The organism is Metabacillus rhizolycopersici (genome assembly GCF_020075705.1).
Genome location: NZ_JAIQUM010000013.1, coordinates 1 through 57,671, shown reverse-complemented (window position 1 = coordinate 57,671; position 57,671 = coordinate 1). Strand labels below are relative to the sequence as shown.

Annotated in this window: 54 protein-coding genes and 1 pseudogene; 21 read left to right on the top strand and 34 right to left on the bottom strand. The window is 37.2% G+C overall.

Annotation, left to right across the window (positions count from 1 at the left end):
• Positions 1-3: 3 nt before the first annotated feature.
• The 4 genes from K9V48_RS08465 to K9V48_RS08450 form a co-directional block, all read right to left on the bottom strand.
• Positions 4-363 (bottom strand): arsenate reductase family protein, encoded by a 360-nt coding sequence (locus tag K9V48_RS08465; RefSeq protein ID WP_224138326.1) that lies wholly within the window; start codon positions 361-363, stop codon positions 4-6.
• Positions 364-530: 167 nt separating this feature from the next.
• Positions 531-2,315 (bottom strand): acyl-CoA dehydrogenase FadE, encoded by a 1,785-nt coding sequence (locus tag K9V48_RS08460; RefSeq protein ID WP_224138325.1) that lies wholly within the window; start codon positions 2,313-2,315, stop codon positions 531-533.
• 69 nt (positions 2,316-2,384) lie between these two features.
• Complete coding sequence (locus K9V48_RS08455; protein ID WP_224138324.1) at positions 2,385-3,560, bottom strand: acetyl-CoA C-acetyltransferase; 1,176 nt, start codon at positions 3,558-3,560, stop codon at positions 2,385-2,387.
• Positions 3,561-3,584: 24 nt separating this feature from the next.
• Complete coding sequence (locus K9V48_RS08450; protein ID WP_224138394.1) at positions 3,585-5,966, bottom strand: 3-hydroxyacyl-CoA dehydrogenase/enoyl-CoA hydratase family protein; 2,382 nt, start codon at positions 5,964-5,966, stop codon at positions 3,585-3,587.
• Positions 5,967-6,149: 183 nt separating this feature from the next.
• On the opposite strand from K9V48_RS08450, the gene K9V48_RS08445 reads away from it, so the two are divergent.
• Positions 6,150-6,299: a YuzL family protein gene (locus K9V48_RS08445; RefSeq protein WP_111616731.1), complete on the top strand. Its 150-nt coding sequence runs from the start codon at positions 6,150-6,152 to the stop codon at positions 6,297-6,299.
• A 227-nt stretch (positions 6,300-6,526) separates the two neighbouring features.
• Here the strand turns inward: K9V48_RS08445 and K9V48_RS08440 are convergent, their stop codons facing one another.
• Positions 6,527-7,444, bottom strand: a complete 918-nt coding sequence (locus tag K9V48_RS08440) for a proline dehydrogenase family protein (RefSeq protein ID WP_308012527.1) — start codon at positions 7,442-7,444, stop codon at positions 6,527-6,529.
• A gap of 214 nt (positions 7,445-7,658) precedes the next feature.
• Here K9V48_RS08440 and K9V48_RS08435 point away from each other — a divergent pair, with 214 nt between their 5' ends.
• Both K9V48_RS08435 and K9V48_RS08430 read left to right on the top strand, forming a co-directional pair.
• Positions 7,659-7,928, top strand: coding sequence for a hypothetical protein (locus tag K9V48_RS08435; protein ID WP_224138323.1), 270 nt, complete (start codon positions 7,659-7,661; stop codon positions 7,926-7,928).
• Positions 7,929-7,940: 12 nt separating this feature from the next.
• The gene (locus K9V48_RS08430; protein ID WP_224138321.1) at positions 7,941-8,285 is read left to right on the top strand and encodes a spore coat protein; all 345 of its coding nucleotides are present in this window, start codon (positions 7,941-7,943) and stop codon (positions 8,283-8,285) included.
• 87 nt (positions 8,286-8,372) lie between these two features.
• Here K9V48_RS08430 and K9V48_RS08425 read toward each other — a convergent pair whose 3' ends face one another.
• The 3 genes from K9V48_RS08425 to K9V48_RS08415 form a co-directional block, all read right to left on the bottom strand.
• On the bottom strand, positions 8,373-9,191 hold the full coding sequence (locus K9V48_RS08425; protein ID WP_263432763.1) for an ABC transporter ATP-binding protein: 819 nt from the start codon (positions 9,189-9,191) through the stop codon (positions 8,373-8,375).
• Positions 9,192-9,375: 184 nt separating this feature from the next.
• Positions 9,376-10,431, bottom strand: coding sequence for a FecCD family ABC transporter permease (locus tag K9V48_RS08420; protein ID WP_224138320.1), 1,056 nt, complete (start codon positions 10,429-10,431; stop codon positions 9,376-9,378).
• A complete protein-coding gene (locus tag K9V48_RS08415) occupies positions 10,428-11,432 on the bottom strand; it encodes a FecCD family ABC transporter permease (RefSeq protein ID WP_224138319.1) in 1,005 nt (334 codons plus the stop codon). Before K9V48_RS08415 ends, K9V48_RS08420 begins: the two co-directional genes overlap by 4 nt.
• A 158-nt stretch (positions 11,433-11,590) precedes the next feature.
• On the opposite strand from K9V48_RS08415, the gene K9V48_RS08410 reads away from it, so the two are divergent.
• On the top strand, positions 11,591-12,595 hold the full coding sequence (locus tag K9V48_RS08410) for an ABC transporter substrate-binding protein (RefSeq protein WP_224138318.1): 1,005 nt from the start codon (positions 11,591-11,593) through the stop codon (positions 12,593-12,595).
• A gap of 90 nt (positions 12,596-12,685) precedes the next feature.
• Here the strand turns inward: K9V48_RS08410 and K9V48_RS08405 are convergent, their stop codons facing one another.
• From K9V48_RS08405 to K9V48_RS08395, 3 genes are all read right to left on the bottom strand, one after another.
• The gene (locus tag K9V48_RS08405) at positions 12,686-14,482 is read right to left on the bottom strand and encodes a M3 family oligoendopeptidase (protein ID WP_224138316.1); all 1,797 of its coding nucleotides are present in this window, start codon (positions 14,480-14,482) and stop codon (positions 12,686-12,688) included.
• Positions 14,483-14,581: 99 nt separating this feature from the next.
• A complete protein-coding gene (locus K9V48_RS08400) occupies positions 14,582-15,322 on the bottom strand; it encodes an alpha/beta hydrolase (RefSeq protein ID WP_224138315.1) in 741 nt (246 codons plus the stop codon).
• 248 nt (positions 15,323-15,570) lie between these two features.
• Positions 15,571-16,788 (bottom strand): MFS transporter, encoded by a 1,218-nt coding sequence (locus K9V48_RS08395; RefSeq protein WP_224138313.1) that lies wholly within the window; start codon positions 16,786-16,788, stop codon positions 15,571-15,573.
• 247 nt (positions 16,789-17,035) lie between these two features.
• On the opposite strand from K9V48_RS08395, the gene K9V48_RS08390 reads away from it, so the two are divergent.
• Positions 17,036-17,923, top strand: coding sequence for a LysR family transcriptional regulator (locus K9V48_RS08390; RefSeq protein WP_224138311.1), 888 nt, complete (start codon positions 17,036-17,038; stop codon positions 17,921-17,923).
• Between the two features lie 111 nt (positions 17,924-18,034).
• Here the strand turns inward: K9V48_RS08390 and K9V48_RS08385 are convergent, their stop codons facing one another.
• Together K9V48_RS08385 and K9V48_RS08380 are read right to left on the bottom strand one after the other, a co-directional pair.
• Positions 18,035-18,205, bottom strand: a complete 171-nt coding sequence (locus tag K9V48_RS08385) for a twin-arginine translocase TatA/TatE family subunit (protein WP_111616723.1) — start codon at positions 18,203-18,205, stop codon at positions 18,035-18,037.
• Positions 18,206-18,311: 106 nt separating this feature from the next.
• Entirely contained in the window at positions 18,312-19,496 is a 1,185-nt protein-coding gene (locus K9V48_RS08380; RefSeq protein ID WP_224138309.1) for a D-alanyl-D-alanine carboxypeptidase family protein, read from the bottom strand.
• A 201-nt stretch (positions 19,497-19,697) separates the two neighbouring features.
• Here K9V48_RS08380 and K9V48_RS08375 point away from each other — a divergent pair, with 201 nt between their 5' ends.
• The 4 genes from K9V48_RS08375 to K9V48_RS08360 are packed head-to-tail and all read left to right on the top strand — an operon-like array spanning position 19,698 to position 21,902.
• Positions 19,698-20,276 (top strand): TetR/AcrR family transcriptional regulator, encoded by a 579-nt coding sequence (locus tag K9V48_RS08375; protein ID WP_224138308.1) that lies wholly within the window; start codon positions 19,698-19,700, stop codon positions 20,274-20,276.
• Between the two features lies 1 nt (position 20,277).
• Positions 20,278-20,619, top strand: a complete 342-nt coding sequence (locus tag K9V48_RS08370; protein ID WP_224138307.1) for a DMT family transporter — start codon at positions 20,278-20,280, stop codon at positions 20,617-20,619.
• A 5-nt stretch (positions 20,620-20,624) separates the two neighbouring features.
• Positions 20,625-20,942 (top strand): DMT family transporter, encoded by a 318-nt coding sequence (locus tag K9V48_RS08365; RefSeq protein WP_224138306.1) that lies wholly within the window; start codon positions 20,625-20,627, stop codon positions 20,940-20,942.
• 60 nt (positions 20,943-21,002) lie between these two features.
• On the top strand, positions 21,003-21,902 hold the full coding sequence (locus K9V48_RS08360) for an EamA family transporter (RefSeq protein WP_224138390.1): 900 nt from the start codon (positions 21,003-21,005) through the stop codon (positions 21,900-21,902).
• A 503-nt stretch (positions 21,903-22,405) separates the two neighbouring features.
• Here the strand turns inward: K9V48_RS08360 and K9V48_RS08355 are convergent.
• The 7 genes from K9V48_RS08355 to K9V48_RS08325 all read right to left on the bottom strand — a co-directional run bounded on the left by K9V48_RS08355 (position 22,406) and on the right by K9V48_RS08325 (position 32,202).
• The gene (locus tag K9V48_RS08355) at positions 22,406-23,356 is read right to left on the bottom strand and encodes a sugar ABC transporter substrate-binding protein (protein ID WP_224138305.1); all 951 of its coding nucleotides are present in this window, start codon (positions 23,354-23,356) and stop codon (positions 22,406-22,408) included.
• Positions 23,357-24,141: 785 nt separating this feature from the next.
• Positions 24,142-25,896 (bottom strand): phosphoenolpyruvate--protein phosphotransferase, encoded by a 1,755-nt coding sequence (gene ptsP, locus K9V48_RS08350; protein WP_224138389.1) that lies wholly within the window; start codon positions 25,894-25,896, stop codon positions 24,142-24,144.
• A complete protein-coding gene (locus tag K9V48_RS08345) occupies positions 25,896-26,162 on the bottom strand; it encodes a phosphocarrier protein HPr (protein ID WP_224138304.1) in 267 nt (88 codons plus the stop codon). Before K9V48_RS08345 ends, ptsP begins: the two co-directional genes overlap by 1 nt.
• A gap of 299 nt (positions 26,163-26,461) precedes the next feature.
• Complete coding sequence (locus K9V48_RS08340) at positions 26,462-27,919, bottom strand: glycoside hydrolase family 1 protein (RefSeq protein WP_224138303.1); 1,458 nt, start codon at positions 27,917-27,919, stop codon at positions 26,462-26,464.
• 158 nt (positions 27,920-28,077) lie between these two features.
• Positions 28,078-29,931 carry a beta-glucoside-specific PTS transporter subunit IIABC gene (locus K9V48_RS08335; RefSeq protein ID WP_224138302.1) on the bottom strand — a complete coding sequence of 618 codons (1,854 nt, stop codon included), beginning with the start codon at positions 29,929-29,931 and terminating at the stop codon, positions 28,078-28,080.
• A 377-nt stretch (positions 29,932-30,308) separates the two neighbouring features.
• Positions 30,309-31,154: a BglG family transcription antiterminator LicT gene (gene licT / locus K9V48_RS08330; protein ID WP_224138301.1), complete on the bottom strand. Its 846-nt coding sequence runs from the start codon at positions 31,152-31,154 to the stop codon at positions 30,309-30,311.
• Between the two features lie 337 nt (positions 31,155-31,491).
• Positions 31,492-32,202, bottom strand: a complete 711-nt coding sequence (locus K9V48_RS08325; protein WP_224138300.1) for a GntR family transcriptional regulator — start codon at positions 32,200-32,202, stop codon at positions 31,492-31,494.
• A 182-nt stretch (positions 32,203-32,384) separates the two neighbouring features.
• On the opposite strand from K9V48_RS08325, the gene K9V48_RS08320 reads away from it, so the two are divergent.
• Positions 32,385-34,283: a beta-glucoside-specific PTS transporter subunit IIABC gene (locus tag K9V48_RS08320; protein WP_224138299.1), complete on the top strand. Its 1,899-nt coding sequence runs from the start codon at positions 32,385-32,387 to the stop codon at positions 34,281-34,283.
• A 13-nt stretch (positions 34,284-34,296) separates the two neighbouring features.
• Positions 34,297-35,736 (top strand): 6-phospho-beta-glucosidase BglA, encoded by a 1,440-nt coding sequence (bglA, locus tag K9V48_RS08315; protein ID WP_224138298.1) that lies wholly within the window; start codon positions 34,297-34,299, stop codon positions 35,734-35,736.
• A gap of 176 nt (positions 35,737-35,912) precedes the next feature.
• On the opposite strand, the gene K9V48_RS08310 is transcribed toward bglA, so the two are convergent.
• Entirely contained in the window at positions 35,913-36,740 is an 828-nt protein-coding gene (locus K9V48_RS08310) for a Cof-type HAD-IIB family hydrolase (protein ID WP_224138296.1), read from the bottom strand.
• A 43-nt stretch (positions 36,741-36,783) separates the two neighbouring features.
• The gene (locus K9V48_RS08305; RefSeq protein WP_224138294.1) at positions 36,784-37,581 is read right to left on the bottom strand and encodes an HAD family hydrolase; all 798 of its coding nucleotides are present in this window, start codon (positions 37,579-37,581) and stop codon (positions 36,784-36,786) included.
• Positions 37,582-37,613: 32 nt separating this feature from the next.
• On the opposite strand from K9V48_RS08305, the pseudogene K9V48_RS08300 reads away from it, so the two are divergent.
• Positions 37,614-37,856 (top strand): annotated as a pseudogene (locus K9V48_RS08300) (IS4 family transposase); the annotation flags it as partial.
• A 38-nt stretch (positions 37,857-37,894) separates the two neighbouring features.
• On the opposite strand, the gene K9V48_RS08295 reads toward K9V48_RS08300, so the two are convergent.
• Positions 37,895-39,223 (bottom strand): 6-phospho-beta-glucosidase, encoded by a 1,329-nt coding sequence (locus K9V48_RS08295; RefSeq protein WP_224138292.1) that lies wholly within the window; start codon positions 39,221-39,223, stop codon positions 37,895-37,897.
• Positions 39,224-39,526: 303 nt separating this feature from the next.
• Here K9V48_RS08295 and K9V48_RS08290 point away from each other — a divergent pair, with 303 nt between their 5' ends.
• Complete coding sequence (locus K9V48_RS08290; protein WP_224138291.1) at positions 39,527-40,252, top strand: MurR/RpiR family transcriptional regulator; 726 nt, start codon at positions 39,527-39,529, stop codon at positions 40,250-40,252.
• A gap of 272 nt (positions 40,253-40,524) precedes the next feature.
• Here K9V48_RS08290 and K9V48_RS08285 read toward each other — a convergent pair whose 3' ends face one another.
• The 4 genes from K9V48_RS08285 to K9V48_RS08275 all read right to left on the bottom strand — a co-directional run bounded on the left by K9V48_RS08285 (position 40,525) and on the right by K9V48_RS08275 (position 43,551).
• The gene (locus K9V48_RS08285) at positions 40,525-41,433 is read right to left on the bottom strand and encodes an EamA family transporter (protein WP_224138289.1); all 909 of its coding nucleotides are present in this window, start codon (positions 41,431-41,433) and stop codon (positions 40,525-40,527) included.
• Between the two features lie 298 nt (positions 41,434-41,731).
• Positions 41,732-41,908 carry a YozQ family protein gene (locus K9V48_RS08280; RefSeq protein WP_224138288.1) on the bottom strand — a complete coding sequence of 59 codons (177 nt, stop codon included), beginning with the start codon at positions 41,906-41,908 and terminating at the stop codon, positions 41,732-41,734.
• A 103-nt stretch (positions 41,909-42,011) separates the two neighbouring features.
• Positions 42,012-42,134 (bottom strand): hypothetical protein, encoded by a 123-nt coding sequence (locus tag K9V48_RS29025; protein ID WP_263432772.1) that lies wholly within the window; start codon positions 42,132-42,134, stop codon positions 42,012-42,014.
• A 178-nt stretch (positions 42,135-42,312) separates the two neighbouring features.
• The gene (locus tag K9V48_RS08275; RefSeq protein WP_224138286.1) at positions 42,313-43,551 is read right to left on the bottom strand and encodes a S1C family serine protease; all 1,239 of its coding nucleotides are present in this window, start codon (positions 43,549-43,551) and stop codon (positions 42,313-42,315) included.
• Positions 43,552-43,890: 339 nt separating this feature from the next.
• Here K9V48_RS08275 and K9V48_RS08270 point away from each other — a divergent pair, with 339 nt between their 5' ends.
• Positions 43,891-44,556, top strand: a complete 666-nt coding sequence (locus tag K9V48_RS08270) for a response regulator transcription factor (protein ID WP_224138284.1) — start codon at positions 43,891-43,893, stop codon at positions 44,554-44,556.
• Positions 44,553-45,902, top strand: coding sequence for a sensor histidine kinase (locus K9V48_RS08265; protein ID WP_224138282.1), 1,350 nt, complete (start codon positions 44,553-44,555; stop codon positions 45,900-45,902). The genes K9V48_RS08270 and K9V48_RS08265 overlap by 4 nt, the downstream gene beginning before the upstream one ends.
• Before the next feature lie 62 nt (positions 45,903-45,964).
• Here K9V48_RS08265 and K9V48_RS08260 read toward each other — a convergent pair whose 3' ends face one another.
• Complete coding sequence (locus K9V48_RS08260) at positions 45,965-47,659, bottom strand: methyl-accepting chemotaxis protein (protein WP_224138281.1); 1,695 nt, start codon at positions 47,657-47,659, stop codon at positions 45,965-45,967.
• Positions 47,660-47,880: 221 nt separating this feature from the next.
• Between K9V48_RS08260 and K9V48_RS08255 the strand changes: the two genes are divergently transcribed.
• Positions 47,881-48,186 (top strand): helix-turn-helix domain-containing protein, encoded by a 306-nt coding sequence (locus K9V48_RS08255; protein WP_224138280.1) that lies wholly within the window; start codon positions 47,881-47,883, stop codon positions 48,184-48,186.
• On the top strand, positions 48,183-49,145 hold the full coding sequence (locus K9V48_RS08250; protein WP_308012530.1) for an IS3 family transposase: 963 nt from the start codon (positions 48,183-48,185) through the stop codon (positions 49,143-49,145). Before K9V48_RS08255 ends, K9V48_RS08250 begins: the two co-directional genes overlap by 4 nt.
• 320 nt (positions 49,146-49,465) lie before the next feature.
• On the opposite strand, the gene fumC is transcribed toward K9V48_RS08250, so the two are convergent.
• From fumC to K9V48_RS08225, 5 genes are all read right to left on the bottom strand, one after another.
• Positions 49,466-50,854, bottom strand: a complete 1,389-nt coding sequence (fumC, locus tag K9V48_RS08245) for a class II fumarate hydratase (protein ID WP_224138279.1) — start codon at positions 50,852-50,854, stop codon at positions 49,466-49,468.
• A 116-nt stretch (positions 50,855-50,970) separates the two neighbouring features.
• Positions 50,971-52,299 carry an FAD-dependent oxidoreductase gene (locus K9V48_RS08240; protein WP_224138277.1) on the bottom strand — a complete coding sequence of 443 codons (1,329 nt, stop codon included), beginning with the start codon at positions 52,297-52,299 and terminating at the stop codon, positions 50,971-50,973.
• A gap of 225 nt (positions 52,300-52,524) precedes the next feature.
• Positions 52,525-53,967 carry a DUF4153 domain-containing protein gene (locus K9V48_RS08235; RefSeq protein WP_224138275.1) on the bottom strand — a complete coding sequence of 481 codons (1,443 nt, stop codon included), beginning with the start codon at positions 53,965-53,967 and terminating at the stop codon, positions 52,525-52,527.
• Between the two features lie 223 nt (positions 53,968-54,190).
• Positions 54,191-54,814, bottom strand: a complete 624-nt coding sequence (locus tag K9V48_RS08230; RefSeq protein WP_224138273.1) for an HAAS signaling domain-containing protein — start codon at positions 54,812-54,814, stop codon at positions 54,191-54,193.
• On the bottom strand, positions 54,801-55,142 hold the full coding sequence (locus K9V48_RS08225; protein WP_111616679.1) for a PadR family transcriptional regulator: 342 nt from the start codon (positions 55,140-55,142) through the stop codon (positions 54,801-54,803). Before K9V48_RS08225 ends, K9V48_RS08230 begins: the two co-directional genes overlap by 14 nt.
• A gap of 152 nt (positions 55,143-55,294) precedes the next feature.
• On the opposite strand from K9V48_RS08225, the gene K9V48_RS08220 reads away from it, so the two are divergent.
• The gene (locus K9V48_RS08220; RefSeq protein ID WP_224138271.1) at positions 55,295-55,627 is read left to right on the top strand and encodes a LytA/YqiH family protein; all 333 of its coding nucleotides are present in this window, start codon (positions 55,295-55,297) and stop codon (positions 55,625-55,627) included.
• Between the two features lie 97 nt (positions 55,628-55,724).
• On the opposite strand, the gene K9V48_RS08215 is transcribed toward K9V48_RS08220, so the two are convergent.
• Positions 55,725-56,015 carry a DUF3817 domain-containing protein gene (locus K9V48_RS08215; protein ID WP_224138269.1) on the bottom strand — a complete coding sequence of 97 codons (291 nt, stop codon included), beginning with the start codon at positions 56,013-56,015 and terminating at the stop codon, positions 55,725-55,727.
• Between the two features lie 283 nt (positions 56,016-56,298).
• Between K9V48_RS08215 and K9V48_RS08210 the strand changes: the two genes are divergently transcribed.
• The 3 genes from K9V48_RS08210 to K9V48_RS08200 form a co-directional block, all read left to right on the top strand.
• A complete protein-coding gene (locus tag K9V48_RS08210) occupies positions 56,299-56,562 on the top strand; it encodes a hypothetical protein (protein WP_224138268.1) in 264 nt (87 codons plus the stop codon).
• Between the two features lie 45 nt (positions 56,563-56,607).
• Positions 56,608-56,766, top strand: coding sequence for a hypothetical protein (locus K9V48_RS08205; protein ID WP_224138267.1), 159 nt, complete (start codon positions 56,608-56,610; stop codon positions 56,764-56,766).
• Positions 56,767-57,063: 297 nt separating this feature from the next.
• Positions 57,064-57,671 (top strand): FadR/GntR family transcriptional regulator (locus K9V48_RS08200; protein ID WP_263432762.1); only part of this gene is annotated, 608 nt, incomplete at its 3' end.

Here is a 57,671-nt window from a genome sequence, read left to right as displayed (position 1 = left end):
CGATTATTTCCCCCAAGTTTCCGCAAACGTTTCTTCTTTAAAACCGATTGTTACATGTTGGTCGCCGACAGTAATTGGACGCTTGATTAGCATACCATCTGAAGATAGCAGTTCCAGCATGTCATCTTCTGACAGAGCGGCTAATTTATCCTTCAGTCCAAGTTCACGGTATTTTTGTCCACTTGTATTAAAAAACTTTTTTAGCTCTAATCCACTTTTTTTGTAAAAAGATGATAACTCTTCTTTTGTTGGTGGATTTTCTACAATATGTATCGCATTAAACTCTTTCCCGTGTTCTTCCAACCACTTCTTTGCCTTTCGACATGTACCGCATTTCGGATACCAATATAATTCTAAGGACACTCCATTACACCACCTATACCAACATATTCACTTTTACTTTATCCTATCCTACCGACTCATTCAACCCTAATTTAGAAATATTATTAATATATACTCTTTATAATTAACTAAATTGACAGCAAAATATGAAAGAAGACACTCGTACGCTCCGAATGTCTTCAGACTATTTAAGCTAAATACGCATTCTTGGCAATTATTGATGCAGCTATTTCTCTTTTCTTACTGATCACATTAATTGGGGTATGGCGAGTGAATTTACGTAATGCCGACAACATCATCCGGAGTGAATCACCAGCTTCCAGTGCAATCAATGATTCTTTCGCATGTGCTTCAATTTCATTAAAAGCTTCTTGACAGTATACTTGTGTATAAAGAAGCTTTTGTTTATTTTTCGCTTCTCCGTTTTTCGCTATCGCCTTTTCTGTACGTAAAATAGCTGACTCCATTGCATACACATTGCTTACGATATCTGCAATATTAACAAGAACTTCCTGCTCTTTTTGCAACTCTTTGCCAAACTTTTGTACCGCTAATCCAGCAATTAACACGCCAATTTTTTTCGCGTTAGTAAGAAGGTATTTTTCTTGTTCAAGAATGCCAGCACCAACTTCTTCAGGCATATACATGAGGAGCTCTTCTTGTAAGCTTAAGGCTTTTTCGAATAACGGAAGTTGCCCTTTCATCGCTTTTCGTACATAAGTTCCTGGAACTAGTAATCTGTTAATCTCATTCGTCCCTTCAAATATGCGATTAATTCGTGAATCACGGTACACCCTTTCAACCTCATACTCAGCCATAAAACCATATCCACCGTGAATTTGAACACCCTCATCAACTACATAATCGAGCGTTTCAGAACCAAACACTTTATTTAATGAACATTCGATGGCATACTCCGCAATTGCTGCCGCCACTTCTTTTCCGTTTTTGATTTCATCTTCTGTTAATCGACTCATACGATCTTCGAATAGTCCTACCGTTCGGTACACTGAACTTTCCATTGCAAATGTTTTTGTTGCCATATTCGCAAGCTTTTCCCCTATTAGTGAGAATTTAGCGATTGGTGTATGAAATTGCTGGCGTTGGTTGGCATATTGAACAGATACATCAATAATCCGCTTTGCAGCGCCAATCGTTCCTGCTGCTAATTTATAACGTCCGATGTTTAATATATTAAAAGCAATGACATGGCCTTTACCAAGTTCCCCTAATAAGTTTTCTTTAGGAACTAATGCATCTTCAAAAATGAGCGTTCTTGTCGAAGATCCTTTAATCCCCATTTTCTTCTCTTCCGGTCCTGTTGAAACACCAGGACACTCCCGTTCAACAATAAAGGCTGAAAAATGCTCACCATCCACTTTTGCATAGACGATGAATATATCAGCAAAGGCTGAATTTGTAATCCACTGCTTTTCTCCATTAAATACATAATGTGTGCCTGCTGGATTTAACTTGGCCGTTGTTCTTGCTCCTAGCGCATCAGAACCAGAATCTGGTTCCGTTAATGCATAAGCGGCAAGCTTGTTACCTGAGGCTAGTTCTGGTAAGTACTTCTGTTTCTGCTCTTCATTTCCGAATAAGACGATTGGTAGAGAGCCAATGCCGACATGAGCACCGAAAGATAATGAAAAGCTACCACCTCTAGACATCTTTTCTGTTATTAATGCAGAGCTAATTTTATCAAGGCCAAGTCCACCATATTCTTCCGGAACATCTGCACTTAATAAACCGAGATCACCTGCTTGTTTTAAGAGCTTAACAGACTTATCAAATTGATGATTTTCGATATCCTCAAGTTGGGGAAGCACTTCATTTACAACAAATTCTTCTGTCGTTTTCGCAATCATTTTTTGTTCATCTGTGAAATCTTCCGGAGTAAAGATACGATCATATGGAATATCATCAAGCAAGAAGCTACCACCTTTACTAACTGCGTCAGCTGCTTTTGACATCAAAATTCCCCCATTATTCATGTTTTTGTATTCGCGTCAGAACCTTTTCGCCAATATTTTAATGAATGGTCACACTAATTCGAACACACCAGCAGCCCCCATACCCCCACCAATACACATTGTGACAACACCGAATTGCTCATTACGACGTTTCATTTCATGAATGAGGGTGAGTGTTAGTTTGGTACCTGTACAACCTAGTGGATGCCCGAGTGCAATCGCCCCGCCATTGACATTGACTTTATCCTCATCTAAACCAAGCTCTCTTATTACTTGAATCGCTTGCGACGCAAAGGCTTCATTTAATTCAAATAATCCAATATCGGAAAGCTCTAGACCCGCATACTTTAACGCTAATGGTACAGCAGCTACTGGACCAATCCCCATGATTTCAGGAGGTACGCCAGCTACTGCAAAGGAGCGAAATTTTACCATTGGCTTAAATCCTAGTGAGTTGGCCTTTTCTCGATCCATTACCATAACTGCTGCTGCGCCATCACTCGTTTGGGAGGAGTTGCCCGCTGTAACAGAGCCTTTTTTTGAAAATGCTGGTTTTAGTGTTGCTAACACGTCTTGGGTCGTATTGGCACGTACTCCTTCATCTTGACTAAATTGAATCAGCTCTTCTTTAAGTTTATAATCTAGCCCAATCGATCTCATTTGAACATCAACAGGAACAATTTCAGCATCAAATTTGCCTTCGTTTATCGCTGATGCTGCTTTTTGATGGCTCCTTACGGCAAAGGCATCTTGATCCTCTCTGGAAATGAGGTATTTTTTTGCAACCTGTTCAGCGGTATGCCCCATTCCCATATAGTACTCTGGTGCATCCTCAGCCAATTTTGCATTTGGCCTTACTTTATGCCCGAACATTGGCACAAGACTCATCGATTCTACTCCTCCAGCAATGACAGTATCTATCGTCCCAAGCATAATTCTTTCTGCCCCATGCGCAATACTTTGTAATCCAGATGAACAGTAGCGGTTAATCGTAATCGCAGGTACTGTATATGGAAGCCCTGCTAAAGCACCTATGTTTCTCGCCATATTTAATCCTTGCTCTGCTTCAGGCATAGCACAGCCAATGATTAAATCGTCAATATTCCCCTGGTAACCGCCTGCACGCTTTAATGTTTCCTTTACGACTAATGCACCAAGATCATCAGGGCGTATCGTTGCTAATGTCCCTTTTTTGGCTCTTCCAACTGGTGTTCTAGCACCTGCTACAATGACTGCCTCTCTCATCCATTAAAGCCTCCCATTCGTTCCTTAGTTTCTTAATGGTTTTCCTTTAACAAGCATATGCTGCATGCGCTGTTGAGATTTACTTTCGACTACTAAACTTAAAAATGCCTCTTTTTCTAAATCTAGTAAATATTGTTCATCCACTTCCGTACCGAATGGAACCCTTCCACCAGCAATGACAAAGGCAAGCTTCTTAGCAATTTTTAAATCATGGTCAGAAATAGCTCCAGATAAATACATAGCTTGTGCACCTAACAATAATGTTGCATAGCCAGTTTCCCCAACGACAGGTATTTTCCTTCTAACAGGTGGTTGGTAGCCTTCATCATGTAGAGTAATGACTCGTTGTTTTGCATCGTATAATAAGTGATCACTATTTACACTAATATTGTCATTTTTGTCTAAGTATTGATTGTTTCTTGCTTCTTCTGCAGATGTCGAAACCTTTGCCATCGCAATTGTTTCAAACACTTTATTTGCAACCGATTGTAAGTCAAAATCAGCTCCTTTTGGCATATTATTTAATTGTTTTATATAAAGCTCTTTATTGCCACCACCGCCAGGTATTAAGCCTACACCTACTTCAACTAATCCCATGTATGTTTCACTAGACGCTTGGATGCTGCTTGCAGGTAAACATAATTCTGCCCCTCCACCAAGAGTCATGCCAAACGGCGCAACCACAATCGGTTTTTCACTATATTTCATTCGCATCATCGCTTGCTGGAAATGCTTAACAACCAGATCTATCTCAAAGATGTTATCATCTTGTGCTTCCATTAATATCATGCCAAGGTTTGCCCCTACGCAGAAATTCTTGCCTTGGTTGCCAATGACAAGCCCTTTATAATTTCTTTCGACTTCGTTAATAGCAAAGTTAATCATTTGAATAATATCTAAACCAATCGCATTACTTTTTGAGTGGAATTCAAGCAAAGCTACATCATCACCTAAATCAATCAAGCTTGCTCCACTGTTCTTCTTTATCACTCCATTGACTTCTTTATATGTTTTTAAATCAATTACCTTAGGACTTTGTCTCATTTGTCGATATTCACCAAAATGATAGAAAAATCGTTTCCCATTTTCGTTTCGATAGAACGTCTCATAGCCTTTCTCAACCATTTCCTTTACCCAAACCGGAACCTCTAACCCTCGTTGTTCCATCACTTCAATTGATTTCCTTACACCAATCGCATCCCAAAGCTCAAATGGGCCTAATTCCCAACCAAATCCCCATTTCATTGCATCATCAATTGCAAGGATATTATCTGTAATCACTCCGAGAAGCTGTGCAGAATATAGGAGTGTTGGCATTGTAATACTCTGGATAAGAGACCCCACTCGATCATCAGCATATACAAGCGCTTTCAATCTATTGTTTATTCCTTTCGATTGTTTTGCTAATTCGATGGATGCTGATACTAGTTTCTTTTTCTCTTCATATTCAAATGTTTCATAGTTTAATTGAAGGATTGAACTTCCTTCCTTTTTATAAAATCCTTGACCACTTTTACTGCCAAACCAGCCATTTTCAAGCATCTCCCCCATGAAGATCGGAACATCAAAAACCTCTTTTTCCTTACCTTCTACTTGGTCATAAACATTTTTTGCAACACGTACAAACGTATCTAATCCTACTACATCAAGAGTTCTGAAGGTCGCACTTTTCGGTCTGCCAATGAGAGGCCCTGTGACAGAATCAACTTCCCCAACACTGTATCCACCTTTTATCATTTCTCTGACTGTGACGAGCAATCCATATGTCCCAATTCGGTTAGCAATAAAGTTTGGCGTATCTTTCGCTTCAACAACGCCTTTCCCCAATATATCCTCGCCAAATCGTTTCATAAATGATAATACTTGGGTCTTTGTATCCTTGGTCGGGATTACTTCTAAAAGCTTTAAATAGCGCGGCGGGTTAAAGAAATGCGTGCCAAGAAAATGCCTCCTAAAGTCCTCTGATCGACCCTCAGCCATCGCTTCAACAGATATTCCTGATGTATTTGAGCTAATAATACTACCGTTTTTTCTATGTTTATCAACTTCTGCAAAAACCTTTTGCTTGATTGGTAAATTTTCAACGACTACTTCGATAATCCAATCAACTTCTGATAATCGATGTAAATCATCTTCTAAGTTGCAAGCCATGATCCGTTCGATATTTTCCTTTACTGTTAGTGGAGCAGGTTTCTGTGTGACTAATTTTTGGATGGAAGTAGTTGCAAGCCGGTTTCTTACAGATTTATCTTCTAACGTTAACCCCTTCTTCACTTCATCCTCATTCAACACACTTGGCACAATATCCATTAGCAAGACAGGGATGCCGATATTTGCTAAATGTGCAGCAATCCCTGCCCCCATAACCCCTGAACCTAAGACAGCAGCTTTCTTAATACGTTGGATCATGCTTCTCCTCCTAATTTTGAATGAATATTCATTCATTTCTCTTTGTAAACAGACATTTCAAAACAACACCTTCATTATTAAATATAAAATATTCCGAAAATTCACTCAATATTTTTCCCATTCTCTCTAAATAATTACAGCAACCTTTGGAAAAGATACTTTTTTAGGAGGTGATTAACAATGGCACGTTTAAAAAAGAATCCTTCAAAAGCTGGTGTTAGTGCTGCAAGTGTAAAGGGCAACGCTGGCCCTACAAATGAACATGCAGGTGGCGGAAAGCGGACAAGCCAAAACCAACAATACAAGAAACATAATATGGGAAATGAATAGAAATACGAAAGTGTCTTGATGCTGTAGCTAGACACACCGAAATGTGGAAGCGCCTCGATCAGGTCCGACAAGCATAAGACGCTCCATAATAGAAGGCGCTCTTTGCCTTCAATTATGGAGTGACTTATGACTCGAGGACCTAGGTGCTGTAGCTAGACACAAACATTTTGCGGCCCTACCAAAGGTCTGACCTTTAGAAACGTCAGACCTTTCTCTCATCACGCCTATCATCTTTTCATCATTCCTTTTAAAACAAAAGCAACATTAGCTGGTCTTTCAGCTAGCCTTCTCATAAAATATCCATACCAATCTGTACCATATGGAACATATACGCGCATATGATATCCTTCCTTAACTAGCTCAAGTTGCTTTTCAGGACGTATTCCGTAAAGCATTTGAAATTCAAATTGCTCTTTACTTATACGGTGCACCTCCACCAGTTTTTTCGTATATTCGATCATCACATCATCATGAGTTGCTACTGCCGTAAAATGACCATTTAATAAATGCATTTTAATGATCTTTTTGAATTGCCCATCTACATCCTTTTTACTCGGAAAGGCAACCTTTGATGACTCTTTATAAGCTCCTTTCACTAGCCTTAAATTCGCCCGATATTCATTTAACTGTTCAATGTCCTTTAAGGTACGATAAAGATAGGCTTGCAGTACGGTACCGACATTGTGATATTCCTTTTTCAATTCTTTAAAAATTTCGATCGTTCTTTCACATCTTGAATAGTCTTCCATATCAATGGTCACAAACACATGATGTTGCTTGGCTACGGTAAGGATTCGCCGCATATTCTTTAAGACAACTTCTTTTGATATATCCAGGCCTAACGACGTCAATTTAAGAGAGAGCTGTGACTGTAAACGTTCGTTCCCTATTACCTCTATCGTTCGAATTAAGTTGTTTGCTCTTTCATTTGCTTCTAATTCATCCTCGATAAATTCTCCTAAATAGTCGAGAGTTACATCCAACCCATTCTTATTTAAATTTGCAACAACCTCTTTAGCTACCTGAATCGTATCACCTGCAACAAATCTTGCTGCTCCAAACCTAGGACCGTATTTTTTGGCTAATTTCGTCATTAGCTTATTTTGGGATAAAAACATGAAAGATTTTCGAAGTAATTGTTCCAATGAAAACCCCCCCTTTTCTGTTTTCAGTCCACTATTTTGATATATCCCCCCTTTTTTCACATCATTGCCTCGAAGTAATACGATTTCTTTCTTATACTTTATTCTTCTTCTCTCATCTATATGTCCCTCTTTAGAATTCGATGAAAAACACGTTTTTGAATAGATCTTTTGTTTTGTGGAACGATATGTATGACTATTTGAGAGGAGGTATTTTATGCAACAACAGAACATGCAGCAACAAGCAATTATGCAACAGCCACCAAAGATTATCACAACGAAGGATCAGCTTTACTTAACTGATATGCTTTCTTGGAACCTTTTAGCTATGAAAAAGGCTCACTTTTACGCATCACAATGCCAAAATCAAGAAATCAAAAATCAGTTAGATCACGTCGGTCAAATGCATAATCAACATTATCAAAAAATATTAACTCATTTACAAAATCAACAACAGCAATCTTCAATGGGATCACAACTTCAATAGGAGTGACTATAAATGGATAACAATCAACAACAGAAAATTATCAATCCTGAAACGCAGATCCAAAAAGGGCCACAAATGAACGAACGCGATTTTGTTAATGATCTTTTATCTACTGAAAAATATATGTCAACGTCTTATTCATCAGCTTTAAATGAGGCAAGTCACCAAGCTCTTTATCAAGATCTATTAATGATCAGCAACGAAACACATCAATTGCAACGAGACCTCTACCATTTAATGTTTAAAAATGGGTGGTATTCACTTGAAGCTGCTGATACACAAAAGCTGCAACAATCACATCAGCAGTTTTCTAATTATATCCAACAACAATCTCCTTATGGGAACATGCCTCAATAATAGATAGAAGGAAAAAAACTCAGCTCCAAAAGGAAGCTGAGTTTTTCATTCAAATCTTTTAATTTTAGATTTAGTTAATCTAACCATTCACAACCCCAACTTCTTTACCTCTTTACCTATCCGTCTCCCTCTTCCATAAGGTAGACATAAAGGTGTGCCAAATAACGGATCAACCATTATTTCACATTTCATTTGAAAAACATTTTGGACTAGACTGGCAGTGATAATTTCCTCGGGTCTGCCCTCCGCATAAATCTTCTGATCTTTAAGAGCAACAATATTGTGGGCATATCGACATGCCAAATTCAAGTCATGCAACACCATCACAATCGTGCGATTTTCCCGTTCATTTAATTCAAATAAAAGATCTAAGATTTCAATTTGATGTGTCATATCAAGATATGTTGTTGGTTCATCCAGTAAAATAATATCTGTCTTTTGCGCTAGCGTCATGGCAATCCACGCACGTTGCCTTTGACCACCTGAAAGAGAATCCATAGGCCTTTCAGCAAAATCCTGCATCCCAGTCGCTTCAAGTGCACTTTTCACAGCGGTCTCGTCTTCTTCTGTCCATTGCTTTAACCAGCTTTGGTATGGATATCTCCCCTGCTTGACAAGCTGAAGAACCGTCAATCCTTCAGGGGCAACTGGGCCTTGTGGAAGGATCGCAAGCTGTTTTGCTACCTCCTTTGTCGGCAATTTTGCAACAGCCTTCCCTTCAAGTAAAACAGAGCCCTCTTTCGGCTTTAATAGCCTCGCAATTGAGCGAAGTAAAGTTGATTTCCCGCAGCCATTACTCCCGATAAAAACAGTAATTTCCCCTTTTGGAATTTTGACGTTTAACTCATTAATAATGATTGTGTCTCCGTATGAAAGTGTGAGCGCATTTGTTTCGATTGAATGCATGTTAATCGCTCCCTTATGAATTAAAATAATAGAAAGTACAAATTTTTCGACTTAGTTTTCGTGTCCAGCGCAAGCGCCTAGCTCCTCTTGAGTCTACAGACGCTCAGGAATTGAAGGCAAAGAACACCTTCTATTACCTGAGCGTCTTATTTGTCCGAGGGTGAACAAGGCGCTTGCACTTTTCTTACGCATTTCTCGTCTTATATAATAGATAAATAAAATATGGTGCCCCGATTGCCGCTGTAAACACACCTGCTGGAACTTCTAATGGAGAAAACAATGTTCTACCGATTAAATCAGCTGCCATGACGAGAATCGCTCCAATCAATGCTGATACAGGTAATAAGGCACCAAATGATGAGCCAACTAATCTTCTTGCAATATGTGGTGCCATTAACCCGACAAAGGCAATGACTCCTGAAAATGCAACAGCACTTCCAGTTAGAGCAGTACTTAGTATTAATAGAAATAGTCTGTGTTTTTGAACCGAACTTCCCACACCTGTAGCAAGTTCATCCCCGAGCTCTTGAATGTTTAAATTTCGAACCGAGATGATACTAATAAGCAATAATATAAATACAACAGGAAGCAAAATACGAACCTGTGCCCAGGTTGCTCCGTATACTGTACCTGTAATCCAGACGTTTGCTTGTGCAGCTTGGTAAATTGGCCCTTTGATCATAAATAAGGTCGTTAATGAATCAGTTAGCAACGATAAACCAATCCCTATTAAAACTAACCTTATTGGGGATGAGCCATTTTTCCAAGAAAGAAGATAAACAAGTAGTCCTAAAATGGTAGCGCCTAAAAATGCCGCTACAGGCATCCATTTAATACTAACAGTTAACGCATTGTTCTTATCACTAAATAGCATCAGGAATAAGACCATTGCTACAGATCCTCCGCCTGTGATCCCAATAATATCTGGAGATGCTAACGGGTTTCGGATCAACCCTTGTAAAATAGCACCAGCTACTGCTAAACAGATTCCAACTAATAATGCGATGATAATCCTTGGTAAGCGAAAAGAGAAGATAAAAAGATTCTCCATATCAGTCCCATAACCTAAAAGTGTTTTAAACACATTGATTGGATTAATCATCACTTCACCAACTCCTGTACTTATCACAAAAATTGAGAAAACAATGATAAATAAAATGAAGGATGTCATGAGTGCTTTTTTATCTACTAAAAAGGATAGTTTACCTGAACCACTTCGTATCTTATAATACTTTTTCATGAACGACCGAACCCCCTACGTGCAATATAAACAAAAAAGGGAGTTCCAATAAAGGCTGTCATGACGCCAACTGGTACCTCTTCAGGCATGATAATAAATCTTGCCAGTATATCTGCAAATACTAAGAATGCACCGCCAAGTATTGCACAATATGGAATAATCCATCGATAATCATTCCCTACTAGAAACCGTACAAAGTGCGGGATGACGATTCCGATAAATGCAATTGGACCAGCTACTGCAACAGAGCTGCCACCTAGGACGATTACAATAAGTGCAGCAATAAGCTTTACAATCCCAGTTCGTTGCCCTAAACCTTTTGCTACATCTTCTCCCATTGTTAGCACATTGATTTTCTGTGAGAGTAGTATACTTAAGACAATCGCAGTTCCCACATACGGTAACACCGTTAACAAGCTTTCCATTTTCCTCCCCTGAACTGAACCAGCTAGCCAAAAAAGAACTTGATCTAAAGCCGCTTCGTTAACGACCAATAGTCCTTGTGTTAAAGAAGAAAATAAAGCAGCCATTGCAGCACCCGCTAGCGTTAACTTCATTGGTGTTAGCCCTTCTCTTCCAAATGAACCAATAAAGTAAACAGCAAACGCGGTTACTGCAGCACCTGTAAAAGCGATCCATGTATAAGCTTGCATAGAGTCGACATAAAAGATTGAGACTGCGATGACAATAAAAAATCCGGCGCCTGCATTAATCCCAAAAACACTTGGTGAGGCTAAAGGATTTTTCGTTAAGGCTTGCATAATCGCCCCAGCAATTGCCAAACTTGCCCCAACTACAGCACCAATTAGAGATCTAGGTAACCTGACATTAGAAATAATAAGATGTTCATTTGAACCATCAAAACTAGTAAATGCATCATAGGCCATTTTCCAGTTTGTGTTCGCATACCCAAATATAAGACCTCCACACATTAACAATAATAAGAGAGCAACTCCTACTAATAAACCTGCTACTTTTAAATAATTTGATTTAAATATCATAATGTACTCCCTATACTTCTTTATTTCTAACACTCATATTAACAAAAACCAATGAGCTTGAAAATCATTTTCAATTAAACGTTGACATTTCATTTATTACCTTTTATCATTTACCTTGTAAATGAAAATCATTATCAAATTAATCAGGGGGTAACACAATGAAAGCTACATACAAAAAATCATGGCTATCATTATTTGTACTTAGCATCATGATGCTATTACTTGCAGCTTGTGGAAACAATACACAAGAAAGTACTGAAAAAGAAGGTACTAAGGGTAACAACGATGCTCCTGCAGAAGAAACATATACTGTTGAACATGCAATGGGAAAAACTGAAATTACTGGAACACCCAAAAAAGTGGTGATCTTAACAAATGAAGGAACAGAAGCCCTTTTATCGATGGGAGTAAAACCTGTAGGTGCTGTTCAATCTTGGTTAGGTGAACCTTGGTATGAGCACATTGCTAGTGACATGGAAGGCGTAGAAGTAGTAGGAACAGAAAGTGAAGTAAATGTTGAGGCAATTGCTGCTCTAAAACCGGATTTAATTATCGGAAATAAAATGCGTCAAGAAAAAACATATGACCAGTTAGCAGCGATTGCACCAACTGTATTTTCAGAAACATTAAGAGGTGACTGGCAAGAAAACTTCAAATTATATGCGAAAGCATTAAATCATGAAGAAGATGGCCAAAAAGTGATTGATGATTTTGAGGCACGAATTGCCGATTTAAAAGAAACAGCTGGCGATAAATTAAACCAAGATGTATCTGTTGTTCGCTTTATGGCAGGCTTAACACGAGTTTATTACACTGATACATTTTCTGGCGTGATTTTTGATAAACTTGGATTAAACTATTCAAGTACTGTACAGGAATTATTCGCTGATAATCAAGAAGACTTATTTGTTCGTGAAGTTGGTAAAGAAGTCATTCCACAAATGGATGCAGATATTCTATTCTATTTCACATATGCTCCACCTGGTGATACTGAAGCAACAAAAACAGAAGAAGAATGGACAAACGATCCACTTTGGAAAAATCTAAATGTAGTTAAAGCAGGAAAAGCGTATAAAGTAGATGACGCAATTTGGAATACTGCAGGCGGCGTCATTGCAGCAAATAAAATGTTGGATGATCTTGAAAAGATTATTACAGAATAAATGACCAACTAGATATCGGGCTAATTTATTCTCATTAACAAAAAAAAGTGTTAGCATGGATTCTAAAATGCTAACACTTTTTTAATACTATTATTTACTCGTCAACTGCAGAAATTCTTCCACATCACTTACAGCCATCATTACTGCCTTTTCCCAGAACTCTCTTTTCGTTAAATCAACTGATAAATGCTTGGCCGCTAATTCTTCAACTGTCATTGAACCAGTATCCTTTAATAGGGCTATATATTGCTTTTCAAACGCTTCGCCTTCCTCAAGCGCTTTTGCATAAATACCGAGTGAAAATAGAAAACCGAACGTATATGGAAAATTGTAAAACGGAACATCGGTAATGAAGAAATGAAGCTTTGATGCCCAAAAATGTGGGTGATAACCTTCAAGTGAATCGCAATATGCTTCCTTCTGAGCTTCAATCATTAACTCTGATAATCTTTCACTTGATACATATCCTTGCTTTCGTTCTTCATAAAATGTCGTTTCGAACAAAAAGCGCGCATGAATATTCATTAATAATGCCACACTGCGCTGAAGCTTATCTTCAAGCAAAGCGAGTCGTTCTTCTTTATCTTTTGCCTGCTTCACAGCAGCATCCGCCACAATCATTTCAGCAAAGGTCGAGGCAGTCTCTGCAACATTCATCGCATATTGACAATTTAATGGGTGAATATCCTTCATCGCGAATGTGTGAAAGGCATGACCTAATTCATGAGCGAGTGTTGATACATTTGATGGAGTCCCAGAAAACGTCATGAATATTCTTGATTGCTGACTCTCAGGGAAACTAGTACAAAATCCACCAGGTGCTTTACCCGGACGATCCTCAGCTTCGATCCATTGCTGTTCAAATGCCGATTTCGTAAATCCAGTTAAAATCGGACCAAACTGACGAAACTGCTTTAGGATAAACTCACTACCTTCTTGATAAGTAACTTCTGTATTAGCCTTGCCAATTGGTGCTTCTACATCATACCAACTTAATTTGTCTACTCCAATTATTTCGGCTTTTCTTTTCATATAAGTAACGAGTAACTGCTTATTCTCCGAAATAACTTGCCACATCGTTTCAAGTGTTTCTTTTTTCATGCGATTTAAAGCAAGCGGCTCTTTTAAAGGGTCATTCCAGCCCCGTTCTTCATATACATTTAAGCGAAAACCTGCTAGTCTATTTAATGTCTCGGCAAATACTTCTGCTTGAGATCCCCATGCAGTTTCCCAGTTTTCAAAAAGTTGTTTCCGAACAACACGATCTGGATCAGAAAATTTATTTGCAGCCTGCCCAACAGACAATATCTTCCTTTGTCCACCCTCTACAAATGGGATTTGGATTTTAGCCACTAGTAAATCATAAAGCTGCTCCCAGCCGAAATATCCATCAGCAGATAATCCTTGAATTAATTGTTCCTTATCAACAGAAAGTCGCTCCTTCGTTTGATTACGCATTTCATTTAAGACATAGAAAAGCTCGTTAAACCTTAAGTCAGCGAACAACTTGTTCCATACGTCTTGTTCTATTTCACCGAGTCGTTGTTCGAAGGTCAACATACTTTTCGAAAACGCTGTACTGATGGTTGTAAGCTTTGAGCGTAAGAGATTCGCCTGTGCATCTGACGTGTCCTGAGCCTGCAAACAACCTATAAATGAACCAGCTTGCTCTATTTTCATTGTGATGGAAGCAATTTTCCCTAAGGTCACAAAAAGGCTGTTACTGTTCGTTAGTGTAAAATTCTCTGGCCAGTCTTCCACAATTTGCTTAAAGCCATTTATCCCACTTTCAATTTCCTGCAAGTACTGTTTAAATTCTGCTGAATGACTACCATTTTTAAAAATTGACTCTAAATCCCATGTCGTTTTGTATGTAGGTTTACTCATCATCAACTGCCCCCTATCCGTATCATTTATAATCTGTTGCTAGAAGAAACCGGGAAAAATCCCTTCATAATGCGTCCAAATTGTTCAACAAGAACATATTTACCAATTTAGTGAATCTAAGAAGTTAACTATATCTTCATATACGGTCTCACGCTCTTTGCCTAACGTAATAATATGACCAGATTGCTCATACCACTTTATACGTTTCTCTTCTGTATTCACATGATGATAAATAAGCTGAGCACTCTCTTTGTACAAAGGATCATCTAAACAGCCCTGTAGAACTAAAATGGGTGAGGTAATGAAATCAAGCTTTCTCCCCACATCAACAATTAGTTGTCGGAGATTTTCTAGAAAAGGCATTGGAAGCTGTTCCAATTCTTTTAATTCAGAACTAATTTGCTCGTCGTCCTTCCCTTCAAACTTCTTATATAGCCTAGCATAATTTCGTACCCGCATATATAAATCATCACTATTTTTTGCTTTGTTTGGAGCACACATCGAAACAATACCTTTTACTGGTAAGTCCATTCCTACTTTCAACGTAAAGACTCCTCCTAAAGAAATGCCTGCAACAGCGATTTCCTCGAAGCCTTCAGCTTTAAGGAATTGATACCCACCTACTACATCCTGCCACCAATCATCTGGATCAGTCTGGATGAGCTTGTTCGGTTCCATTCCATGTCCTTTGTATAATGGGGCATGACACGTATAGCCACGTTGTTGTAAATACTTTCCTAACAATTTTACATCTGCCGTACTCCCAGTAAATCCATGCAGTAAAAGAACCGCCTTTTCTCCCCCTCCGTATGTAAAAGGCTTCGGTGCAACTACCTTCATGATTTAACCCCTTTCTGAAAGCAAATTGAATGAACAAAAAGCGCAAGCGCCTTGATCAGCCTCAGGCATAGCATAAGACGATCAGGAATAGAAAGTGTTTTTTACCTTCAATTCCTGATAGACTTAGACCCAAGAGGGGCTAGGCGCTAGAGCTGGATGTCGTGCGCTTATCCACAGTACAAGAATTTTATAGTTTCCTATAACAGAACAAACTGACTTAGTCCTTAGACTACGTAGTAAAAGATATGTCAATTTCGACTTTGCATGTATGTGATTTTCTTGGATTTTAGTTCGATCTTTGAAAGGCAGGCTGAAAGGATAAACGCAATGAGTAAGAAACAAACAACCATACTAGTCAGGCCTTCCCAGCCGAATCGAGACCAAAATAGACCTCCAATTGTTCCACCTACACTCGAGCCAGCGTAGTAAAGAAATAAATATAAGGAAGAAGCCTGTGCCTTATTTTTTAAAGCACGCTGTCCAACCCAGCTACTAGCAATCGAATGTCCACCAAAGAATCCGAAAGTAGCAAACACAAGCCCCAATATCTTAATAAATAAATGGACATTCAACGTTAAACAGACACCAATTAAAAGAATCAATAAATTAATAATTAGCATCTTTTGCTTACCGTGGCGATCTACTAATTTTCCTATCAAGATAGAGCTAAACATTCCAATAATGAAAATGATAAATATCCAGTTTACAACGGTCGGACTCAATGAATAAGGCGGAGCCACTAGTACATAGCCAATATAATTATATAATGCGACATTGGTTCCTAACAGCAAGAAGCCCATGAGAAATAAACAAACCAATCCTGAATCCTTTAAATGCTCCATTAATGATTTACCTAATTTTCCAACGTCTAAATGACGAGATTTGAAATTTTGTGAGGGAGGCAAGCTAATCCAAAAAATCAAGGTAGCCACTAAGCTTACTACACCAATGCTCCCGATCGCTATATGCCAGCCCAAATAATCGCCTATTACACCTGATATCATTCGTCCACCCATAGCACCAGTGGCATTGCCGCTAATATACAATCCCATGGCCGTTCCTAAGCTCTTCGATTCTACTTCTTCGCCAAGATAGGCCATTGCAATCGACGGTAAGCCAGCTAATGCAATACCTTCAAGCGCTCGCATAACTAATAAGACATGAAAGGTAGGACTGAACGCAGCCAAAATACAAAGTAACGAAGAGACAATCATCGAAATGACCATGATCGGCTTGCGTCCCCATACTTCAGATAATGAACCAAAAATCAGCATACTAAAAGCAAGGGCCATCGTTGAAATGGATAGCGGTAGGCTTGCTGTAGTTGGCGAAATGTTGAATATTTTCGCAAATTCCGGTATTAATGCCTGGGCGCAGTAAAGAATCGCAAATGTATTGAAGCCAGCCGCAAAGAAAGCAAAGTTCGTTTTCCGAAAGAATGGTGTACCTTGTTGAATGTAACTCATAATACAACCACCCTAAAATGTTCAGAATCTCCTCCATGTTGCATCATCAATCATCCCTTTAAGAAATCATTATTTGCCATCAAACAGTCTCGTTCTAAACCATTGTTGGGGTTAAAACTTTACCTATGACAAAAACATCCTCGAGTCTGTTCTTGAATTTTATCTTATCACCGATCATCTATGTTGTATAATTCATTATAATAATGATTTTAATGAATATATGTAATGATGAAAGAGGTGTTAATGAATGGAATGGCAGCAGTTTGAATATTTCCAAACTCTCGCACGTATGCAACACGTGACGCGCGCAGCAGAAGCGTTATCTATTACTCAATCGGCCCTCAGCCGCTCTATTGCTCGCTTTGAGGATGAAATAGGTGTTCCATTATTTGAACGTCAGGGGCGGTCAATTCGATTAAATCAATATGGTCACATCTTTTTAAAAAGTGTAGATAGTATGATGAAAGAATTCGATAAAGGGAAACAAGAAATTCAAGAGTTGCTCGATCCAGAGCAGGGACAAGTGCTGCTTGGTTTTCTCCATACATTAAGTACGAATCTGATTCCAGAATTCATCGCTTCTTTTCGTGCTCACTATCCTAAAATCAAATTTCAACTCACACAAAGCCCGTCCCATACTCTTCTTGAACAATTACAAGTAGGAGAATTGGATCTTTGTCTCATTGCACCTATGGAAATGAAGTTGCCAATTCAATGGACACAGCTTTGGCAGGAGGAGCTCTTTGTGATCGTCCCTAAAAGCCATAAGTTCGCTAATTATGAAAGTATCACGCTAGAAGAAATTGCAGATGAATCGTTTATTCTTTTAAAAAAAGGGTATTCCCTCCGTATAACGGTCGAGCAATTGCTTGAGGAAGCAGGTATTATACCTACTATTACATTTGAAGGAGAGGAAGCAACGACCATCGCAGGGCTTGTTGCTGCTGGACTTGGAGTTTCAATTCTACCGAATCTAAAAGGAGTAGATCAAAGTAACATCTCACAAATACCTGTCTCTTGGCCGCAATGCCAACGGACAATTGGTCTCGCTTGGATTGAAGGAAGATATTTATCACCTGCAACTCAAAAATTTAAACAATTTGTGTTGGACCATTTCTCCGAATTTACAAGGTAATGGATAATCCATTACCTCTATTTGTGTTGATTTTGAATCAGGATCATAAAAAAAAGAGACAATAGCAAAATGCCTGCCTCTAGAACCACTTGTATCACTCTACCATCTACATTACTTTTTTACCGATTGATCGTCATCATCATCCATGATATTCTTTGTTGCATTTTTAAATTCTCTTAATGTTTTTCCTGCCGCCTTGCCTAACTCAGGTAATTTCTTTGGTCCAAATAATAATAAAGCGACAAACACGATAAGCATGATTTCGCCAAAGCCTAAGTTCATCCCGAACCCTTCTTTCATAGGAGAATAATAGCAAGTTTTTCTAAATTATATCTGACTAGACGAAAATATGCAAAAATGATTGTCGTTCAAACAACCTTATGCTTCGTTATATTTTTCGAACTTGTACAATAAAGAGACTAGAAATAAGTAAAGAGATAGCAATGGATAGTGGTACAATGATGCGCAAATGATTTTCTGCATTCATTACATCATCAGTTGAAGGGGATGCGACGACAACCTCACTCTTCATTTGTTCATCCTTTTTATTGCTTATCACTTGGACGAGCTTTTGCTTTTGAAGTATTTCTCCATTTTCTCCCTTTATGATAAGCATTCCAGAAGGACGAACTTCTTCTTCAACAACTTCTCCGATTCTTTTTGTATAGATAATTTCTTGATTCGTTACATATGTATTTTCATTACTATCTTCATACTGCACATTACGATCAATTTTTTCTGTTTCAAAATGTTGAAATCCGTAGTTAAATAATGCTGTTGTATCTTCATATGATTGCTTATCAGACGCTGCATTTAATATAACTGCAATTAAACTCAAATTGTCATGTTCTGCAGTTGTAACAAGTGTAAATCCAGCTTCAGATACGTATCCATTTTTCCCGCCGGTTATTCCTTCATAGGACTTGTTGCGTACCATTGCATGATGATTAATGAGGGTTGTATCCCATGTTTCACCGTGCCATGCAAGCTCACTTGTATTAAAAATTTCACGAAAGATTTTGTTTTTCATCGCATATTGGGTAATCTTTGCCATATCCTCAGCAGTCGTTAAATGTTCAGGGTGATACAGCCCATGTGGATTTGCAAAATACGTATTTTCGACACCGATTTCTTCTTGTAAAAATTCATTAAAATCAATAACAAATGCGTCGAGCGATCCACTTAAATGTTCAGCAATTGCCACTCCCGCATCATTGCCTGAATTAATCATGAGACCTTGCACAAGTCTTAGTAAGGGTACTTGCTCTCCAGCCTCTAAATAAACTTTCGTCCCATCTGCATGCCTCGCATTTTCACTAACTGTTACAATATCCTCTAAGTTTCCATGCTCAATCGCATAAATCGCAGTTGCAATCTTTGTGATGCTTGCCGGAGATAGTTGTGTTTGACTGTTTTTCTCGTATAGCACTTGCCCTGATTCTGCATCTATTAAAATAGCTGATTCGCTATACAACGGTAATTCTGAAGTTTCTACGTTTGCACTGATCATCGTGGGAAATAAAAAAAGACATAGAGTGACGATTAGTACAAACTTGTATATATGTTTTTTCATGGTGGCTTACTCCTCAAATCATGTTCGTTTGTTTCCATCAACTAGCATAACAATTCTATGGTAAAAAAAGCAAGAGCAGGAAATTGTAAGATTGGGTCATACTAACTAACTTATCAAATAGTGCATTTTCCATTGACTTTATCGTTAAATGACCATTATACTATAAAACGAACGAACGTCAGGAAGGAGAGTGTGATAGTCATGTCTTCAAACAAAATTAAAAAATCCGCATTGCTTCACTTTGCTAATAATGGATATGATGGAACTTCTTTAGCTATTATCGCTAGTGAGGTTGGGATAAAAAAACAATCCATTTATACTCATTTTGCAAATAAAGATGACTTATTTCTTACGATAATGAATGAGGTTCTTATCCGTGAGCAGGAGTATATCCGGCATTTTTTCAGCATCAATGCCTCCAAAGATTTTAAACATACACTCTATCAGTTTTTACAAGAATATCGTGAACGATACAAACTACATTCAGATACTAAATTTTTACTAAGGATGGGTTTTCTTCCTCCAGCACATTTGATTCAGCAAGTAATGGACAGTGTTTATTCGTATTATGATGAAATGGAAAAAATTTTAATTGATTTTTTTGAAATGAACAGACACTCACTTACCAGTCCAGTAACAGATGCGGTGATTGCGTTTATTGGACTATGCGATTCTATTCTAATAGAACTTCTCTATAGTGGAGACGAACGATTTCAACGAAGACTACAAGCAAGTTGGAACATCCTTTGGCAGGGGATGACTTTGAAGGAGGAAGAATGAGATGAATAAAAAGTGGCTGATTATTTATGTTGCCGCTCTTTTCGAAGTAAGTTGGGTAACTGGTTTAAAGTATGCGGATAGTACTCTTGCTTGGTCTGGTACAGTATTTGCCATCATTGTTAGCTTTTATTTGCTGATTAAAGCATCGAGTATCTTACCTATCAGTACTGTTTATGCCGTTTTTACGGGGTTAGGTGCAGCGGGAACTGTCCTCATAGAAATTCTCCTATTTAGCAGCATATTTAGTTGGGCAAAAATTCTACTATGTGCGGTTCTTATTTCAGGCGTCATCGGCTTAAAATTAGTCACTGGTGAACGTGACATGACGCAAGGAGAGGTGTGAACAAAATGGATTGGTTCTTTCTTATCGTCGCAGGTTTATGTGAAGTGGCTGGTGTTGCAGCAATTTCTAACTTTAATACGAAAAAATCAGTGATGAACTTGCTTTATATGGTTGTTGGATTTGCCCTTAGCTTTTTCCTGCTCTCAATGGCAATGAAAACTATTTCAATGGGTACAGCCTATGCTGTTTGGACAGGAATTGGAACAGTAGGAAGTGCTTTAATTGGCATACTATTTTTAGGTGAATCTGCTGGATGGAAACGTCTATTATTTATTGCGATGATTATCTCAGCAACAATCGGTCTTAAATTCATCCCATATTAATTAGGTGCAATTTCCCATTTACTTTTTTACGAATCACAAGGAGAGGTTTTTGTGGGTAAAATGTTGAAGTATTCAAGTCTTGTTCTTTTAGGGGCTTGTTGCTATGGAATTCTTTCAGTCATTGTAAAACTTGCTTATAAGCAGGGATTTACAGTTTCTGAAGTCATTGGTAGTCAATATTTGTTTGGGTTTCTTTTCATACTCGTACCATTTTTATTCTCAAAGAAATCTTTTTCGCTAAAAGACGCACTTTATTTAGCTTTTGCTGGTACGACGACGAGCTTAACATCGATTCTTTATGGAAAGTCACTCGAAACGATTCCAGCATCAATCGCTGTAGTACTCTTATTTCAGTTTACATGGATTGGAATGATCATTGAGGCAATTGCAAATCGAAAGCTACCAAGTAAAGAAAAGCTGATCGCCATTATCATCTTATTTATCGGCACGATCTTAGCAGGTGGCGGCTCAATGAATAACTTACTTACGCTAGATCCTACAGGTATTATGTTTGGGCTTTTATCCGCTATTTCATTCGCCTTTTTTATTTTCGTTAGCGGCAGGGTTGCTATTCATTTACCTTCGATAACGCGGAGCTTTTTAATGACTTCAGGTGCTTTTTTATTTCTATTATTCGTTCTTTCACCAAATTTCATCGTAAATGGTTCTTTAGGTGATGGTTTATGGAAATATGGTAGCCTTTTGGGATTATTTGGGGTCCTTTTACCTGTTTTACTTTTTTCCATTGGCACTCCTAAAATTGGGGCAGGAATTGCGACGATACTCGGTGCTGCTGAACTTCCTACAGCCATTATTGCATCTGTCGTTGTCCTTAATGAGTATGTCTCAACAATTCAAGTGTTTGGTGTCTTGCTTATTTTACTTGGGATCGCAGTCCCCCAACTCACCCATCTAAAGGTGAGAAATGCTAAAAGGAAAGAAGTCGAATCTATCACCTAACAAATGGCCTGGTTATTTCCAGCTTAAAAAGTACTGATAATCGATAAACATGATGAATTGTGAAACAGGGTAAGTGCTATATTATGATGGCACTTACCTTTTCTTTTACCAAATTAAGAAAATCAATACGATGATCTACGTCAACATACCTCTTTTCGGACACTTTCGTATAAAATATTATCTTAAACTACTTAATAGAGTAAGGTACCTAATCATCAACTAGTCGCTATCCATTGGCATAGTTCAATTTACAAACGAGGATGGAAATGAACTATTCCTGTCCTCGTTCTTTTGTTTTCTGGCTTTTCTTATTGTATTCATCGTTTAGCTTTTAATATGACTGTATAATTTTAGTTAATCAATACGTGTGTATTCGTTTAAATCCTTTTCTCTTCTTTAACACAAGTTATGACTCTTAAAGGCGTAAGAAAAGACCGTCCAAGACAGCCCTATTCTGGTATATGCTAATGATTCATCCTAAACATTTTCTATTTTAACAAACATTACTTTAATATTTTTTTCAAGAAGGTTAATCTCTCATTCCCATTGCCTTTTATAATATAATCTACTCCACTATCTATGATCGTATCAACGTTTTTTCCCTTTGCTACATTCATTGCAGCTTGAGCGCTTAAATATCCCATATCATAGGGATTTTGTGCTACTGTACTAGATAACTCTCCTTCTTCCACTAACTCAACCATTTCGGTAGTTCCATCTGTTCCTATTACTGGTATTTTATAGCCTTGTTTCTCAAGTTCCTCTAGAGCACTTAATGCCATAATATCACTTGTGGCAAATACCCCTTTAACATTCGGATGATGCTGCAAAACCTCTCTAATTGCTTTTTTAATTCGAGAAGATTCATTTGGTAAATCTACTTTTTCAGTTACACTTTTTATTCCTACGGCTTCTAAACTTGATTTTGCTCCTCTTAATCGATCGCCTGAAACGGGATCAGCTGAAATACCAGCTATGAGGGCCACTTCATCACCAGGTTGTAATTCTGAAGCTAATAGTGCCCCGGCTTTTCTACCTAATTCATAGTTATCGGTACCTATATATGAAGATTTATTTTCCAACGGAATATTCGTATCTAATAACAATACCGGAATTTTATTATCAACAAACTTCTCTAGTATAGACTTGTATTTATAAGAATTCACTGGAGCAACCACTAATACATCTGGTTTTTCATTCAAAATTTCATTTAAGATTTTTCCCTGATCTTCTTGTGCTGATTTGGAACTAGGTGCAATCACTTTACCATCTATACCAAAATCTCGAAATCCCTTCTTTGCTCCAGCCTCAACAATTTTCCAATACTGAGTGTCTAACTCTTTTAATACAACAACTACTTCTGGCTTTGCATCTTCCAACTTTTTTGTTATAAAAAAAAGAAACAGAGCAGAAAGAGAAACAATAAATAAAAGAAATAGAAAACTTTTTTTCACTAACTAATCCCCTTCTCTTGTTATTTCAAAGTATGAAGAAACTTACAATTAAATAAGCTTTAGTAAATCAACATTTTTAACGAGTAATTGGAAATAATGAATAAAATAAATCTGTCAATTTTTGTACACACCAAAGTAAGAGGGTGGATTTTCCCCTCATATTATATAAAAGCTCAATGACTTGCCATCTTTATCAAAATTTTATCTTCTAAATTAGTATTATTTTCAATTAGCTGTATACTCCGATGTTTACATGCACTCATATCTCTTCTTCGCCAAACTAAATTGAGTTTTGATATTTAATATACTGATAGATTATAAGGGACAACGATCGCAAAAGTTGTCGAAATATAATAGTATTTACAAATGTTCCGAGGGCAGTTTATCAAGGCGAACGATCGGGCATAAAACTACACGTTAGCCTCACAAACGGAACAATGATGCCCCTTCAAATCGTTGAAACAACAAGGCACTCCAACATGATGGCCCTATTGGCGAAGGCCTAGAGGATAAACGCTTTATCCTCGTTTGTGATTGTGCATATTTTTCAAGTGATAAAGTTGATCGCTATGTGACTGAACAAGAAAAGCAACATTTTGTTACTGATTATTTCCAGCTTAAAAAGTACTGATAATCGATAAACATGATTAATCGTGAAAAAAGGTAAGCGATATATGTTGATATCACTTACCTTTTCTTTTTGTGTATAAGCTTTCTATGTTTCTTACCGTTTTCATTTTGCTTGTTAAAATACTCTCATCTTTAATAGGATGAGAGTATTCTTTCTATCTAGTAAATGACGACTTATTTAAATTAAGTACTTTTTCAACTTCTATTTCCTTTATAAATCTTTCTACTTCCTCAGCAGTTTTCATGTTTAAAACCTGTTCGATTACAGTATTCATTTCTGCTTTCGAAAGGTTAAGAAGTTGACTTCTAGCCTTCAAAATAGAAGATGCACTCATACTGAATTCATCAAGACCAAGTCCAAGTAAAATTGGAATTGCGATTTCATCTCCTGCCATTTCTCCACACATGCCTACCCATTTTCCTTCTTTATGCGCTGCATCAATAACCATTTTCACTAAGCGAAGAATAGCGGGATTATATGGCTGATAAAGATAAGAAACACGCTCGTTCATACGATCTGCAGCCATCGTATATTGAATTAAGTCGTTTGTTCCAATCGAAAAGAAATCAACTTCTTTGGCAAATACATCTGCCATTACAGCGGAAGATGGGATTTCTACCATCATTCCAACTTCAATCTTTTCGGAAACAGCAATACCTTCAGCTTGAAGTTTTTCTTTTTCTTCTATTAAAATACTTTTAGCCTGACGGAATTCATTAAGTGTAGCAATCATCGGGAACATAATTTTTAAATTACCGTACACACTAGCCTTTAATAAAGCACGAAGCTGAGTGCGGAACATATCTTGCATTTCTAAGCATAAACGGATGGCACGAAATCCTAGGAATGGATTCATTTCTTTTGGTAAATCTAAGTATGGGAGCTCCTTATCACCGCCGATATCAAGCGTACGCACAACAACAGGCTTCCCTTCCATCTGCTCTACTACTGCTTTATACGCATCAAATTGCTCTTCTTCAGTCGGAAGTTGAGTACGCCCCATGTATAAAAATTCTGTACGGTATAAGCCAACACCTTCGCCGCCATTTTCAAGCACGCCTTTAATATCCTCAGGAGTACCAATATTTGCTGCGAGTTCAACGTGGTATCCATCTTTTGTAACCGTGCGCTCATTCACAAGTTTTGCCCACTCTACTTTTTGAGCTTCGTAAGCTGCTTTTTTCGCTTCATATTCTTTGATCACACCATCTGATGGATTTACGATCACTTTACCATCTAAACCGTCGAGGATGACGAATGCTCCATTTTCAATATCATTTGTTACTGTTTTCGTTCCAACAACTGCAGGGATTTCCATTGAGCGAGCCATAATCGCTGAATGTGATGTACGTCCACCAATATCAGTCGTAAAGCCTTTCACATATTGTCGGTTCAATTGAGCGGTATCCGATGGTGTTAAGTCCTCAGCAATGATAATAACTTCTTCTGCAATCATGCTTGGGTTAGGAATCGTTACACCTAAAAGATGGGACAAAATACGTTTCGTCACATCACGGATGTCTGCAGCACGCTCCTTCATGTATTCATTTTCCATTGCCTCAAACATGTTAATAAACATGTTTGCAACTTCATCTAAAGCAAATTCTGCATTAACTTGCTCACCTTTAATTTTCTCTTTGATTGGATTAATCAATTCTGGGTCGCTTAAAACAAGAAGGTGGGCAGCAAAAATCGCTGCCTTATCTTCTCCAAGCTCTTTGAATGCATGCTCCTTTATTCCTTCAAGTTCTATTTTTGATGTTTCAAGTGCTTGTTCAAAGCGTTCCACTTCTTGATTCATATTCAATACTGTCGTTTTTTCGACTATCAACTTTGGATTTTCCAAACGAAAAGCTTTCGCAATGGCAATGCCACTTGAAGCGGCAATACCTAAAATTTCATTTGTCATCATTCTGCTAAACCTGCTTTCTTCACAGTCTCTTCAATGACTGAAATTGCTTCCTCTTCATCAGAGCCTTCAGCAGTAATTTTGATCATAGCATCTTTGGGAATCCCTAACGACATGACACCCATAATTGATTTTAAATTTACTGATTTATTATTGTATTCTAAGTTGATAGTAGCTGCGAACGGACTTGCAGCTTGTACGATCGTAGTTGCTGGGCGTGCGTGAATTCCTGATTGGTCAATAATTGTAAATGTTTTTTCTACCATGATAATGTAAACTCCTTTATCTTTTCATCAAAAATAGTTTAATTCCAATTTAGGAAATTTAACCATTTAATAATCGTTTTTATTGTTAAACTAAACTTCCATTCGTTGTCCTTCAAAATTTTATATTGATACGATGACATCTACTCATTGTCTTACAGGTTTATCCCGCATTAACGGGCAGTAATATCCCCATCTCTAAGCTTGAGTAATCAAAGAAGCAAAGGCTGCCCGTAAAAACCCGATAAGTCTCTCTATCCATCAGTGGAGGATAAAGAACCCCCACTGATGGAAGTCTCGCTTTATAGTTCTTCACCATTGCTTTCAATCACTTTTTTGTACCAGAAGAATGAGTCTTTACGACTTCTTTCCAATGTCCCGTTACCTTCATCATCTTTATCTACATAAATAAATCCGTAGCGTTTAGACATTTCACTTGTAGACATGGATACTAGGTCAATTGGCCCCCAAGATAAGTAGCCAATTAAGTCAACACCATCGCCAATAGCTTCCTTCATTTGTTCGATATGTTTTCTTAAGTAATCGATTCGATAGTCATCATGGATGGAGCCATCTTCTTCTACCTTATCGTAAGCACCGATACCATTTTCTACAATAAAGATTGGTAATTGGTAACGGTCATATAAATCATTTAAGGTTACACGTAAACCAATTGGGTCAATTTGCCATCCCCAATCAGATGCTTGTAAATATGGGTTTTTCAAACTGTTTAGTAAATTTCCTTCTGTTACTTCTCCCTCAGGGGAAGCAGAAGCTAAAAGCGACATGTAATAACTAATTGTAATGTAATCGACTGGGTATTGTTTAATGATTTCATCGTCACCAGTTTCTTTTACAATTTTAATATCATTTTCAATAAAGAAACGTTCCATATATTTAGGATATTCACCGCGCGCATGTACATCTGTAAAGAATAGATTATCCTGGTTTTCTTTTTGCGCTTTTAATACATCTTCAGGATTTGGTGTATTAGGATAGAATGTCATTCTAGCTAGCATACAACCCATTTTCCCATCAGGAATAATTTCATGTAATTTCTTAGTAGCAAGCGAGCTTGCGACAAATTGATGATGTAATCCTTGATATTTCGCTTGCATAGGATTGTCTTCCTTATCTGACAAAATCCCCCCACCAGTAAATGGGCTAATCGTAATCATATTAATTTCATTAAAAGATATCCACAATTTCACTTTATTTTTATAACGAGTGAATACCGTTTCTGCATACCGAACGAAATGATCTACAGTCTCACGGCCAACCCAGCCATTATATCTCTCTGTTAAACCATATGGTGTTTCGTAGTGAGATAAAGTAACAACCGGCTCAATCTTATGTTTGGCTAATTCATCTAACACATTATCATAAAATTGTAACCCCGCTTCATTTGGCGTTTCATCATAACCATTCGGGAAAATTCTTGACCAGTGAATTGAAAAACGGAAAGCAGTAAAGCCCATTTCTGCAAGTAATGCGATATCTTCTTTATAGTTGTGGTAGAAATCAATTCCTTCACGTTTAGGATGACGTGCTGTTGATTCACCACTTAATGTTTTTCTAATTTGTTCTGAAGTAATTTCCATTGCATTGTCTTTTGTCCGTTCTTCTTTCGGAATATATTCTACAAAGTCAGCTGCTGATAACCCTTTTCCATCTACATCAAACGCACCTTCAATTTGATTTGCAGCAGTTGCACCACCCCAATAAAAGTTTTTTGGAAATTTCGATTTAAATTGTGCCATGATTAAACTCTCTCCTTTTTTTCCTTATTATTTAACAAAATCTACTACAGTCGTATTTAAGTCATACTAGCTGAATATAATGTGCGTTTATTCAACACAGTTTTATAATCTTTTCTATTTTGATTGCTTCTTTCAGATTAATGTGTTAAATCAACCTCCTAGCTAATAACCGTTAGCACGGGCTGGCCACCAACAACCTCTTGCGGCTCATCTGCAATGACGTCTAAATAATTAGCTGTATTTGTCACAATTACTGGTGTTGTTAGTTTATAGCCTGCATCTTTAATACCCGCAATATCAAACTCCACTAATACATCACCTTTTTTGATGGCTTGTCCATCTTTAACATGAGCAGTAAAATGCTTTCCTTCTAATTGAACAGTATCTAACCCGATATGAATAAGTACTTCTACCCCGTCATCTGAAGTTAAACCAATCGCATGGCTTGTCGGAAAAATCATTGTAACTGTTCCATCAAATGGAGCGACTGCACGGCCAATCGTCGGTTCAATTCCAACACCTTTTCCCATTGCCCCACTTGAGAAAACAGGATCTGGTACATCTGATAAAGAAAGGAGTGAACCCTCTATAGGGTTATAGACTGTCATATTCTTATCTGTAGTTGATGAGACTGGCGCTGCTTTTTCTGTTTGTTCAGGTTTCGTTTCTTTTTCTGTTTTCTTGTTTTCATAACCGAAAAGATATGAAAGTATGGTTCCAGCTATAAACGCAACACCTATACCAAGTGCATATTTTACTAGTGGTGTATAAGCTGGAATTGTTAAGACACTATTAAATACAAACGTAAATACACGAACATCAAACATTGCAACGATGGCACCACCAACAACTCCAGCGATGACCATAATTGGAATCAGACGACGGTAGCGCATGATTACACCATATATTATTGGCTCAGTTACACCAGCAAGGACACCTGATATTGTCGCACCTAGAGTCAGGGATTTCAGATTCTTATCACGCGCACGAAGGAATACACCGAAAGCTACACCTATTTGGGCAAACGTAGAAGCAGCTGTAATTGGACCAATTACATCTCCTCCCTTTGTAAATGCACTAATCATGATCGGCACAACGCCCCAATGGACACCAAGAATAACAAGGAATGGCCATGCACCTGCAATAATAACACCAGTTAAAATAGCTGATACTGATGATAGGTAAGAAACACCGTTCATAATTCCATCACTTACATACACAGCAAATGGACCAAATACTAAGGCTGTTAACGGCACCATGATGAGAAGCGAAATCATCGGGGGAAAAAATAGCTGAAGTACACCTGGCGTAACTTTTCTCAGCCATTTTTCCAATAGCGCATAAACAACTATTGCAATCAACAACGGAAATACCGTTGAAGAATAATTGGTTAAAATTAACGGTAAATTCAAAAATTCTGAGCGAGTTCCATGTTCAAGCAGTTGCGTGAAACTCGGTTCTAATAAACCAGCTCCAATCGCTCCGCCGACATATGGATTAGCACCGAGCTTCAACGAAGCGGTAATCCCAACAAAGATAGGCAGGAAGAAAAATATTCCACCAGAGGCCGCATTTAGCACTGCATACGTACTGCCTTCTACATCAATCCAGTGTAACAATGTTAATATGGCAAGAAGTGCTTTAATCATCCCTGCCCCAGCTAGTGCAGGAATCAATGGAGAGAACGTTCCTGAAATATATTCAAAAACCTTTGAGGCTGCCCCAACCTTTTCTGTAGATGTAGACTCTTTATTCGTTTCTCCACTAATTTTTGCAACTTTCATTACTTCTGCATATACTTTTGGTACATGGTTCCCAATAACAACTTGAAATTGTCCACCATTTTCAACTACAGTGATGACGCCTTCTGTGTTTTGGAGTTCTTCTTTTTTCGCTTTGCTACGATCGTCCAATTTAAAACGTAAACGAGTTGCACAATGTACTAGAGAGTTTATATTTTCTTCTCCCCCTACCGATTCCACAATCTTCTCGGCTAGCTGTCTATTATCCATCTTGTATACTCTCCTTTATGACAAAGTTTCTTTAATAAGTTGTGATTCACTCAGCATTCCAAGCCATAAGATGTTTAGAATAGATGACCTAACATAATCTCCTTCTCAAACTTACAGAGTGGGCAGTTGGTGAAAAAGAAGCCATCGAGCACTTCTCTTGATTGCTTCTTTTTCACCAACTTATCATCCACAATAATAGGTGAAGATCATGAAGGAATAAAATACCTATTTCTACTAAATCTGTTCTGTGCAATCAAAATTCTAAATAAAAAACCTGAGTAAGACGTGCAGATAGAATAGGGACCTGTACCCTTATTTCTATCAACACTTCTTCTCAGGTTTTGCCTGCCAAACAGTAACAATCCTTTGTTAGTGTGCTATGCTTTTTTCTCACGATTGGAAACACGATGAATATGAATCATGAAATACACCATTTCATCCTTCGTCATTTTGACATTATAATTTGACTGCAAATATGTTTGTACTTTTAAAGTACATTGATAAGCATCAGGATACTGCTTGATCACCTGATCGAATAACGAATCGCCACCTTCATGCGATAATTCTCCTCTTTGTATGCGGTAGGCAAAATAGCGTAAATGTGTTATAAATCTGCTGTAATTCATAGAGTCTTCATCAAATGTAATTCCAAAATGATACTTCACTATAGTAATAATTTCATTGACAATTTTCGTCATCACCATCGTTTGTTCCATACCGACTGAATCTTGACGAGCATTAAAAAGATGGAGAGCTATCGACGCACTTTCATCTTCCGGAATCCGAATCTCCGTCCGCTCCTCAATCATTCGAATTGCTTGTTTTGCTACTTTATATTCATCTTTGTAAAATTTTTTAACTTCCCACAAAAGAGCATTCTTAATTGTCAGTCCTTCTTGAATTCTTGTTAACGCAAAATGAATATGATCCGTCAACGATAAGTAAATGCTTTCATTTAACTGACTTCCTAATTCTTTTTTCGCTAATTCTATAATGTCGTTCGACAGTTCAAAGTGTTCGAGTGGAATTTCTTCAAGCAGTTGTGATAGCTTATCAGAGACATTTTTTGAATGAATAGTAAAAGTTTTTTCAATTTTTGTTTCATCAATTTCATCTCTAATTTTCTTCTGAAATGCTAGTCCACGGCCCATGACAACGATTTCTTGCTGTTTGTCATCTTCTGTTAATATTACGTTGTTGTTAAAGATTTTTTTTATGAGCATAATTTGTCACCTTTTGACTATTATTTTTTACAAAAAAAACCTGAACAGATTCCAAAATTACAGTATAACTGTAACATTCGAATCAATTCAGGTTTTGCCTGCCGAACAGTAACAATCCTTTATCTTGTACTTAATATACACGAAAATGGTTGCGTTTGCAAGTATCTTTTACTAGTTTCTAAAATGGAACAGGCCGGTAAAAATAGGTAGGATAGCTCATTTATCACAGGATTTTGCAAAAAGGAAACTCACGTAGGACGAATCTTTCAATTGAAAGGGCAGGAAATGGCAACAAAAATAGCTTGATTTCCCTGAAAAAGAAACCAAGCTTATATTTTTATAAAAATTGACTATTCGTTTGGATGAAGAACTGCGATTGTTCATAGTTATAGGTAACTTTTGAAAAGTCGAATGGTTGACCATTGGTTAAATGAAAAAGGGTTTCGACGTAAAGTTTAGGTTCTCCCTTTTTTAAACCTAAATACTTCGCTTCTTCCTCATTTAGCTTATCTACATGAAGGTACATATCTGAAAAACCAACCTTTAATCCTAAACCTTCCCTAATATAATAAAAGATTGATTCAGAGGCAATTTCTTTATTCAAATAGGTAATGATGGATTTATTATAAAATGATTCTTCTAAGCATAACGTTTGACCGTTAATATATCGAACCCTCTTTATATAATAGACATCTTCATTGAGTTCAATATTTAAAGCGAGAGCCACTTCTTTCGTTGGTTTTCTCACTTCTAATTCAATCACTTCTGATGTTATATTAAAATCTTCAAGATTCTCTTTAAACCCTTGATTAGAGAGTAAACTAATATATCCTTTTCTCTTATGCCTTCTTACAAAAATGCCGCTGCCTCTAACCTGAAAGACAACTCCTTTTTTCTCTAACAGATCCAATGATTTTGTAATCGTGCTTTTACTAACTTCAAACTGCGCCATTAATGTTTCTAATACAGGCAGTTTATCTCCCTGCTGGAGGGCATTATCTTCAATATACTTTTCAATTTCTGCTGCAATTTGCTGGTATTTTAACATAAACAATCCTCATTTATATATTGGTCTTATGCAATATCAACATTATAGCATAAACTCAACAAAGACCTTCCTTCTGAATTATATATAAATAATTTTTTTGTTTGAGTATTGATTAATTATACCGGTACAATTATAATGAGTGCACAATAAAAAATCAAAACGATATTAAAGGAGGGTTTAAAATGTCAGGGAAAGTAAGAGATTATTCTCAGCTTGCAAAAGATATTTTAGAAGCAGTTGGCGGAGAAGGAAATGTAATTGGAGCGACACGCTGTGCTACCCGGTTAAGATTGGTACTGAAGCGGTCGGATCCAAAAGCAAAAGACAAAGTAGCCTCTATGCCAGGCGTTATTACGGTGGTAGAAAACAGCGGCCAGTTCCAAGTCGTCATTGGCCAGCACGTAGGAGAAGTGTATGAGAAGTTTTCAGGGCTGGTGAACTTGGAGGAGTCAGATGAACAAAGTGAAAACAAAGGAACGATCGTAAACCGTATTATTGCGACAATGTCGGCTGTTTTCGCTCCATTTGTATACATTTTGGCAGCGGCGGGTATTTTGCAGGGCGCATTAATCATCATTAGTTTATTATTCAGCGGCTTTGCCGAAACAGGGACTTATCAAGTATTTAGTTTTATCTCGTGGGCACCATTTACGTTCCTACCGATTTTTATCGCCATTACAGCCGCCAATCATTTCAAAACTAATATGTATATAGCAGTCGCTTGCTGTGCGGCATTAGTAAGTCCCACTTGGGCAGAAATAGCTGCTCAAATCTCAGAAGGAAGCAGCATGAACTTTTTAGGACTGGCGCTATCTCCAACGACATATACGTCTTCGGTACTGCCGCCATTATTTTTAGTGTGGATCTTGTCTTACCTTGAGAGATTTTTAAATAAGAGAATGAATGAAGTCGTTAGACCATTACTTGTTCCATTTTTATGCATGATTATTATGGTACCGCTCACAATCTTGTTAATTGGTCCTATCACAACAATGGGAGCGAACGGAATTGCGAATGGCTACAACTTCTTGGCGGAGAATGCGCCTGCTGTAGCTGGAGCTATCATCGGCGGATTCTGGCAGGTCATTGTTATTTTCGGCGTTCACTGGGGTATTACACCAATGGTATTAGCGAATTTTGAGCAGTATGGACGCGACTCATTCCAGGCGTATCAAACGATTGCCGTTATTGCACAAGTAGGTGCAGTGCTTGGTGTTATTTTAAAAGCGAAAAGCAAGGAAACGCGTAAAGTCAGTGTTTCAGCTGGTGTAACAGGGCTGTTTGGTATTACAGAGCCAGCGATTTATGGAGTAACATTACGATTTAAGAAGCCGTTTATTTTCGGTTGTATCTCTGGTGCAATCGGTGCCGTTGCTGCAAGCTTCTTTAATCCTTACTACTTTGCTTATGCAGGACTGCCAGGACCGCTTACGATTGTAAACGGCATCAGTTCAGATTATCCAACGTCAATCTGGGGAATTTTACTAGGCGCTGCGATTGCGATTGTTCTTCCTATTGTGTTGATTCAAATCTTTGGTTACGGTGAAGATACAGCGAAACAAGTAGACGATAAACGTACAGTAGAAAAAGAAGGGGTTTCTGCACAATCAACTAACCCTGATAACAATGAAGAAGCAGTATACGCTCCGTTTACTGGCAAAGTCATCCCGCTTTCAGAAGTACCGGATGAAGTATTCAGCTCAGGCGCTATGGGGCAGGGTCTGGCGATTGAACCGACAGACAACAAATTACACGCTCCGTTTGAAGGAACCGTGGTTATGGTTGCACCAACAAAGCATGCGATCGGTCTTCGTTCAGAATCTGGTGTTGAATTGCTTGTACACATCGGACTCGATACAGTTAGTTTAAATGGAGAACCATTTGAGCTGAAGGTAGCTGATGGTGACAAATTCAAAAAAGGCGATATCCTGATCGAATTTGATCAAGACTTCGTCCACAGTAAAGGGTTAACCACGATTACACCGATTATCGTTACAAATTCAGGTGCTTATCAAGAAGTAATTGTTGAAAACATTCAAACTAGTACATTAAGTGACCGACTGCTTACAGTTGTAAAATAAGGAGGAAAAAACAATGACAAACATGCCAAAAGACTTTTTATGGGGCGGCGCATTAGCCGCCCACCAATTCGAGGGTGGATGGAATCAAGGCGGTAAAGGGCCAAGTGTCGTTGACGTAATGACAGCAGGCGCGCATGGAGTGCCTAGAAAAATTACCGACACGATTGAAGAAAACGAGTTTTACCCAAATCATGAAGCGATTGATTTCTACAATCGCTACAAAGAAGATGTTGCCCTGTTTGCAGAAATGGGCTTGAAATGCCTGCGGACATCAATCGGCTGGAGCCGCATTTTCCCGAAAGGCGACGAAGTGGAGCCAAACGAAGAGGGACTGCAATTTTATGATGATTTATTTGATGAACTATTAAAGCATGGCATTGAGCCAGTCATTACGCTGTCTCACTTTGAAATGCCGCTACACTTGGCCCGTGAATACGGCGGATTTAGAAGCAGAAAAGTAGTTGAGTTTTTCGCCCGGTTCGCCGAAGTGTGCTTTGACCGCTATAAAGATAAAGTAAAGTACTGGATGACGTTTAACGAAATCAACAACAAAATGGATGTAAACAATCCGCTGTTTTTATGGACAAACTCGGGTGTAGCTGTAAAAGAAGGCGAAAATGCGAAAGAAGTGATGTATCAGGCAGGGCATCATGAGCTGCTTGCCAGTGCACTAGCAGTCGCAAAAGGAAAAGAAATTAATCCGGAATTCCAAATCGGGGCCATGGTTTCTCACGTGCCGATTTATCCTTTCTCGTCCAATCCAGAGGACGTGATGTTAGCGGAAGAAGAAATGAGACAGCGTTATTTCTTCGCTGATGTGCATGTGCGCGGCTATTACCCAAGCTATGCATTAAAAGAGTTTGAAAGAGAAGGATATAACATTCCATTTGAAGACGGTGATGAAGAAATCTTACGAAATGGTAAAGTTGATTACTTAGGTTTCAGCTATTACATGTCTACAACGGTTAAAAGCGATGTGGAAAAGAATAACAGTGGAGATATCGTAAATGGCGGGCTGCCTAACGGTGTCGAAAACCCATACATCAAATCAAGTGACTGGGGATGGGCAATCGATCCGACGGGATTACGCTATACACTGAATCGTTTCTATGACCGTTATCAAATTCCATTGTTTATCGTAGAAAATGGATTTGGTGCGATTGATACGTTAGAAGCAGATGGATCTATTCATGATCCAGAAAGAATCGCTTATTTAAAATCACATATTGAAGCGTTAGAAAAAGCGGTTATGTATGATGGTGTTGACTTAATGGGGTACACGCCATGGGGAATCATCGATATCGTGTCGTTTACAACAGGTGAAATGAAAAAACGTTACGGCATGATTTATGTGGATCGTGATAATGAAGGAAACGGATCAATGAAGCGGTATAAGAAAGATTCATTTAATTGGTATAAAAATGTCATTCAAACGAATGGTGAAGAATTATAATATAACCAAAGTAAACCACTTCGCCTACTAACTTAGTGGTAACTACAACCCGAATAATGGACACTTATAAAAAAGTGCCTTATTCGGGTTTTTGTGTTTCAAGAGATCGAATATGCCCTTTTCTTCTTCAACACTACTGCTCTTTAATCTAATAACAATTTTACACTCTTACATATTTAAATAATTAGATTACTATGGAACGGACCCTGTTTTGCAAAATATTGATCAATTATCTCTAATACACCACTGTCATCATTAGAAGGTGCACGATAGTTTGCGATACTTTTTACTTCGTCGCTTCCATTTTCCATCGCAAACCCGTACTTTACATGTTTTAACATTTCAATATCATTTCCTCCATCACCAAAAGCCAGCGTTTCATCATCTTTAATATTCCATTTTTGTTGTAACAATTGGATACCAGAAGCTTTATGAAAACCAGGAACAATTAAATCTATACTCCCATGGCCACTAGAGACAGGTGTTATGATCGCCCCAATTTTTTTATGAAGTAAATCTCTTAATTGAAGCGTTTCCTCCTCTGGACAAGATAACGCAAACTTTAAAATTTGATCATTAACCTGTTCAAAACTTGTTACCCTCTTTAAGCGGTGATAATACTTATTCATTGTTTCAAAAAAATGATCAGATACACTCTCCAGAACATAGGCACTTTCTTTTCCACATAACACAATTGAAAGTTTTTTATGTGTTACCAGCCCTTCAAGAATAAGCTTTACATCCTTCTTAGGAATATCAACAGAGAATACTTCCTGTCCTTGGTCCACAACAAGAGCCCCATTTTCAGAAACATAACTGATTTCCTCTTGGATTTCACCAAAGAATGATTTCAACTGATAATATTGATTTCCACTTGCAACAACAAATCGAATTCCCTGCTCTTTCATTTTTACATATTGTTTAAAAAATCTCTCAGCATCATATTTCATTTGATCATTAAGAAAAGTTCCATCCATATCTACAGCTATGAGCTTTATTGTCATACCGGTTCCTCCTAACCTAGTTAGCACTCCCGTATTTCTTATTTTACTGTAAAGATAACATTTGAATGATTGTTTTCATGACAGCATCTTCTTCATTCGATCGGGCAATAAAATTCGCAGCATCTTTTAATTCTTGAACGGCATTTCGGACAGCAAAGCTATATGTTGCGCGAGCCATGAGCTCTAAATCATTGTAGCCATCTCCGAATGCCATTGTTTCTTCAGGCGTAACATTCAATATACGCTGTAAGTGTTCAACGGTCGTACCCTTATGAACATTAGCATTTGCAATGTCAATCCAAGCTGCTTCAGAGGCAACAATATAAGCTGACTCAAAAAATGGAAATAGTTTTTCTCTCGTTTCCATACATCTTAACAATGGGTCGTGAATAGTGATTTTAACAAAATCCTCTGTTATTTCATTAAAATCAGATACTTGTCTCACTTGCGCATAGGACCTTCTGACAATAGCTGCTTCCTCTTTGGGGATGTTATCTTTTATTACTGCACCATTTCTTGTACACCCAATAATGGTATGTTCCAAGCTTATGTCCTCAAGTAAACGGATCATTTCCAATCCTAATTTATTACTTAGCAGAGATTCATAAACAAATTCTCCATTATGCTTGATTCGAGTTGCACTATCACCTAAAATCCATAAATCTTCTGAATCATCACCAAATAGCTCTTCTACACGTTCACATTGCTTCCCAGTAACAGGAGCAAAAACAACACCTTTTTCTTGCATTATCTTTTTTACATCTTTGTACAATTCCTTGTTAAAATCACCGCTATTATTCAAGAACGTTCCATCCATATCAGTTAACACTAATTTAATCATATAATTTCCTCCTGCATTTCTAATTTTCGAATAAAATTTTGTTTAAAACGTGGGAGTCGTTCTTTGAAATTGATGAATGTAAAAATAGTAAAAGAGAACACCTAGAGTGTCATTTATATGGACAACTCATTGGCATTCTCCTTTGTTCTTCTACAATGTTTCAAATGCGACAGCTTCTTCTTAAAAAGAAAAATCTAGAGTCGAGTGAATACAAAGCGATTTATATGATTAACGATTACTTTCCGTTACCCTTTCAAGCGATAGCAATTGGCACATTGTTCTAGTGCCATAAACACTAGAACAATTCATCCTTTTACACCTCTACTTTTTGGAAAAACTGTGGTAAATGCTCTTTATGCGCCTCTAACATCTCATCTACTATTTCTTTCGCGATCGTATCAGAAGGAGTTAGCGGATTAATTGTTAAGGCAAGAATAGCTTTATTGTAATCACCAGTCACGGCAGCTTCTGCTGAAATTCTTTCAAATGACTTGATTTGTTGGACTAGTCCTTGAACTTGTACAGGCAGTTCTCCAATTGTCATTGGTTTAGGACCATCTTTTGTAATAATACAACTAACTTCTACTGCTGAATCATCTGGAATGCCTGCAATAGCACCATTATTTCTTGTATTAACTGGCTGAATATCACCTTTGTCTGTATAGATAGAAGTAATTAAACGAACCGCTGCATCAGAGTAGTACGCTCCACCGCGTTTTTCTAATTGAGGTGGTTTTATCGCTAAATTTGGATCTTTATAAAGTTCAAATAATTCTTTTTCTAATCTTTGAACTACTTCGGCACGAGTGCCTTCTGATTTAGCACTTTCAGCATCCTTTTCGATCATGTCTTTCGTTTTGTAATAATACATATGATATGGACAAGTTAGGACATTAAGCGCTTTAATGAACTCTGGCTCCCAACCTAAGCCCTCAATATTTTTAACAAAACTACTATTATTTGGATCTGTTAATAAATCAATCACTTTATCTTTTACACTTTCGCCATCTACATAAACATCTAGCCCATAAACCATATGATTTAGTCCTGCAAAATCAATACGGATGCGAGAATGGTCTACATCTAATAATTTGGCAATCCCCATTTCCATTCCGATCGGCACATTACACAATCCTACGACTTTTTTGATGTTGGAGTAGCGTAGCACGGCTTCTGTTACCATACCAGCAGGATTCGTAAAGTTGATTAACCATGCGTTCGGACATAACTCCTCCATGTCTTTACAGATATCTAAAATAACTGGGATTGTACGTAATCCTTTAAATAAACCACCTGGCCCATTTGTCTCCTGACCAAGAACACCATATTTTAATGGAATTCTTTCATCTTTTGCACGAGCATCTAGTAATCCTACACGAAATTGAGTCGTAACAAAATCGGCATCCTTTAAAGCTTCTCTTCTATCAAATGTTAAATGAACCTCGATTGGAAGACCTGCTTTTTCAATCATTCTTTTCGCAAGGTTTCCGACGATTTCTAACTTTTCTTTTCCTGCTTCAATATCGACTAACCATAACTCGCTAACTGGTAATTCATGATAGCGCTTTATGAATCCTTCTACTAATTCAGGGGTATAACTAGATCCCCCACCAATCGTTGCAATTTTAATACCCTTTGTCATACTCTATACACCTCCGGATAATTTAACAACCAAATAGTTGGTTGCGGTTTGAATAATCCTATCGAAAAGATTTTAATGTAAAGTACCTCTTTTCAACTTCCTTTTTAAAGAAAATAGAAGAACTTATGAATAAATTGTATCTGCATTTAGTAAGAGGGTAAATAAGTTGAGAGCATCTAGTTTTTAATAACAAAGGTAGTCATTTGTTACACAAATGTAACAGCATGTATCTTATTAAGTAGTTGTGTTAAAATCAAGCTAAAGGGGTTAAGATAGATGATTTCTTATAGAGGGAGAATATAAATGTTTACACACGACATAATCGCTTCATTCAATGAGTTAGAAACTTCTTTATACAACTATATTTGTCAAAACAGTGAGAAAGTCGCTTATATGAGAATCCGTGAACTGGCAGATGAAACCCATGTGTCAACAGCTACGATTTTACGTTTTTGCAGAAAAATAAATTGCGAAGGTTTTTCAGAATTTAAAGTAAAGCTTAAAATGCATTTAGGAGAAAATAAAAAGACTATTTTAAAAGGTCCCCACCATTCCGTAATGGAATTTTTTGAGCGAACATTAAAAGGAGATATGGAGGAAAAGATTAAGAAGGCTGCAAGTCTAATTACCAAAGCAGATAATGTCATTTTTATCGGAATAGGAAGCTCAGGTATTCTCGCTGAATATGGAGCAAGATATTTCTCAAGCTTAGGTAAATTCTCGATGTATATTAAAGACCCCTACTTTCCAATTCACGCCAACTTCCGTCATAATAGCGCAACAATTGCTTTATCCGTCTCAGGAGAAAATAATTTTACCGTCACTCATCTTAATCAACTTAAACAAGAAGGAAGCAAAATTATTAGTATTACAAACAATAAACACTCAACCATTGCAAAAATCTCCGAGGTAAACATTCCATATTATGTAACTGAGGAGTGGTTTGAAAACGCTAATATAACGACACAAGTACCCGTTCTTTATATTCTAGAATCAATGGCCCGTGAAATATATAAACTGAATCAATGAAAAGCGAATCAAGAGTTATTGTTGAATTAAGGGGAGCGTTCGTTCAATAAGATATTAAAAAAGACCATACATTTTAAATATGACTAATATGTGTGGTCCTTTTATTATCAACAGTTTTACTTATTTACTATTATTATTTCCTGTGTCTATTTGACAGGTATATTTCGAAGTTGTACGGTATCCTGTCCGATATGATTGAACGTCTCTACACCATCATCGCTGACAAGCCCGATGGCAAGTTTGGTACGGTAGATCGTTTGTAACAACCCTATTCAAAGGGCCTCCTTTTGCTCAGCAACAGAATCGACCTTCCCTTTTTTGTACTTGATATTCCCACTTAATATTCCTCCTAATATAAGCAATACCCCAATCCATTGAGACCAGCTTACATATTCCGACAAAACGATTGAAGACATGGTAACAGCTACCGGAAGTTCGGAAGCAGTTAATATGGTGCCAAGCCCTGGTCCAACATGCGGCATTCCAATTGAAAATAAAAGTGGTGGAAGAGCAACTCCAAATAAACCAAGAAACAGCCCATATGGCCCCAGGCCCGATAAAACAGAAAAGTCAAATAGGAAAGTTGGCGGATACAATGCAAAGACAACTATTAAAGCACCGGTGGAAAGAAGAGCACTTTTTAACACCGGGGGAGTATCTTTCTCAACGGAACCGCTCAGAAAAATGAAAGTAGTAAACATTAGAGAAGCAAGCAATCCCCAAATTGTTCCTTGCCACGAGAGAACGGTTCCCTCTTGTGAAACGATATTTGCAGCTAAACCTGATCCAATTAAAAGAATGGCTATAGAAACAAGCTTTTCTTTGGAAGGCTTTTTCTTATGAAATATCCACTCGAAAATTGTACCAATCCAGACAAATTGAAATAAAAAAATGATTGCTAATGAAGCATCAAGTGTTTTCAGTGACTGATAATAAAACAAACCTGTTAAGCCAAGCGGAATTCCGGATAAGAGCAGTATGAAAATCTGTTTAAAAGTTAATTTCCTCTTTTTTGAAAATAGGAAAACGATCCAAATCAGCACTGTTCCGAAAAAGTATTGTCCTCCTGTTACCTCTGGTGCTGAAAAACCTGCTGAGTAAGCGAGTTTGACAAATGTTGATAATACTCCATAACAGCATCCACCTAAAAAAACAATTAATGCATAATGCAAATTTTTCAAAAATACCCCTTCTTTTTTATATAAAAAAAAGCCACACAACTGTCCTTTGACAGTTGTGTGGCGAAAATAGAGTAACCTCTAGAAAAATCCACGATCTAATTAAGATTTTATTATTCAATTTCGAATTTATTATAAGAAAAGCAATGTTAGTTGTCAATGGAATAATTATTGCTTTTACAAGTTTCATTTTCTTATCCAATACTATAAAGAGGTTGAACACCTAAACATTAATAATGTTAACAGGCATGTTCAACCAGAAGCTGAGATATGTAATTTATTACTCAAAATTACTATTTACTTATTCCTTATTCGCGGTTGAGTCTTCAGTCTCAATTGACCCTTCCATATAACCATCAGATGCTTGTTCATGAGTAGTAGCTAAACCAGACGATAACTCATCTTGACTCTTGTAATCTTCTACTTCATATTCTTTTCCAGCAATTTGATTACTCTCTAACTTAGACTTTTTCTCCACTAATCATCACTCCTATAAAGTTTTAATCCTTTTATTATTTGCTACATGATCGAACACTACGCACCATAAAACTATGATGGATCAACCTCATCAAACGATAAAGTCATAACCTTCGTCGATTCCCCTCTGAAATTTCCTCTTCTGATGCACGTTGATTTAATTCTTGATCATCATCCATTCCAGGTGCAATTTTGTCTGTATCAATTTGGTCCCTATCTCTTTTCATCGTTATCACTCCTTCGAATTAAACATTCCCAAATGTGATTACGAATATACGAGCGTTTCCTCTTTTATAGAAAAAAGCCGACCATATGTGTATATCCAAATCTACAGTAGATCTGAATTATATCTAGGTCAGCCTTATCTATATAATCGAGTAACGGTTATTCTTTCATCACTATATTTTAAGCATTTGTCGCATCACGGTTTGACAGCTTAATAGTGACCGTCATTTCCTTACCTGCGCGGTAGAGCGTTAGTTGTACTTCTTCTCCAATTTCCGTTTCGGTGTAAAGATAATGTCTCAATTCATTTGCACTTGTTACCGCTGTTTCATCCATTGAGACAATAACATCTTGTTGTTGCAAACCAGCTTCGTCAGCTGGTGAGCCTTGTTGAACATTCCCAACAATTACTCCTTCTTTCACATTTTCAGGGAGCTTCATATTCTCGTGTAAATAATATGCTGGGATTTGGCTCATTTCAACGAGGCCTACACCGATAAATGGTCGCTGAACTTTTCCATTTTTCATTAAATTATCCGCAATAGGCATCACCTCGTTACTCGGAATAGCAAAGCCTAATCCTTCCACACCACTTTCACTTATTTTTAAACTATTAATTCCAATTACTTCACCTTGCATATTGATAAGTGGTCCACCGCTATTACCGGGATTAATCGCGGCATCTGTTTGAATGACATTTAGGGCCCAGTCTCCTTCAGATGTTGTCACATCAATTGTCCGGTCAAGACCGCTTATGATTCCTTGCGTTACTGTTCTTGTAAACTCTTCTCCAAGTGGATTACCGATTGCAATAACCTCTTCACCTGTTCGAAGGGCAGAAGAATCACCGATATCTGCAACAACGGTTACATGCTTAGCATCGATTTTAAGGACAGCAATATCGGTTAGCGCATCTGTACCAACTAGTTCAGCATCAACTTTTTCACCGTTAAAAAGAGTTACTTCGATTGACTCTGCCCCCTCAATCACGTGGTTGTTCGTGATCACGTAACCTGCATCACCTTCTTTTTTGAAAATAACACCTGAACCTGTCCCACTTTTCACACTTTCACTTTCACTTTCAGAAAAGTTTCTAAATATATCACCATTTGTTTGTGTTTGCATATTTATAATACCGACAATTGCTGGTGATAGACTATCAACAATGTCTGCAATTGAATTTGTATTATTCGACAAGTTCTGTGTTGAAACAGGGGTTGAATCCTCATTTTGTATCGCTGTTTCAGCGCGATTGTTAGTAGTAGGATTTAATTGATCTTGTTGATCAGTAAAAGTTGTAATTCCTAATACTAATGCACCACCTACCATCCCACTGACTATTGATGTAAAAAGTGGAAGTAAATTTCTTCGTGGTTTTATTTTCTCTCGTTTTATTTCTGAATCGTCATAATATCCCATTATTTGTTTGCCTCCTGAATATTATTTAAACAAATGATCTTATGCTCCTTGTGTGCTAACATATCCGCCTATTACAATTAGAATAACTAATAATGAAACTCCTGTAAAAATAATACCTCTCATTTTCGGAATCCCTTCTTTCTATTTTCAATGATTATGAAAGTCTACTTTTTTGATTTTGTTTTGGTGATTTGCTCCAGCGCTTAGCCGCTTCCGCTTTTCATATTATAACTATACAAAAGGAGTTTGGGATAATAATGAGAGAATTATGGGAAATTGTGAAAAGGAAGATCATGCTCATACATACGATGTATAATAGCCTGGAAAGGTAGTGAACACATGAATTACACGGTTTATTTAGTGGAAGATGAACAAAATTTAAACGAATTACTGACAATGTATTTGAAAAACGAAGGCTGGACAGTCACTTCTTGTTTAACTGGCGAAAAAGCAAAAACGCTCATTAACGAACCGCCTCATCTATGGATTTTAGATATTATGCTTCCAGATATTGATGGCTATCAATTAATTAGAGAAATTAAAGCTACTACACCAGATATACCCGTCATTTTCATATCTGCAAGAGATGCCGATATTGATCGAGTATTAGGGTTAGAACTTGGGAGTGATGATTATATTTCGAAGCCATTTTTACCAAGGGAGCTTGTGATCAGGGCAGAAAGACTATTGTCACGGACATATTCTGAAGAAGCAAGTACACTTATTGCTCTTCCGCCTTACCATATTGACGAACAAGTTAGAATCGCTTATTTACATGGAAATGATTTAAATCTAACTTCAAAGGAGTTTGATTTATTACAGCTTTTTCTCCATAATCAAGGACAAGCATTTTCTCGTGAACAAATCTTAACGAATTTATGGGGATCTGATTATTTTGGGACTGATCGAGTCGTCGATGATCTTGTGCGACGATTACGGAAAAAGATGCCTGATCTTAAGGTAGAAACGATTTATGGGTTAGGATATAGGATGTTAAAGGGATGAAAAATAAACCCTTAGCTTTTCAAATATGGCTTGTTTTCTCGGGAATTCTATTAGCCATATCTTTATTATTAGTTATTCTTTTTCCGACAACATTACGGGGATTCTTCACGATGGAAATCTATAAAACAATTGAAAATGAACAGCTTATTCTAACCGAATATGGAAGCCCTGGCAGTAATACACCTGAATTCGGAGATTTAGCACCACGAGATCGCACTGTTTCACATATGGTCTTACCGATTCACAGGTCTTTTTTCTACTATTCAGATGAACTTCCAATTGAATTTATTAAGCGCACACAGGAATTGGCAGCAAATCAATCGAAAGCGGTTGTACGATATGAAAACAACCTTAAAAATCAAACACTTTTTTATGTTATTCGAAAATTAACGATTAATGGGGAGCAAAGCTATCTCCTCTCCTATTCTTGGGATTCGTATCGCAATGACCTTGTCTATACACTTTTTCGCCAATTGATGATTGTGATGTTTATTGTGTTTATCTTTAGCTGGATTCCATCCATTTGGTTAGCAAGATACTTATCTAAGCCACTTGTTAAACTTGAAAAACATGTGAAGAATTTTTCTGAACAAGAATGGCATGAGCCAGTTGAAGTAGATCGAAACGATGAGATTGGGAAGTTAGGTCATACAATCGAAAAAATGCGACAACACCTTGTTAAAAAAGATGAGGCACAGCAAACGTTGCTGCAAAACATCTCCCATGACTTAAAGACACCTGTCATGGTGATACGCGGCTATGCCAAATCAGTAAATGATGGCATTTTTCCAAAAGGAGATCTAACAAGTACAATGGATGTGATTGAAGAGGAATCAGAAAAGCTTGAGAAAAAAATCAAGGATCTTCTTTATTTAACAAAGCTTGATTTCTTATCAACACGAAAGCCAGTTAAAACGACATTCCGTCTTGATCTCCTGATTATTGATGAGGTCGAGCGAATTAAGTGGGCACAACCTACCCTTAACTGGAAGGTCCAGTTAGAAGAAGCGGTCATTTTAGGTGATGCAGAACAATGGGAAAAGCTTTTAGAAAACATTTTTGAGAATTCGTTACGATATGCCAATAAGGTGATTTCCGTATCCATCACTAAAACAGATGAAACATTATTATTACGCTTATGGAATGATGGATCACCAATTGCTGAGGAAATTAAAGATCGGTTATTTGAACCTTTTCATAAAGGCCATAAGGGTGAGTTCGGATTAGGGTTAAGTATTGTAAAACGAATCGCTAATTTACACGATTCAGAAGTATGGGCCGTAAATGAGGACAATGGGGTAGCTTTTTATACAAAAGTTCCTTTACCACATGAAAAGTTCACTTAATCCGTTTTGATTAGGCTTTACATAAAGGGAGAACTAAAAACAGAGTTCTCCCTTTTATTGTCCTACAACTTAAATTGTTTTACTAAATCATTCATTCGTTCAGAAAGTCTAGACAAGCCCTCTGAGCTTTTTGCCACTTCTTCCATTGAGCTGCTCGTTTGCTGTGATGAAGCAGATGTTTGTTCAACTCCTGCTGCTGATTCCTCTGATATCGCAGCGATTTCCATGACTTTTGCATTCATATCCTTTGTGTCATCTACAATCGTTGTTAATGTCCCTTGAACTTGTTGCATACTATTTACCATTTGGTTCAATGCTTGATTGATACCATGATATGTTTCGCGAGAAGCTTCTATTTTACTCGTACCTAGCTCTACTTCATGGTAGCCTGTTTCTAAGGACTCTGTAACATTATTCGTCTCTGTTTGAATTTTTTGTACAATACCAGTTATTTCAGTAACTGACACCTCAACTTGCTCAGCCAGTTTTCGCACTTCATCAGCGACAACAGCGAATCCTCTACCATGCTCTCCTGCACGTGCAGCCTCAATCGCCGCATTTAAAGCTAAAAGATTTGTTTGTGCTGCAATTGCCCTAATCATTTCAACGAGAGTAGAAATTTCCTTTGATTGCTCATTTAATTCTTTCACTTTTACGACAGATCCTTGAACAATTTGATCAATTTTAGCCATTTGTGCTGAGGAATCTTCCATTAAATCATTACCTGTCTGAGTCAACGAGACAACATGATTGGATGCTTGTTGAATTTGTTCACCACTTTGATTAAGCCCTTGAATTTTCTCAGTGAATTCCATCATAGTTGCTGACAAGTCAGATGTATGACTTGCTTGTGCTTCTGCCCCTATCGCCATTTCCTGCATTGTCGTTGCAACTTGAATTGAACCCTCTTTTACTTCAATTGCCGATTGAGTTAATTCTTCGCTTTGTGTTGATACAGATTCAGAAACGTGATTAATTTGTTGTAATAGCTCTCGAACCTTTTCAGTCATTTTGTTTGTCGATTCAACAAGTTGTCCCACTTCATCTTGTGAATTCGTCATAATTGGTTCCTGACTTAAATCACCCGATGCCATTTCTTCCATTCTTGACATGACGACTTTTATTGGTCTTATAACCGCTCGGGAAGTTAGTAATGCAGATCCCACAGCAAAAATTATCACTAACACCGATGTAATGAGCGATACAGTTGCAATTGAATTCCCAAGTGCAATAATTGTCTCGCTATCCGTTCTCATTGAGTTTTCTCGATTTCGAATACTTTGTTCATATGCCGCTAGATTCTCTGCAGCAAATGACTCCTGTTGTTTAAGTAAAAGAATAGCTCCTTCTCGATCTCCTTGATCATACACTGTTAGCACCCTGTTATTAACATATTCAAACCAGTGCAATGATTGATCCATGATCGCAATAGCATCATCTGAAACACCAAAGCTAATCGCTTCTTCTCTTAATTGTTTGTTGCGCTCAAACTGTGCTTCAAAGCTTTCTTTATACTGTTTATCTTCCATTAATAAATAAGCACGGGCTGATGACTGTCCTAGAGCCATCGTAAAGGCTAATTTTTCGCCAAAAAGTAAAGTATGAAAGCTTGTATCGACAATTTCCTTCGTATTATCATTTATTTTACTTAATGAAAAATGATTATATGTAGAAAGACCAATTACACATACAATGACTAAAATAAATCCTGCTGCTATTCTTCCTTTTATACTTTTAAACGTAAATAGATGTTTCAATATCTTTTTCCCACTTTCTTTAGTTAACACTTTTGTCTACTTATTTCATCGACTGAACTAAAAAATAGTTAATAGCAAATCATTAAAAATATGGAGATTTCCTTAATATCAGATGATAATCTATCGACTTCTTTTTAGCCCCCTTAATCATTTGGACACCAACTCAGTTAAAAAAGTACAATAAAACTAAGTTGTTTTACGTGGGAGGGGGGACAAATTAGATGACAAGAAAAAAAGTAGAAGCTATAGAAGATGTAAAAAAGAAATACGTTCGTATGGCCCTAGAAACAGGCAACTACTCTTCTATCGCGCGTAAGGCAGGTATAGCACGAGGTACTTTAAGAGCTTGGATGAATGAGTATGGAGATGAGATCCGTGATCAAATGGAGGATACAGAGACGACCACCTTGTCTGAAAATCCTACAAAAGATGAATTAATGGACAAGTATGAACAAGCGATGAAGCTACTGGGAGAAAAAGAGCTAGAGGTTGCCATGTTGAAAAACCTTTTAAAAAAAGGGAAATAACGATAGATGAAAAACTAGAGGAAGCAAAACTTTGGATAGAAGAAGGGTTTTCTATAAAGAAGACGTTAGAGATTTTGGAGGTGCATAGGTCGTTGTATTACTACCATCAAAGTACTGAAATGAAAGCTACTGATGCTTCTAAAAGGGGACGCCCCACTCCAGGTTTTTCAGTCAATCAATCTGGAAAACGAGTTCCTGATGAACAAATTGAAGAGTTCTTAATGGAGGCTGTAGAGGGAGAGGAAAGTGTATACGGATATCGGAAATTAACGAATTATTTAAGGGTTCAGCATCGCCTTATCATAAGCCCTAAAAAGGTTTATCGATTATGTGATAAGTTAGATATTCTTTTACCTAAACGGAGGGGGAGCTCTCCGTATCCAAAGAGACTAGCTAAACAACATGCCATCACAGAGCCCAATCAATTATGGCAAGTGGACATTAAATATGGGTCAATTGTAGAAAGTGGACGTTTCTTTTTTCTCGCTAGTGCCATTGATGTGTTTGATCGATATATCGTAGGTCATTATCATGGCTCAACATGTCAGGCTACAGACATTATTGGGATGCTTCAAGAGGCTTTGATAAGGAGACAGGTTCATTTTCCTATAGATGAAGAACAATCTGGGATTATCATAAGGACAGATAATGGGCCGCAATTTCTCAGTCGTGCGTTTGGAGAATTTTGTCACCATCATCGAATCTATCATGAGAGAATCCCGCCTAAATCTCCTAATCTAAATGCTTATATCGAGTCCTTTCACAGTATCATTGAAAGGGAGTGTTATCAGCAACACTTATTTGAATGTTTTGATGAGGCATATTATCGAATTGATGAATTTATCGATTTTTATAATAATCGAAGATATCACGGAAGCCTGAAGTATCTGTCTCCTAAGGAATTCAATCATAAATTTAAAGAGATAGGGAATCAAAAAGAGATGGTTATTAATTTATAGCCTACTACTTTTTCCCTCTGCACCTATAAAGTGCATAGGTGCAGAGGAAATATAAAAAATTGAAAAACTACAAATGGCCGAGATAATGAGAGTATGTGTCTAAAATAAGGGGGCCAAGCCGACTTTGATTGAAAATCTATCAATTTTTTGGATTTATCTATCATTCAGCAAACTTCTACATCCACTTCTAAAGTTCATCTTCCAAGAACAAAAGCTCACCCCAGACACAAGACAACCAATTGATAAGTTCCTAAACTAAAAAAAGCAGTGGATTCATCAATAGAATCTCACTGCTTTTGCATCTATAAACTAGTTATTCGTTATGCTTTCGGATGAATCATTTCTTCGGGCTTTACATATTGATTAAACTGTTCTTCTGTTAACAGTTCCAATTGAAGGGCTGCTTCTTTTAATGTTAACCCTTCTTTATGAGCTAACTTTGCAATCTTTGCTGCATTCTCATACCCAATATACGGGTTTAAAGCTGTAACGAGCATTAATGAGTCATTTACATAACGGTTAATAACCGGAATATTTGCTTCAATCCCGACTGCACAGTTATCATTGAAAGAAATAATTGCGTCCGACAAAAGCTGTACAGACTGTAAGAAATTGTAAATAATAACTGGCTTAAAGACGTTTAATTCAAAGTTACCTTGGCTTGCAGCGAAACCAATTGTAGCATCATTTCCCATTACTTGAGCTGCAACCATCGTTAATGCTTCACTTTGGGTAGGATTCACTTTTCCTGGCATAATTGAACTACCTGGTTCATTTTCTGGAATGGTGATTTCGCCAATTCCGCTTCTTGGTCCACTTGCAAGCCAGCGAACATCATTGGCAATTTTCATCAGATTTGCTGCCAACGCCTTTAAAGCACCATGTGCATAAACTGTTTCATCATGGCTTGTTAAGGCGTGAAATTTATTAACAGACGAATGGAAATCTATCTTTGTATAGTCGCTGATTTCTTTCGCAACCCGATTTCCAAACTCCGGATGGGCATTGATCCCTGTACCAACAGCTGTCCCACCAATCGCTAAATTCCCCATATAGCTAGTAGCTTGTAAAATCATTTCCTTTGTTTGATGAAGCATATGTGTCCAGCCACTAATCTCTTGTCCTAATGTTATAGGAGTCGCATCCTGCAGATGAGTACGTCCAATTTTGACAACATCCTCAAACTGCTTCACTTTACCATCCAGTGTTGCAGAAAGCTGATCAATTGCTGGTAACAGCCTATTTTTCACGGCTAACACGCCAGCAACATGCATCGCTGTTGGAAATGTATCATTTGAGCTTTGGCTCATATTTACGTCATCATTCGGATGAATGGTAGCCTTTATTCCGCTTTCATTTAGTAATTCATTTCCTCTTCTCGCAATAACCTCGTTTACATTCATATTGCTCTGAGTTCCACTTCCAGTTTGCCAGACTACAAGTGGAAAATGATCAGTTAATTTCCCTGCAATGATTTCATCACACGCTTCTACAATTGCTTGTGCTTTATCATTATGTAGTTTGCGGAGTGAAGCGTTTACTTTTGCAGCACTTTGCTTTAAAATAGCAAAACCAATGATCACCTCATTCGGCATCTTCTCTCCACCGATTTTAAAGTTTTGCTTACTACGTTGTGTCTGAGCTCCCCAATACTTGTCAGCTGGAACTTGAATCTCACCCATTGTGTCCTTCTCAATACGATACTGCATCCCCATCCACCTCCGAAAAATGATATCGCTTTTATTGTATGTGTTTTTCAGATAATTTTAAAGCAATACACACTAAGAGGCTAACTCAAATAGTAAAGTTAGCCTCGCAAATTCAATTAGATTGCTTGTAAACCAGCTTGATTTAGGAAGTTCCAAGGCTTATTGTAATGTGGTTGGAAAAAGAAATCTACAAAGCCAAGCTCATCAGTCGTCATCTGATTTTGAATACATACAGATAGAGTATTGATTGATTGTGTGACATCTACCTTAGACATTATTTGAGCCCCGACGATTCGTTTTGTGTTTTCCTCATATACAACCTTGAGCATAATATTTTCATAGGTTGGCATGAACTCTGGGCGATCATGCTCTAATATTGTGATACTTTTCACATTCATCCCCATACGAAGTGCCATCATTTCTGTTAAGCCTGTTGTTGCAATATTTTGGTCAAAAAGTCGAAGACCTGATGTTCCTTGTGTTCCCATATATCTAATTGTCGGTTCCATTAGGTTTTTAGCAACCAAGGTTCCCATTCGAACAGCATTTGTTGCAAGTGGAATATAAGCATGCTCTCCAGTTGGATTGTAATGGATTGCACAGCTATCACCTGCTGCAAATACATCCTTATTGCTCGTTCTCATATAATCATCCACTTTGATTGCTCCGTTATCTAGCATTTCAATCTGGCCTTTAAACAGTTGCGTATTCGGCTGAAAACCGATGCATAAAATGACAAGATCTGCTTCATATGTTCCGTTCGTCGTTTGAACTGCTGTTACTTTTTTATCTGTGCCAACAAAACGAGTGACCGTTTCACCTAATGCTAGATGGATATCGCGTTTTTGAAAATCTTCTTCAAGAATATCTGTAAAATCCTCATCTAAATATTTGCTCAATACACGTTGTTCTCCATCAATCAAGGTAACATTTTTGCCACTCATTTCAAATGCCTCTACTAGCTCGATCCCAATGTAACCTGCACCTACGACAACAATATTCTTCGCTTCCTTTGCTTTTTCAATGATCGTCTCTGCATGGTGAAAGTTTTTACATAGAAGCACATTCTCCAGATCGATTCCTTCAATTTTCGGGATAACTGGCCATGAACCTGTCGTAATGACTAATTTATCAAATGTATCTTGAATTGTTTCGTTTGTGACAAGATTTCGTGCAACGAGTGTTTTCTTTTCAATATCTATATCCATTACTTCATGTTTAATGAACATGTTGACACCGAGTTCAGTTAATTCCTCAGGAGTAGCGTAAAATAAACCATTTGGATCCTTGACGATGCCACTAACATGTAAAGCAATTCCACAAGATAAAAATGAGATATTATCATTCTTTTCATAAACATTTATCTTCGCATCTGGGTATAGTTTTATCATATTAGAAATAGCTGCAGTCCCAGCATGTGTACATCCAATAACGGCAATTTTCATTTGTGTATTCCTCCTAGAAGTTATTGTGAAATATTTCACATTTTTTGTGAAGAACTTCACATTTAATATGGTTTTATTATATGTTATCGTTCAGAAAGATACAACACTTATTTGTGATTATTTTCACAAATGAAGATAAAGGGGGAAATTCGCCCCCTCATTCTTATTCTTTTGACGAGCCATTAATAGATCAAATCAACTTCATCAGAGGTCATTTTTCCATCTTTATTCACTTTCTTTCCACTCATTTAACAAGCGCTTAGCCTTAGCTTTCGAAAAATTGAATGATTGCCATTCTTTTGGTCCTTGATTCACTTCGACTACTTTTCCCTTAAGAAACTTATGAAATTTCTCATGATCCTGCTCAAGCAATGCAGGAATCGCATCATATGATAACGTCGATAGATAGTTTACATCTAGCTTCCCTGTTGCCTCATAGCGATTCATATTTTGACTAACAATCAGTTGATCAATATTTAGATAATTTAATGTCACATAAGCTACTAATGTGACAATGAACATCGCTCTTAATAGCTTAAACCTCTCCTTTACTACTTTGAACATTGCTAATATAAGCATAAAACATAAGAGAATCATAAAGGCATGAGCATACACGCGCGAATACGTATAGCCATATGCCTGTTCATACAAGGAAAGTCTGTAATAGGCTGAAGATAACATCACAAACGTAAAAATGACGAGTACACTCAATAATAGTTTCATTACTTTTGGAAGCATCACCTTTTGAAAATGACTACCATGTGTAAACAAGAATAAGAGACCAAGATTGATTAATGACACAATGGTAAGCTCCGTAAAACCGCGTCTAGCATACTCAGCATATGTATAGCCTAATGAACCACTTGAAGGATCACCGGAAAAGAAATAAGAAAATTGCACGGCTGTATACAAGAAATAAACGATATTTAGCATTGAGAGGATTGTGCTTACAATCACGACATCCATTTTTACCGCTTGTGACTCGATTGGATCTTGGTTCATTACCAATGGCTTAGCTAGAGTTATAAAATAAGCAAAGAGCCACAGCGTAATAAATCCTATAATAAAAGCTTGAAAAAGAATGCTACCGATATTCGCCTGCTGCAACCAAGTCGGGAATAAATTTAATAAGCTTTTAAATTGTTGATCTGAAGACATGAGCAAATAAAGGATCGTCCATAACAATGGGATTGATAAAACAAAGCCAATGGCGATTTTTTTCGCTATTTGGTAATTTTTTTCGTGCATGACACCTTTTCCAATTTGCTCTCCGAAATGAAGCAGCTTAAAAAATTGTTGAACCGTTTCAAAAAATGTCAGAAACATCGATTTTATAAACAAACGATTGCTCCACTTCTCCATTTCCCATCGTCTCGAATGAACCATATGGATAAACAGTAGAATTGGGACAATAGCAAAGTTTAACAATAGTAAAATAATATGGCTAGATAACGTAAAACTTGCAGCTAATAAACATGCTGAAAGAAAGAGCAAAAGATCAAATACCGTTTGCTTTTTTCCTTTTGACGGTACCTTTATATAAAAAATTAGATACAGATACATCACATAAAGCGGGTACGAAATCCCAATGCCTTTTCCATAAAATAAGTAATGAAAGAGGATTCCACCTATAAAACAAATAAGGATGTTTTTCCAAGTTCCCTCCATATAAAATCAAGCTCCTTTTTTACATAGAAATTCTATGTAGTTAATAAAAAAATAAACAGGTTGAATCTACAATCAAAGAATGACGGACAAATGGAAAGCGCACATATACATAGAAATTCTATGTATATGTGTAAAAAAACAGAAGTATTCCCAATATACTCACACCTACTACGTGCTAAAATTTGGGCCAGCTTCTTCGTAAACCATACATATAAACATCAATTCACACAGAGCGATAAACCCCAATATAATAAAACAATTTGCTAATCGGATAGATTAAACATGTCATGATGACACAAAGCATAATAAAAGCTGGTGTTAAAATCGGCTGAAACCATTGTACTGGAATAAAGTGAAAGAGCGTCATCATCATGAGTAAAACATTGGGAATTAAGCTAATGAACACTGTTTTCGAAAATAACTCTTTCCCTAGCAGTCCATATTCCCTGCCTATTTCAAATCCTAACACCATCCAAAACATGGTATAAACGATAACAATCGTTAATGGAATTTGTGCAAGCAATCCCCACGCGTCAGAAAAAAGCGAGTCTTCAAATATATGGTAGCAAACGGTAAGCAAGCCTCCGATGAAAAAGAACATAAAATTACAAAAGACAAAGTTTCTACTTACGAAGCCTTTGGCAATTAGGAGCGAGTCCTCATATTGCTTTGCAATTTCAACCGGGTCACCTATTTGCTCTAACACATCCTCAATCTTGAGATGGGGCTGATCAAACAGTTTTTCTTCAATATGTAAGTTATATTCCTTTATCACCTCTGTCTTGTTAACGGAACTTGGTAACGACTGTTCAAGATCTTGTAAAAAACGCTCTTTAGATCGAATCATAACGATCTCTCCCAATTATCCCATTCATCATTGAAACAAACTTACTCCACTCTTTTGTCTTCTCGGTTAAGATGACTTTGCCTTCTTCTTTAATTTTGTAATACTTTCGAGCAGGTCCTTTCTGTTGTTCCTGCCAATACGTTTCAACATACCCCATCTTCTCTAGCTTATGTAGAGCCGGATACAGCGTACCTTCTTTCACCTCTAACGTATTGCCGCTTCTTTTTTCCATTTCCTTCACCAATTGATATCCGTACATATCCTTTTCATTCAAAAGCTGTAGCAAAATTAAGGAAGTACTCCCTTTTATGAGTTCACGATTAAACATCTTTTCACCTACCTCGAATAATTAGGTATATCCTATTTTCTAATTTTACAGAGATATGGAAAAAATGCAAGCATATTTTTCCTATGTATACGAGCCATATTTTATCTATATATATACTATGAACAAATAATTCCGATCGGAGGTCTATTCTTATGAGAATCGTTTTTTTCCTATTTACAATAGTACTTTTTTCATTAACAGGGTGTGGAGTTTCTTCCGATTTAGATGGTTCGGCTAAAATGACGAATGAAGTTATAGCGAAGGAACAAAATATCATCTCTATCAAGGCAACCTATATTGGCTTGATGGACCCACATTCAATTGAAGTAATCATCGACCATAAGCCAATCGCTATTCAAATCAATGAAGAACAATTTCCATTGTTTGAGCAACTAAAAACAAATGAACAGATCTATATCGAGTATTACTATAATGAAGAAACAACGCAAAACATCTTAACAAAAGTGGAAATAAGCAATGATTAGTTTGGAAAAGGAGCTGACTCTTTAAAAAAAGCATTAGCCCTTAAATCATTAGATACCCATGTAAAAAAAGCTGATGATAAAGTCAGCTTTTTTACATTTACTCTTTCGTTTTCAATTGTTTATCTAAATAAAACGTTCCAAACGGGATAATCGATAAGAACAAAGCCCAAATTCCCCATAAAATGGACCATCGCTTTTTAAACTTTACAATCACTACCATGACGGCAAATAACACAAATAGGACACCATGCAAACCACCAACAATTGTGACTGCCATGGAAAAATCAAGTAAATACTTCAATGGCATCGCAATCGCGAGAAGGACTAAATAAGAAATCCCCTCAACTATTCCTACAAATCGTAATATTCCTACAGATGACGTAAACATCCTACCAACTCCATTATGTAACAATTTATACTATCATTATAACTGGATTCTTAGCGAAAATAGCGACAATCTTTGACAATTTTCAAAATAAAAGAAGGAACTCATTGTTTAACAGATTCGATTGTTACGCACAACATCAAAAGAGGCCAACTTATTAATGACAAGACAATAAATCAAGTCGAACTTCTCAGCTTATTTTTATCATACCTCCCACAAGGTTTTATGGTACTTTATGTTAATATAGAAATAGGTACTTCCTTATAAAAACGGAGGATGAGATTATTTGAGGAAAAAAGGAATATACTCTATTTTGTTTATAGTGGTTATTTGTATTGGATACACTGTCTATTATTTTAATCAGTATCATATTGAAGACGAAAGAGCATCCATTCAATCAAATCTAGCAAAATGGGAAACGAGAGGAACTGAGGGAGAAATTAACCTTAATGTTATCGACATGACCCAATTAGATCAGACAAGCTCTTATATCGTGTTATTCGAAATGGAAAATGAACATATTGGTTACGCACATTTTCTTAAAGGATGAAACGGGAAATATAAGATTGAGGTTTCTGGACACGGGGGAAATAGTGTGTCTTATCAGGTAATTAAAACGAAGCATGGGAATTACGGTCTTCTAGTTGGAAAAAATCCCGATTTACATATTGAGCAGATAACAGCCAAATTAATGTATGAAGAATTTAGTTTTACCTCAAATGTTTCTAAAGAAGAAGCGTTTTTAACATATTAAAAACTGCCGAGTGATGTAAAACAATCTTTTCCGGCTGAAATAGCGTTATTTGATCAACATAACAATCTAGTCCACGAATAAATGAAAATAAGCATCGGGTCACTTCCTTTTTTCTATATCGGCATGCCAGCTAGGGTTACTCGTACCATATTGTTTAATATCACATAAAAGATCAGCTCTTCGGCTAATTGAATCTATCTGTTGCTCTAAACAAAAGAAATCGATATAATTATGACGTTTAGATTTAAATCGATCGTATTAAAAATGAGTAAATAACTATTGAAAGAAGTGGTTCATATGAAATTTAATCCAGTTTCCAGTAATAAATTATATATCCAAATTTATAACCAAATTCTTTCAGAAATTCAATCTGGTTCGTTCAAAATAGGCGATAAACTCCCTGCTGAAAGAGAGCTTTGTGAACAGTTTGGTGTAAGCCGTGCTCCTATTAGACAGGCTCTCAGTGCATTAGAGTTGAATGGTTATATTTATTCCCGCCAGGGTGAAGGGGTTTATGTTAAAAATAATCAACCAGCGACTGAAATTCAAAATGCAGCTATCATACTAGAAGCCGTTTCTCCAGAAGATATTGTTGAAACAAGGATGAATATAGAGCCTATTATTGTAAAATTTGCAGCTCAAAGAGCGACTGATGAGGACATAGAGGATCTTCGTTCGACCATCAAAAAGATGGAGGAAGAAACCAAGGCTGGCGTATATGTACCAGAAACAGATGAGCAATTGCATAATGGGATTGCGAAGGCATCTCATAACGATTTATTTATTAACATCATGACGGCTATTAGTAATGCAATGAAACAACAAGAAATGTGGAAATTTATTCGAGATCGAACGGTGACTCGACCAGACTATAGAGACGTTAATTTTAAAGAGCATCAATTACT

Bases quoted from the DNA above. Each gene is read 5' to 3' on its own strand.
- K9V48_RS08460 (WP_224138325.1), bottom strand. From the start codon at position 2,315: ATGTCAAAAGCAGCTGACGCAGTTAGTAAAGGTGGTAGCTTCTTGCTT.
- K9V48_RS08455 (WP_224138324.1), bottom strand. From the start codon at position 3,560: ATGAGAGAGGCAGTCATTGTAGCAGGTGCTAGAACACCAGTTGGAAGA.
- K9V48_RS08445 (WP_111616731.1), top strand. From the start codon at position 6,150: ATGGCACGTTTAAAAAAGAATCCTTCAAAAGCTGGTGTTAGTGCTGCA.
- K9V48_RS08435 (WP_224138323.1), top strand. From the start codon at position 7,659: ATGCAACAACAGAACATGCAGCAACAAGCAATTATGCAACAGCCACCA.
- K9V48_RS08430 (WP_224138321.1), top strand. From the start codon at position 7,941: ATGGATAACAATCAACAACAGAAAATTATCAATCCTGAAACGCAGATC.
- K9V48_RS08425 (WP_263432763.1), bottom strand. From the start codon at position 9,191: ATGCATTCAATCGAAACAAATGCGCTCACACTTTCATACGGAGACACA.
- K9V48_RS08420 (WP_224138320.1), bottom strand. From the start codon at position 10,431: ATGAAAAAGTATTATAAGATACGAAGTGGTTCAGGTAAACTATCCTTT.
- K9V48_RS08415 (WP_224138319.1), bottom strand. From the start codon at position 11,432: ATGATATTTAAATCAAATTATTTAAAAGTAGCAGGTTTATTAGTAGGA.
- K9V48_RS08410 (WP_224138318.1), top strand. From the start codon at position 11,591: ATGAAAGCTACATACAAAAAATCATGGCTATCATTATTTGTACTTAGC.
- K9V48_RS08405 (WP_224138316.1), bottom strand. From the start codon at position 14,482: ATGAGTAAACCTACATACAAAACGACATGGGATTTAGAGTCAATTTTT.
- K9V48_RS08400 (WP_224138315.1), bottom strand. From the start codon at position 15,322: ATGAAGGTAGTTGCACCGAAGCCTTTTACATACGGAGGGGGAGAAAAG.
- K9V48_RS08395 (WP_224138313.1), bottom strand. From the start codon at position 16,788: ATGAGTTACATTCAACAAGGTACACCATTCTTTCGGAAAACGAACTTT.
- K9V48_RS08390 (WP_224138311.1), top strand. From the start codon at position 17,036: ATGGAATGGCAGCAGTTTGAATATTTCCAAACTCTCGCACGTATGCAA.
- K9V48_RS08385 (WP_111616723.1), bottom strand. From the start codon at position 18,205: ATGAACTTAGGCTTTGGCGAAATCATGCTTATCGTGTTTGTCGCTTTA.
- K9V48_RS08380 (WP_224138309.1), bottom strand. From the start codon at position 19,496: ATGAAAAAACATATATACAAGTTTGTACTAATCGTCACTCTATGTCTT.
- K9V48_RS08375 (WP_224138308.1), top strand. From the start codon at position 19,698: ATGTCTTCAAACAAAATTAAAAAATCCGCATTGCTTCACTTTGCTAAT.
- K9V48_RS08370 (WP_224138307.1), top strand. From the start codon at position 20,278: ATGAATAAAAAGTGGCTGATTATTTATGTTGCCGCTCTTTTCGAAGTA.
- K9V48_RS08365 (WP_224138306.1), top strand. From the start codon at position 20,625: ATGGATTGGTTCTTTCTTATCGTCGCAGGTTTATGTGAAGTGGCTGGT.
- K9V48_RS08360 (WP_224138390.1), top strand. From the start codon at position 21,003: ATGTTGAAGTATTCAAGTCTTGTTCTTTTAGGGGCTTGTTGCTATGGA.
- ptsP (WP_224138389.1), bottom strand. From the start codon at position 25,896: ATGACAAATGAAATTTTAGGTATTGCCGCTTCAAGTGGCATTGCCATT.
- K9V48_RS08345 (WP_224138304.1), bottom strand. From the start codon at position 26,162: ATGGTAGAAAAAACATTTACAATTATTGACCAATCAGGAATTCACGCA.
- K9V48_RS08340 (WP_224138303.1), bottom strand. From the start codon at position 27,919: ATGGCACAATTTAAATCGAAATTTCCAAAAAACTTTTATTGGGGTGGT.
- K9V48_RS08335 (WP_224138302.1), bottom strand. From the start codon at position 29,931: ATGGATAATAGACAGCTAGCCGAGAAGATTGTGGAATCGGTAGGGGGA.
- licT (WP_224138301.1), bottom strand. From the start codon at position 31,154: ATGCTCATAAAAAAAATCTTTAACAACAACGTAATATTAACAGAAGAT.
- K9V48_RS08325 (WP_224138300.1), bottom strand. From the start codon at position 32,202: ATGTTAAAATACCAGCAAATTGCAGCAGAAATTGAAAAGTATATTGAA.
- K9V48_RS08320 (WP_224138299.1), top strand. From the start codon at position 32,385: ATGTCAGGGAAAGTAAGAGATTATTCTCAGCTTGCAAAAGATATTTTA.
- bglA (WP_224138298.1), top strand. From the start codon at position 34,297: ATGACAAACATGCCAAAAGACTTTTTATGGGGCGGCGCATTAGCCGCC.
- K9V48_RS08310 (WP_224138296.1), bottom strand. From the start codon at position 36,740: ATGACAATAAAGCTCATAGCTGTAGATATGGATGGAACTTTTCTTAAT.
- K9V48_RS08305 (WP_224138294.1), bottom strand. From the start codon at position 37,581: ATGATTAAATTAGTGTTAACTGATATGGATGGAACGTTCTTGAATAAT.
- K9V48_RS08295 (WP_224138292.1), bottom strand. From the start codon at position 39,223: ATGACAAAGGGTATTAAAATTGCAACGATTGGTGGGGGATCTAGTTAT.
- K9V48_RS08290 (WP_224138291.1), top strand. From the start codon at position 39,527: ATGTTTACACACGACATAATCGCTTCATTCAATGAGTTAGAAACTTCT.
- K9V48_RS29025 (WP_263432772.1), bottom strand. From the start codon at position 42,134: ATGAAAAGAGATAGGGACCAAATTGATACAGACAAAATTGCACCTGGA.
- K9V48_RS08275 (WP_224138286.1), bottom strand. From the start codon at position 43,551: ATGGGATATTATGACGATTCAGAAATAAAACGAGAGAAAATAAAACCA.
- K9V48_RS08270 (WP_224138284.1), top strand. From the start codon at position 43,891: ATGAATTACACGGTTTATTTAGTGGAAGATGAACAAAATTTAAACGAA.
- K9V48_RS08265 (WP_224138282.1), top strand. From the start codon at position 44,553: ATGAAAAATAAACCCTTAGCTTTTCAAATATGGCTTGTTTTCTCGGGA.
- K9V48_RS08255 (WP_224138280.1), top strand. From the start codon at position 47,881: ATGACAAGAAAAAAAGTAGAAGCTATAGAAGATGTAAAAAAGAAATAC.
- fumC (WP_224138279.1), bottom strand. From the start codon at position 50,854: ATGCAGTATCGTATTGAGAAGGACACAATGGGTGAGATTCAAGTTCCA.
- K9V48_RS08240 (WP_224138277.1), bottom strand. From the start codon at position 52,299: ATGAAAATTGCCGTTATTGGATGTACACATGCTGGGACTGCAGCTATT.
- K9V48_RS08235 (WP_224138275.1), bottom strand. From the start codon at position 53,967: ATGGAGGGAACTTGGAAAAACATCCTTATTTGTTTTATAGGTGGAATC.
- K9V48_RS08230 (WP_224138273.1), bottom strand. From the start codon at position 54,814: ATGATTCGATCTAAAGAGCGTTTTTTACAAGATCTTGAACAGTCGTTA.
- K9V48_RS08225 (WP_111616679.1), bottom strand. From the start codon at position 55,142: ATGTTTAATCGTGAACTCATAAAAGGGAGTACTTCCTTAATTTTGCTA.
- K9V48_RS08220 (WP_224138271.1), top strand. From the start codon at position 55,295: ATGAGAATCGTTTTTTTCCTATTTACAATAGTACTTTTTTCATTAACA.
- K9V48_RS08215 (WP_224138269.1), bottom strand. From the start codon at position 56,015: ATGTTTACGTCATCTGTAGGAATATTACGATTTGTAGGAATAGTTGAG.